Source organism: Deltaproteobacteria bacterium (assembly GCA_019309045.1).
Lineage (GTDB): Bacteria > Desulfobacterota > Syntrophobacteria > BM002 > BM002 > JAFDGZ01.
In genome coordinates this window covers 1-53,993 of record JAFDGZ010000010.1, presented here as the reverse complement: position 1 = coordinate 53,993, position 53,993 = coordinate 1, and the positions used below count along the sequence as shown (strand labels likewise).

Genomic DNA, 53,993 nt, shown 5'->3' with positions numbered 1-53,993 from the left:
GCTGTCAGCAAAATAGACGCTGCCTTCGGCATCCACGGCAATGCCGTCTGTGGGACTGACTCGGGCCTGCGTGCCCGGTCCTCCATCACCACTGGAACCCCAGACACCCGTTCCTGCAATGGTGGTTATGATGCTGCTGCTGTTCTGCACCATGCCGCCGTCACCCTTGAATAGTGTGCCTGGATAGCTGGGACTCAGCTGGTGATGTACCGAGATGGTCCAACCCTCGGCGATGTCTGCTTTCAGGGCTCCCCGGTTAATGATGATCTCCGAGCGGTTCCAGGCGATAACCTCTTGCCTGCCCCGGATGGCCGTCGCCCCGATGCCTGCCTGGCCGAAAGAGTCGACCACAGCCCTGGCCCTGGAATACACTGCATCGTAGACAAAGCCCACAGATACTCTGGCAACTGTGGGCCTGGTAACCAGCCGGCCCAGATGATCCCGGCTGTCCCAGGTCACTTCCGCCACCTGCTCGGGCAGAGGATCCAGGTGCTGCCGCAAGGTCCTGCCGGCAATCTTCACCTCCACTTCAATCCTTTTGAGCATGGCAGGAACCGCAGCGCCGCTTGCAGGCACCGTGATCCGGTAGCCGTATCCGGAAACCCTGCTGCTGGAATAATGCAGGGCCAGCTGCGTGCCGGGGATAGCAAGGTCTTCGTGCAGGATGCGGCTTCGCTCTTCCACATAAGAACCGATCTGGGGTGATTGACAGTCGCGGGTGCACTGCTGGGAGACTGTGGGGCCGGCTGCAGGATTGGGCGGCCCAGCTCCCAGAGGAAAATCAAATGGCCAGTTGGCATCCCAGGGGCTGAAATGGCTTACTTCCAGGCGCCAGAAAGTGGCGCCGGGGACATACCTTGTCCCATCTACAAGACCCTGAACCTCATCCTGGAAGCTGCCGTCGCCATCGAGATCATCGCCCTGACCATCACCGTCTGCATCCAGGGCGTCCACCGCACCATCTCCATCCCTGTCCAGAAGCTGCACCACCCGACCGTTGTCAGCAGGCAGCCACACGCCCCGCTGCCGATCATAGTACCCCACAGGGACAATCTCACCCACTCCAAAGCCCAGGAAGTTATCCACCCAGCTGATAACGGGCTTGTCGAAGCGCACCCTTTCTGCGCCGTCCACAGTGAGCTCCACGCAGTAGGTAAAGGCAGAGGTGGGAGGCAGCAGAGCGGGCATGGACTGCGGCGTGGGATACTCGGTTGCCCGGATGGTGATCTGCGAGAGCTCCCGGATGACATTCCCCTGCCCGTCCACTTCATAGGCATGGGTATCACCAGTGAAGACCAGAGTGCAGGAGCGTGTGCCGAACTCGTCTGTCACCTGCGTGCTCTCGTGGGTAATCACCGTCTCCGGATTGTCGTCGAAGGTAACAAGCGTGGCTTCCGGGTCGGGGGCTATCATGGTCACAGTGTCCGCCACGGCAATATCGTTCCAGCCCACCTGGACCTTCCTCTGGGCGGTGATGAGACCTTCCTTTTGATAGACCACAACAACTGCACTGCCGCCTTCCACAGGCACGCTGAATCTTCCCTCTGCATCTGTGAGCGCGGTACCATATTCAGCATGATCCAGCATGGTGATGGCAACGCCCTCTATGGCGACGCCCTCTCTATCCTCCACCAGGCCGGTGACCAGGGAAAAGCGTTTCGATTCGTAGGAGCCAATCGTGGCATCAGGCGGGATCTGGTCCTCGTAGTCTTTGCCGAAGGAGCCCTCGGGCAGGGGCTCCACATTCGCTTTCACTGCAATGGTCACACTTGCTGTGGCCGCACCCCCGGGGCCGCTCACGGTGATGGTGTAGGTGGTGCTGCGCTCGGGCGAAACCAGCAGCGAGCCTTCGGGAGCCACCTCGCCGATTCCCTGGTCGATGCTGGCGGCACCGGCATGCTCGGATGACCAGGAAAGGGTTGCCGACTCACCGTAGAGGATGCTTTCCGGCGCGGCAGAGATGCTCACTGTGGGCTCCGCCCAGGTCACAGTCACGGTGACGCTCGCTGTGGCTGTGCCCCCAGGACCTGTGGCCGTGATGGTATAGCTGGTGGTCTGCGTGGGAGATACCTCGAGGGTGCCCTCGGCAGTCACCTTGCCGATTCCCTGATCAATAGTTACAGTTTCAGCATCTGTTGCCTCCCAGGAAAGCGTTGTAGATTCACCCGCCACAATGGCCTCTGGTGTTGCAGACATCGTCACTGTGGGCGCCACAGCGCCAAAGCCGCTCTCCAGGCTCACTTCCACACCCAACCCCACCTGGATATCCTTTGCTATGAAGGCGCCACGGACAACACTTCCCTGCCTGATTAAAATGGTGCCATGCGGCGCGTAGATGTTTGCCTGCACCGTGTTGTGGTAGCCTATGGTGGCAGCCTTGGGAATGGCATGCAGCCTGCCGGTCTTGCCGTTTATACCGTTTACATAGATGAGGATGTCTCCGGCGCTGACGCCCGAGCCTGCCTCAGGACCGATATAGGCGCCGTAGCCAGGCTGCAGACGGTTGTTGATCACCAGCTCTGTGGCCTCTCTGAACAGGAGCTCTGTCCCCAGGTAGCCCAGATCAAGGTTTTCCACCTGATAGCTGCCCCCTGCAAAAATGAGTCTGCCCCTGGCCCTCACCAGAATCCTTCCATAAGAGCCGGGCTCGAGCAGCATGGTCTCGCCCCTGCCAACGGTGACATCCTCCTGTCCTGGTGCGCAGGCGGGAAACTCGGGCAAAGATACTTCCAGGGGAAGTGCAAGCGGGCTGAATATTTCGCCCCTTATGGTGCCGTTGTTTATGAGCTCGTTCGTGTAGATATCATCTACCGAGCCATTGAGCTTTATCTTGACCGTGTCAGCATAGATTGCCGCCCCATCTGCGGTTGCCGCCCTCAGTCCAATGGTGACCTCCGATTGGGAGTCCAACCAGGGGCCAGGACTCGCTGTCATGCAGCCGATATTGCCGCTGTGTATTGCGGCCCCCTGCCGCAGCCAGACACTGTTTTCGGCAAGTAGAGAAAAAGAGGAAAGATCCATGGCCGCAGCTGCTGCTGCACCAGCGACCCAGAGACTCAATACCCAGATGACCAGACAGAAAACCTTGTTTCTCATGGTGCCCCCCAGAAGAAAACAGAGATTCACAGAATTGCTCGCCGCAGAACCCTGATGCCGGTGTCTGCAGAGACCCCTTCCTGGTGTGCAGCCGCACTGCTCACAGAGCGTGTTCAAGAAAAAACAGGGAGCAATAATGCAGAGCGCGCCCAATTGGATAAGAATGACTTGAACTCACAGGCAAGGGACATCGTGCGCCGGTGCCCTCTGCTGGTGCGCCTGATACCAGGTTCTTTTTACCAAAATGGCTCCCGGCGCGCAACAAAAAATAGTGAAAATTCTTCGGGCAGGGGAACAGTACTATTTTTCTTTTTCCTAGTTATCGGGTAATATTACTGCTTGTTTAAAATTTAAACCATGACCATGCCCCTACAGGGGTGGAATTCTGGTTTTTTCCTACTGTCCTGGAGGGTTGTTTATGGAAGTTAACAAACTGGTCATTGTCGGCGGAGTCGCTGCCGGAGCCTCGGCAGCAGCGAAGGCGAGACGCTGCAGCGAACAAGTAGAGATCATCATGTACGAAAAGGGGCCTGACATTTCTTATGCCAACTGCGGCCTCCCATATTATCTGGGGGGTGTTATCAAACCTCGCAGGCGCTTGCTCGTCAGCAGCATTGAGTTTTTCCGCCGCCGTTTTCGGGTGGAGGCCCATACCCGCAAAGAGGTAACCGCCATCGATCGCCGCAACAAGAAAATAGCTGTCAAGAACCTCAACAATGGGGAAATGGAGGAGCAAAGCTACGATCGCCTTATTCTGGCCCCAGGGTCTCACGCTATCCTGCCGCAGCTCCCGGGCATAGATCTGCCTTTTGTCTCGGCTTTCAAGACCATTGAAGACACTGACCGCATCTCTGGCTTCCTCAAAGAGAAAAAACCTCGCAGGGCAGTAGTGGTGGGAGCAGGTCTCATTGGTGTGGAGGTCCTGGAGAGTCTTGTTCTCAGGGGTCTCGAGGTTGCAGTAGTCGAGATGGCCCCCCAGATGCTCACCTTTCTCGACTGGGAAATGGCTGAAATAGTACGCCGGCACGTGGCTGCCAGGGAGATAAACCTTTATCTATCTGAAGGCCTGCAAGCCATAGAGGAGCACAACGGCCGAGGCCTGGTTCGAACTACTGCAGGCCGGCAGATTCCTGCTGACCTGGTTCTGGTGGCCATCGGCATTCGTCCCAATGTGGATCTCGCCAGACAGGCCGGCCTGGAGCTCGGCGTTACAGGCGGCATCAAGGTCAACGAATATATGCAGACGAGCGACCCGGATATTTTTGCTGCGGGCGACTGCATCGAGACCATCAACCTGGTGAGCGGGAAACCGGCTCTCATCCCCATGGGGTCGGCAGCCAACAAACAGGGCCGGGCAGCAGGCGCCAATGCCCTCGGCCGCCGCATCGCGGTCAGGGGCTTCACCGGCACGGTCATCGTCAAAGTCTTCGATCTCACAGTGGCCAGGACAGGCCTGTCAGAAAGGGAAGCCCTGGCCGAGGGTTTCTCTCCCCTGGCCATCTATATTGAACCGGCGCATCATGCGGAGTATTACCCGGGCGCCAAATTTCTCTATATCAAAACGGTGGCTGATCGTGCCAGCGGGCGTCTGCTCGGAGCTCAGATCATCGGCGAGGAGGGAGTGGACAAACGCATCGATGTTATGGCCACCGCCCTTTACAACAATATGACCCAGGAGGAGTTGCTGCAACTGGACCTGGCCTATGCACCGCCCTACTCTTCCGCCAGGGATCCCATAATTGTGGCAGGCGCCGTGGGTCAGAATTACCAGCAAGGCGACTGGAATCCTGTCACACCCGAAGAGCTCGTGGCGAAAATAGACAGAGGCGAGCCCATGGTGCTGGTGGACGTCAGGACCAGAATGGAAGTGAGGAAAACAGGAACCCTGCCCGGGGCTCTGCACATTCCTATTGACGAACTGCGCCGACATCTGGAGGATTTCGACCCGGAACAGGAAATTATTCTCTACTGTTCTCAGGGATTGCGCTCGTATCTCGGCCACCGCATCCTGGCCATGCACGGCTGCAAGCGCGTCAGAAGTCTTACGGGAGGCCTGTCCAACTGGCCTTATGAGAGATGAGGGGGATATCGGTTATCAGTTATCAGTTATCAGTTATCAGTTGATGGCAAAATGAAAGTGCACCCCTTTCACCAGCCGATTGCTGACGGCTGACCAGAAGCATGAGCCATCAGCCAGTATTACAATGGCCCTGGCGTAATTGCTTGCCGAAATAGATAACAACACAGGACAACGCAGGCTAAAGCCTGCGGCTATCAGCTCGTTGCCGTGCCTCCTATTCCCTCTCCCCGCCTGGTTGACGATACTGGTTGTCAGGTGCACTTTCGTTCTGCCATCAACCCGTAGCCGTTGTTTGATCGGGAAAAATGGAGCTATCCACCTCCTGCCGGCAGATACTGATGAGGGGCTCATCCGCGGCCCCTGTTCCGAGGGCAGCTCCCTCTAATCCAGCAACAGCAGGTCCAGCGGCATATGGGGGGATCCAGACCTCAGCTTGGTGACAAAGGCGTCCCAACCCGCTAATAGTTCTCCCTGGTAGGCATGGTGGATGGGAAAGTCGCTGGATTCAGCCGTGCCGGTGACATAGGCGCTGCCGGAGCCGTCCACCGCAATGCCCCAACCACCATCACCTCCACTGCCTCCCAGATAGGTGGAATAGACCAGAGCGTTGCCCCCGGTGCTCAGCCTGGTGACAAAGACGTCCAGACCCCCCTGGTCACCCTGGTAGGCATTGTGAGTGGGAAAGTCGCTGGACCAGGTGTAGCCGGTAACATAGGCGCTGCCGGAGCCGTCTACCGCAATGGCGCGACCCAGATCATCATTGCCGCCCCCCAGGTAGGTGGAGTAGGCCAGAGTGCTGCCCCCGGCAGCCAGCTTGATGACAAAGGCATCCCGACCTCCCTGGTCACCCTGGTAGGCATTGTGAGAGGGAAAATTGCTGGAGTCAGTGAAGCCGGTGACATAGGCGCTGCCGGAGCTGTCCACCGCAATGCCCCAACCTTCATCAATATCACTGCCCCCCAGGTAGGTGGAGTAGACCAGAGGACTGCCCCCGGTGCTCAGCTTGGTGACAAAGGCATCCCGACCTCCCTGGTCCACCTGGTAGGCATTGTTGGTGGGAAAGTCAGTGGAGTCAGTGGAGCCGGTTACGTAGGCGTAGCCGGAGCCGTCCACCGCAATGGCGCGACCCCGATCATCATTGCCGCCTCCCAGGTAGGTGGAGTATTCTAAAGCGCTCCCCCAGACGGTCAGCCTGGTGACAAAGGCATCGAAAGATCCCTTTATTGTTCCCTGGTAAGAATTTTGGGTGGGAAAGTCAGTGGAGTCAGTGTACCCGGTAACATAGGCGCAGCCGGAGCTGTCCACCGCAATGCCGTAACCAAAATCGTTTGAACTGCCCCCAAGGTAAGTGGAATAAGTCAGAGCGCTGCCCCCAGCTTTCAGCTTGGTGACGAAGGCATCACCACTTCCCTGGTCTTTCTGGAAGGCAAACAAGGTGGTAGGAAAGTTGCTGGAGTGGGTCTTGCCAGTGACATAGGCGCAGCCGGAGCTGTCCACCGCAATGGCGCGACCATCATCCGTTGAACTGCCACCAAGGTAAGTGGAATAGACCAGTGCGTTGCCCCCGGCGCTCAGCTTGGTGACAAAGACGTCCACATCCCCCTGGTCCACCTGGTAGGCATTGTAGGTGGGAAAGTCACTGGAGTAAGTTTGGCCGATGACATAGGCGCAGCCGGAGCCGTCCACCGCAATGGCTTGACCAAAATCTTTATCGCCGCCCCCCAGGTAGGTGGAGTAATCCAGCACCGGATCAATGACCAGAGGACGGTGGAGGTCATAGGCTGCCAGGGTGAAACCGTACACATAGCCCTCGCCGGCAGGCTGCACCTCAAAGCGGCCGCCCCGCACCTGCCGCTGGCCTCCCAGTTCCTGGTAGACCATCGGCTTCTTCTGCACCAGCTTGCCCCCACCAGGCAGAGCCAGAACCAGGTCCCCCGCTGGAGTGACTTCCAGACCCTCAACCCCCTGGCAGCAAAACTGCACATGGGACGGATCCGCCCCCGGACGCACAATGACGTCGTATTCCAACTGTCGGCCGTTGCCGTAGAACTTCAGGTCAATGCCCGGATAGGCCTCCCGGTACACCACCGCCCGGTAAGTGGGAATGTTGCTGCGCCACTTTTTGGGGTCATTGCCGATGAAATAGTTGACCCGGCCCGGCAGGGGCTCCACCGCCTGCACCTGGACGCCGGGGGCCAGGCCCACCAGCGTGAGACGCACCGCCGCCCGTTGGGAGTCTGGCTTGCCGGCCGGCTCATTCCGCTCTGGGGCCACCTCTGCCAGGCTGAGCACCAGCCCCTCCCGGGTGAAAAAGAAGGTGCTGCTGCCACGCCGGGCATAAAACCAGACCCGGCCGTCCACCTGTCCCTGGTTGGCAATGAAATGCAAAGGCAGGCGGCCATAGGCGGCCAGCACTTCCACTCCCTGATCAGAGGACCCCCGGGCAGCGCCCGCCAGTGAAGAACCCTGGCCCAATCCCAAAACCATTGCCAGGGCCGCCACGCTCCAGAATCCCCTGAAAATCCACACCCTGAACCCCTTTAACCAAACTCCGCCGTCCATGATTCCCTCCTAACGACAGTTTTCTGGCTGTCCTGGCCCTGGAAGAGTTGTGCCACCACCAGGGCAGCCCGGCCCTTACGCAGGTTTCAGGAACCTTTCTCTTGTGTCTGGTCCATAGCGGTTGATGGCAAAATGAAAGTGCATCCCTTTCACCAGCCGATTGCTGGCGGCTAACCTGAAGGTTGAACCAGCGGCCAGTACTACAATGGCACCATGGTGCAATTGCTTGCTGAAATAGACAGCCACACAGGGCAACGCAGGCTAGAGCCTGCGGCTACCAGCGCGTTGCCGTGCCTCCAATCCCATGTCACGCCTGGTTGACGATACTGGTTGTCAGGTGCACTTTCATTCTGCCATCAAGCCGTAGCCGCTATTTGATCGGGAAAATGGACTATCCACCTCCCTCCAGCACATATTGATGAGGGGCTCATCCTCGGCCCCGGCGCCGAGGGCGGCCCGGCTTGATAAAGCGGCAGCAGGTGCAGCGGCACATGGAGATATTCGACCGCGCTAGACCCGGCGACGAAGGCGTCTATACCTCCGTGGTCTTCCTGGAAGGCATTATGGGTGGGAAAGTCGCTGGAAGCAATCGCATCTCTCAAAAGCAATGCCGTGACCATAACCATTGATAAGAACTCCCTTTCGATGGAAGGGAGTGTAGGACGAAAGAGATTTGTGTGTCAAGCTTTACCCAACGGCAGCATATGATGGTCTGATGTTTTTCGGTTGTCTCAAGGCCGGCATAGCAGACAGGCGGGACCGTTATCAGTTATCAGTTGCCGGCAAGGGCAACAAGCTGGTAGCCTTGGGCTGGAGTCTGTGCTGCCACGTGTTGACATCGATTTCTAAAAGCAATTGCGGCATGGCATATTGTAATAATAGCCCTAGCCGCAACCTGAAGGTTGCGGCTGCCAAAGATGGCCCCAATGTTGAGGCTCCGTTATCGCTATCCAGGGCGCAGGGCGTCAGGCAAAGATGGCGCCAGGCGCTGTTGACCGTGGACTTTCCTCCCTGTAAGCTATACCGTGCCCTGTGCCCCTACCCTTCCTGAGCCTGTCGAAGGATGCCCTGTGCCCTGATACCCGATAACTGGCCGAATAGCTGACTGGAATGATAACTATACGAAAGGCCACATTGAAAAACAGGAAGGCAATCTGGCGGCTGCAAATCCTTGCCATAGAAGAAACGTGCAAAAGCCATTACAGCCAGGAAGAAATACAGGCCTGGACCAGACTGCTCAAACCAGAGCGCTATGACAATGCCATCTGCAGGAAGGAGCTCTTTGTTGCAGAAGAGCACGGTTCAGTTGTTGGCTTCGGCCAGCTGGATTCAGAAAACAGCAGAATCGAAGAATTATACGTGCATCCTGGATATACCGGCCGCCACATCGGCAGCCATATTTTGCAGGCTATGGAAAGTGCAGCGGCAAAGGCAGGGGTAAAGACATTGCACCTGACGGCAACATTGAATGCCGTACCATTTTATGAGAAGGCAGGCTACAGTATGCAGCTCTACAGAAAGTACCTGCTGCCGTCCGGCCAGGTCGCCTGCGTGCTGCTGGCCAGAGAACTGCCTTGATGTCGATCAAAAAACCGCGGCTCCTGGGAGTCGTCGTTTTTGTGATCTCTTTCGTGTTATGTTAGCAGATGGAAAGTCGAAAGGGCGGTATGACGCCAGGGGAATCAGCCATGCAAGCCAGGTACAAGCACACCAATATCATTGCCCGCGACTGGCAAAGGCTCGCCGAATTCTACCAGCAGGTCTTCGGCTGCCAGCCGGTGCCGCCGGAGCGGCACCTTGCAGGGGAGACGATCGACAGAGGGACTGGAGTGCCAGGGGCCAAGATCTCCGGCATCCACCTGCGTCTCCCTGGCTGGGGTGATGACGGCCCGACCCTGGAAATCTTCCAGTATGCAGAAAACGCCCCCAAATTGCCGCCTGCCGCCAATCGGGAAGGATTCAGCCATATCGCCTTCGAGGTGGCTGATGTGGAAAGAGCAGCGGCAAAGGTTGTCAGCGGCGGCGGCTCCATGGTGGGCCACATTGCTTCCCTCGAAGTAAGGGGTGCAGGCAGGCTCACTTTCGTCTATGCGGCTGACCCGGAGGGCAATATAATTGAACTGCAGGCCTGGCAATGAGCCGCAGCCAGCCGATTGCCAGGGCAAGAACAGCTGGGCTGCTCTGGACTCGGCTCCGGCTCATATGGATTTCAATATCCTGGAGGCGCAGCTGCGGTCAAACCATTTTTCGGGAAGATCTGCTCGACATGAATGACAACAGCCTGAAAGACTGGCAGCAGCAGGTCAAAACCGTAGGCTTCCGGCAGGCGGCCATAGGCACCCTCCGCTCTCGCGTCGCCCGGGAGAGAGACAGGGAGCGGTTGGTTCGGCTGATTCTCCGCCTGGCCAAGTATGAGCCACATCTGGAGATTGTCCGCCTGCTCCGCAGCAATCCACACTGGCAGCAAACAGTGGAACAGCTGCTCACCCAGCTGCCGGAGGTCAAGGCCGACCCGAAAATCCATTTCGTTTGCCAGACTGCTGGCAACATCCCCCGGGTGCCCGCCATGAGCGAAGAGAGGCTTTATTTCGGCAGCGGTGAATATTTCTACGCAGTGGATGCTGAAAGTGGTGAATTCCTGTGGCAGCTCCACTCTGCCGGCAGCTGCTGGTCCTCGGCCTGGCTGGCAGAAGACGCTCTTTTTGTTTGCACTGGAGGCAGCCTCCTTGCCCTGAATCCGGCTGACGGCAGCAGGCGCTGGTGTTTCCAGACATCGAAGACGCTCTCCGCCCCGTATGTCTGGGACCATAAAGTCTTTGTGGGCTCGGAACAGGGGACAATCTATGGCATCGACTCTGGCTGCGGCAGGAAGATCTGGACTTTCAATGTGGTGGGTCCCATCTTCGTGGCCCGCGGCAGCTGGGGCAAGAAAATCTTTGTCGCCGCCAGAGAGGGGGTTGTTTACTGCATAGATCCTGCAGAAGGCGAGTGCCTCTGGCACGCCAGCACAGCAGGAAAGATTTACGGCCTGCCGCGCGTCTGCAATGGCGTAGTGTACGCAACCTCCACGGATCACCAGGTGTATGCCTTCCTGGCCAACAGTGGGCAGCTGCTCTGGTCTTTCACCACCGGCGGCGAGGTGCACGGTTCGGTGTTCGAAGAAAACGGCGTGGTCTACGTGGGCTCTCGGGACAGATACCTCTATGCCCTGCGAGCCGAGGACGGCCAGGAGCTGTGGAAGGAGAGACTCCTCGGCTACCCTTCCACGCCGGCAGCGGCGCGGGACATGATCTACCTCTCGGCCCAGGGACGCGTCTACGGCTTCGGCGCTGCTGATCACAAGATGCGCTGGTGTGTGCCCCTGGGGTTCCCGGCAGCTACTTCCCCGGCCATCAAACCACGGCGGTTATATGTGGGCACCCTGCAGGGCAAGCTCTTCTGCCTGGCCCTGCAGGTGAAGCTGGAGGAAGAGGGGGCTGCCCAGGTAGTGCGGCAATTTCTCTGCCGCCGCAATACTGGTTCAAATGAATAGCACCTGCAGCACCCTGGACCATTGCCGGCAACAGAACATCCGGGACAGAGCAGTGCAGCAATGGCAGCAGACCTTTCTGCGGAGAAGGAATGAACGAGGCGATTGACATAAGAGACAAGCCCTGTCTGAGCGAAGAGGACGTGCTGGCCCTCAATTTCATCCATGACAGCGGCAGATACCGCTTCCGCCGCCATTTTCGCGCCGGGCTGCGCTCACACATCATGGAAGTCCTCGACCCCGAGGATGTTGCCCTCGAAAAGAGAGGCGTTTTGCTGGACGGTCTTCACCGCTATCCCAGGGCCAGGCCACTGAAGATGCTCAGGATATTCAGAACCCGGTTCAAGGATCTCGGCGAAGCTCAGGAGGAGCTCGAAAGAGTCAAGATTATTGAAGCTTACCTGTCGCCCCTCTGCCATGCCAAGTCGGAAGAGTTCCTGGTGGACTACCAGTTCGGCGGCAGGTACCACATTGTCCTTTGCGGCCTGCAGGAATACGTGGCAGGCGTGGTCCTGGATCCCTGGAGTAGACTGGATGCTGACTACCTGCTTTCGCTTCACGGTTCGCTCTGCAGCAACAGTGACAACCCGCCTTCACTGTCTGCAGCTGCCTGGCTGCAGAGATTGAAGAGCAGAACTTCCCGGTTCGTGGACAATGTGAAACAAATGATTGTCGAGGCCCAGCACGTTCCCGACCTTGCCGGCCTGAGCAATCTGCTCGTTACTCCTGAAGCGGATGTCAAGCTCGTGGACATCAACAATATCTCGACAGTCTCTTTCACTGCAGAGATCAGCGTGGACGACAGGGGCTATCCCGTCTGTGACAAATCCATCCAGGCCCTCTACAGGCTCGAAAAGAGACTTCTGGAGAGGTCTGCCCTGGAAAAAGAGTCCATTTACCGGGTGTTCATGGGCGCTTCCAGAATTGAACGGGTGCGGGCTGTGGAAAGGAAATTTCACCTTGCCATGCGGGAAACTGTGGCCGCTGAAGGCTGTTTTTCATGAGGCAGCTCAAGCTGCATTGTTCTCCTTCTCAACTGGAGGCCGGGCCCTCACTCAGCCGAAGAGGCTGGCACGAATTTCAGGGCTGCTGAGTTTATGCAGTACCTCAGGCCTGTGGGAGGGGGACCGTCTGTGAATACGTGTCCGAGATGGGCATCGCAGCGGCTGCAGAGCACTTCGGTTCTTTTCATTAAGAAGCTGTTGTCCTGCACCTCCTTGATGTGCTCCCTGGAGATGGGCTTCCAGAAACTGGGCCAGCCCGTGCCGGAATCGTATTTGGCTTCAGAACTGAAAAGCTCGTTGCCGCAGCACACGCAGCGATACACCCCTCTTTTCTTGAAATTACAGTACTCGCCGCTAAAAGGCTTTTCTGTACCCTTTTCCCTGGTCACATAAAACTGCTGCGGTGTGAGCTGCTGTTGCCACTCCTGCTTGCTCCTGATCACTCTTGCCGGCATGGTAGAGCCCCCTTCTGGTCCTGAAGCTGCCTGCTGGCTGTCAGCCAGCACTTCAAGCGGCGCGGCTCTGCCCAGCAATTCGAGCAATGCGCTGGCGCTCGCCGCCATGACCATGGCCTTCTTTAAAAAAGATCTGCGGTTCATAGCATGTCACTTCCCTTCACAGTGGTCAATTCATGCCACTTGCCATCAATTAGCGTCTTGTGTTGCAGCTGCAATTAATGATAACCATTCACTGGCAAAAGTGAATAGAAGAAGCACTGCTGATTGCCGGGCCAGTAGCAGCCGGCTGCTTCTGGCTGCCAGCAAACTTCAGCAGCAGCCCTCTCGAAGCAAACCACAGACAGGGGGACAACATGCCGTCTGCGCACGAGACTATTGATTTTGATGCTCCAGTAGACCGGCGGGGAACGAATTCGCTCAAGTGGGACAGGTATGGGGGAAGGGACGTTATTCCACTGTGGATAGCTGATATGGACTTCCGCTCGCCCGAGGCGGTGATAGAAGCCCTGCACCGCCGCGTGCAGCACGGCGTATTCGGCTACAGCCTGCCACCTCCAGAGCTCAATGAACAGATTGCCGCCATGCTGCAGAAATCGTACGGCTGGTCAATCGAGGAAGAGTGGCTCGTCTGGCTGCCAGGCCTTGTGCCAGCCCTGAATGCCGCCTGTCTGGCCGTGGAGGATTCTGCCCAGGTGCTCACTGCAGTGCCCATCTATCCCCCTTTTCTCACTGCCCCTCGTCATTCCAAACGGCAGCTCATTACTGTGCCGCTCGTGCAGCAAAATGACCTGTGGAGCTGGGACTTCGACCAACTGCAGGATGCCATTACCCCGAAGACAAGGCTTTTCCTCCTGTGCAATCCCCACAACCCTGTGGGCCGGATCTACAGCAGAGACGAGCTGGCTGTCCTGGCAGACATCTGTCTGCGTCACAACCTCGTTATCTGCTCAGACGAGATCCATTGTGATCTCATTCTTGACGGGCACAGACAGCACGTACCGACAGCCGCCCTGGACCCTGAAATCGCTGCCCGCACCATAACCCTGATGGCCCCGAGCAAAACCTTCAACCTGGCCGGTCTGGGCTGCTCGTACGCCATTATTGCCGAAGCAGAACTGCGCCAGAAATTTCGGCGGGCAATAGCCGGCATTGTCCCCGAGGTGAACGTCCTCGGCTTCGTGGCCGCCCTGGCAGCCTACCGCCACGGCCAGCTATGGCTGCACTCCCTGCTGGAATATCTGCGCGGCAACAGGCAGCTTGTCAGTGAGGCCATTGCCCAGATGCCCGGCCTCTGCATGACGCATGTGCAGGCTACCTACCTGGCCTGGATCGACGCCAGACCCAGCGGTCTGCGCCAGCCAACACTGTTTTTCGAGAAAGCCGGAGTGGGCCTGTCAGCAGGGGAAGACTTCGGCGGACCCGGCTTCATGCGCCTCAACTTCGCCTGCCCAAGATCGACCCTGACAGCAGCCCTGGAGAGAATGGCCGTAGCCCTGGCAAGAGCATAGGGCATCCTTCGACAGGCTCAGGACGGGAGGGGCATGGGGTTATCAGTTATTGGTTATGGTTATTCGGAAAGGGCACATGGCTCAGAGCGCAAGACAGAAACCAAGAAGTGCAAAGTTAGATGTAAAAGGCCTGAACCGCGCAGCGCCGTTGCCGTCAAACGATACGGGCATCGTGACCGTAGCCCTGACCACGTGGGTATCGCGGCAGGACGCCGATGCCACAGGCTGCCACGCTCCAACCGCAAGGGTAAATTGGAGAGGGCTATCTTATTGGATCGCGGTTAGAGAACCGCTCCTACCGCCTCATTTGCCCTGATAACTGATAACCGGCAACTCGCAAACCACTCTTTGTGCTGCGAGTCTTCCCCTGGCCCAACGGTCTTAATCTTAACCACAACAGAAGCCTAACTGAAAACCCGCATCATGAGCGGGATGGCCACAAAGGTGCCCAGGGAACTGCCTATGTTGGTGAAAACAACCACCAGGAGGATCCTGGTTATCTTGTTTCGCCAGAAGCCTTTTACTGAAACGATGTCTTCCGGCAGGGTCTCGAAATCCTTGACTTTTGGCTTTCCCAGAAAGGCCTCCACCAGGCCTGACACCCAGCCGGCCGCCACCATGGGGTTGAGGGAGGTAAGGGGTGATGCCACCACTGCCGCCAGTACAGTGAGGGGATGCGCCAGGGCAACTGCTGCTCCCAGGCCGGCCAGCACAGCGTTGGCCAGCACCCACCACTTGATCATCTGGGTGCCTGCCTTGGCCCCAGAAACAAAGAAGCCGAGAATTATCATGGCGATGATGAGACCAGGTATCGCCCATTTCAGAACACTGGCCAGTTTTCCCTTTGGTGGAATCTCATTGAGAAGGTCAATGTCCACCTGGGAATCCCAGTTCTTGCGAATCCCCGGGAGGTGGCCGGCACCCACTACCGCCACAACCTTTTTCCCTGGTGCCGTGCGTATCTCGTGAGCAAGATACTGATCTCTTTCATCAATCAACACTCGTCGCACTTCCGGCAGGGCGGCGCCCACCTCTGCCAGCACTGTCTCGAGCACGTCGCGCTTCTTCAGCTCCTCGATGTCAGCCTCAGTGAGCGAACCCAGTTCACCACCCGAGGCTATGAGCTGCGCCATGATCTTGATTTTTGTCCACAGCTTCATCAACCGCCAGGCTCGGGAGAGGGTAATTCGTATCTCCCGGTCCACCAGCCTCACGGGAATTCCCTCTTTCTCTGCTGCTTCGATGGCGCGCACCATCTCTTCACCAGGCCTGATGCCGAGATTGCTGCCAATTTTCCGCTGCAAGTGCGCCAGCATGAGGTTCAGCAGCAGCAAGAACGCCTTTCTTTCCTTGATCACTTTGATCAGATCGGTCTGCTGCCAGCGGTTCTTGTCTTTGAGGGCCTGAAACCTGGTCTGGCACAATTCCACGCACACCACGTCGGGCTTCTCGTCCTCGATCACTCTGCCCACCAGGTCAGCACTTTCTCTGGACACATGTGCCGTGCCTATGAGAATGAACTCTCTGTCCTCGGCGGCAATTCTCTCTATGTTTTCATCTTCCTTGATGTCCATCAGGATGCCATGTGCTCCTTTCGACGAATTCCTCTCTCGGACAGCGCCTTGTGCATCTGTGACTGGCACCAGCAGGGGCTTGCAAAAACATGGCTTTTCTGGAAAGGCGCAGAGCCGCCATCACTTGCCGGACCTGTGTTCTTCCAACAGCTCTATGTGGCGCTCCTCTTCGGCAATGATCTTTTCGAGAGCCTCTGAGGTTGCAGCAGTTTCGATAAAGGACCCGAGCATGGAATAAAACAGGATGGTGTCCTGTTCGAACTCGATGGCCACGGCCAGAATATCGTCAATAGACTGCAAACGACTGAGGTCAGTATCACCGAGAGAAAATTTCTGATCTCCGAGAAACTGCTGCAGCCCTCCTGCTTCATCCTCTGCAAGATCCTGGACACCCTTGGCGGCTGTTTCTTCTTTCAGACGCAAGAACCAGGCCACATGCTCTCTCTCCTGTTCCGCCAGCTGAAGCAGAAGTTTGCTCAGGGTGGAATCTGCCATTTTTTCTGCTGCTTCCAGGTAATACTTTTCTGCGTTTTCCTCGATCCGCACAGCCAGATCAATCACCTCGCTTATTGAGAACATGGTCTCCTCTCCCCTCCTCTGCCACAGAAATCCATGGTCTCCAGAAACAACTTCCGCCCTGCTCGAACCTGCCGCCGTAATACGCCGGCATTCTTGCCCTCCTCCAGCATGCTGAACTGCTCCCAGTGGCAGCAAGTTGGCGGGCCCGCAGGCTCCAGTATCTATACCAGGGTGGGCCGTTATTGACAACCCGCCTCTTTCCCAGCCTTGACTCGAACAGGCCAACCTGCTAAGAGTCGCTAGTGTTTCCTGGATTGCCCGCAAAGGATCCTGGCGGCTCTTCAGGCAGAGTGGCAAGGCTGATCATTGTCTGCCGCTGGCAGCTGGCTGCCGCGGCCTTGTCAATACAGGGAAGAGGTGACACTTATGGAGAAAGGATATCATGTGGCAGTAGCTGGCGCCACTGGTGCCGTGGGCAATGAGATGGTAAAGATTCTCGAAGAGCGGCAGTTTCCAGTAGCCTCTTTGAAGCTGCTGGCATCCAGCCGCTCCGCTGGCAGTACCATGGAATTCCAGGGAGAAAGCATCACTGTGGAGGAACTGCGCGAGGATTCTTTCGCAGGTGTGCAGATTGCTCTTTTCTCTGCAGGCGCTTCTCCGAGCAGGCGTTTTGCACCGGCCGCGGCCAGCGCCGGCTGCGTCGTCATAGACAATTCCAGCGCCTGGCGCATGGACCCTGAGGTCCCCCTGGTGGTGCCGGAGGTCAATGCGCACGCCATAGCTGACCACCGCAACAAGGGCATCATCGCCAACCCCAATTGCTCCACCATACAGATGGTGGTAGTTCTCAAGCCAATCTATGACGCCGCCGGCATCGAACGGCTGGTCATCTCCACATATCAGGCAGTCTCCGGCACCGGCAAGCGAGCCATGACCGAACTGGAGGAACAGACCAGGAGCCTCCTGAGCTTTCAGGAGCACACCCCAGAGGTATATCCCTACCAGATCGCCTTCAATTGCTTCCCCCACATCGGCGCCTTCCTGGAAAACGGCTACACAGAGGAAGAAATGAAGATGGTCCACGAAACCCGCAAGATCCTGGAGGACCAGGAAATCAGGATAACCGCCACCACTGTGAGGGTGCCGGTATTCTACGGCCATGCAGAGGCGGTGAACATCCAGATGAAGCGCAGGCTCAGTGCCAGGGAAGCAAGAGTGCTCCTCTTTCAGGCTCCAGGAGTGCGCGTTGTGGACAACCCCGGTGAGAAGCTCTATCCCATGCCCATTCTGGCGGCTGGCACGGATGAGACCTTCGTGGGCCGCATCCGGGAGGACATCTCCACGCCAATGGGGCTCGACCTCTGGATAGTTGCAGACAACATTCGCAAAGGCGCCGCCCTCAATGCGGTGCAGATTGCCGAAAAGCTGGTGGAAGAATATCTGTAGTTTTCGGTCACCGGTTATCTATCAGTGGTAATCGGCAAGGATCGCGGCAAGATGCCTCTCCCACAGAATTGGCACTGCCCTTTCCTGCTGTGGCAGCAGCGTCTCGCTGCGATATTCTCGGTCTGGGTGCACGGCAACGGCAGCAAGCTCCAGGAGGCTGAACAACGGCGCTGTGAAAATTCCGTGATAATTTTTTCACACTCTATTATAATGTGGCTGGCATGAACCATATCGCAGTTGTCTTGGATGGCACGGCCTGGCTGCGGGAATAATCTGGCTCAGGAGGTGTTTTCAGCATCTGCTCGACCTGGACAGTGTCACGCCTGGTGCTGGTGTGCTCAGCCCTCTTGCTCTTCCACAGTCTACAGCAGGACGCATGCGTATCATAGCAGGGAAATACCGGGGACGCCGGTTGACAGCAGGCAGGGGGAGGAAGCTCCGACCGACTGCAGCGCGGGTAAGAGAGGCCATCTTCAGTATAATCGGTCCTGACCTGAGCTATCGCAGAGTACTAGATCTTTTTGCCGGCTCAGGGGCCATGGGCCTGGAAGCATTGAGCCGGGGAGCCGCCTCGGTGATCTTTGTGGACTACCCCACTGCTTCTCTGCGAGTGCTCCGCAAGAATCTGGCCGTCTGCGGCAATCCTGCCAACGGCTCAATTGTGAGGTACGATCTCAGCAAGGGGCTGAGAGGGCTCGTTCGTCGAGGCTGGCTCTTTGATCTGATATTTCTCGACCCTCCGTACGGCAGCGGCCTGACACAGAAGTGCCTGGCTGAGCTCGGCAAAGGCGAACTGCTCAGCCGCAGGGCTCTGGTGGTGAGCGAACATGCTCTGGGCGAACAGCTGGAGTCCACCTATGGCTGTTTGCAGCAGCACACCGTGAAAAGGTACGGTCAAGCGAGCGTCAGTATCTATCAACGCGTCAAGGAAGGAGAGCAGTAGCAGTGAAACTTGCTGTCTATCCAGGGTCATTCGACCCCATCACCTATGGTCACCTGGACATACTCGACCGGGGGCTCAAGATCTTCGACAAGATCATAATCGCCCTGGCAGAGAACCCCGCCAAGAAACCCTTGCTGACGCTCCAGGAACGGCTCGAACTCATCAAGCAGAGTCTGATTGATCACCGGGAGCCGCACCGCATCGAGGTGGAGAGCTTTCGGGGACTGCTGGTGGACTATGTGGAGGCCACTGGAGCCGTGGCCATTCTCCGTGGACTGCGGGCTGTGAGCGATTTCGAGTACGAGTTTCAGATGGCACTCATGAATCGCAAGCTGAGCAGGAGACCGGAGACGCTCTATCTCATGACCGGGGCCCGCTGGATATACATCTCCTCGAGAATAATAAAAGAGGTGGTGGAGTCCGGCGGCTGCGTCACCGGCCTGGTGCCTCCGGTAGTAGAGCAAAAATTGCAGGAAAAGTTTCCGGATCGGCCGAGAAGAAGGTGAGGGGTGTCGGTTATCGGTTATTGGTTATTGGTTGCTTCAGCGGCAATGGAGCTCGTTTCGATACACGGCTACGGCCACTGGTATTGATTCGCCAGTTGACATCTCGAGATCGCGGCAAGATGCCGCTCTCACAGGATTGCCAGTATTTTCTATTCTGTGGGAGCAGCGTCTCGCTGCGACATTCTGAGGCATGATGCACGGCAAAGGTGGCGAAGGAGAGAGACTATACAGGCATTATAGCCGCAGCCCTGGCCGCAAGCTCGATCGCAATGAGATAAAGCAACCACGGGCTGCCGGCTCCTCTCGTCAATGTCAAGTTGTAGAGGAGCTATCTATTTGATCGCGGCTAGAGAGCCGCTCCTATCGAGTCGTTCCTGACAACTGATAACGGTTGATGGCAAAATGAAAGTGCACCCCTTTCACCGCCAGATTGCTGGCGGCTAACCTGAAGGCTGAACCAGCGGCCAGTATTACAATGGCGCCATGGCGCAATTGCTTGCCGAAATAGATGACAACACAGGACAACGCAGGCTAAAGCCTGCGGCTACCAACTCGTTGCCGTGCCTCCAATTCCCTCTCCCGCCTGGCTGACAATATTGGTTATCAGGTGCACTTTCATTTTGCCATCAACCGACAACCGATAACTACCTGAACTCTTCCCTCCGCCGGTAGTAGTCTTCCAGGATGGTGCGGTGGTCAAAGGCCAGTTCGGCGGGAAGGGTTTCCCTGTTGAAAACGCCAACCTCCCGGGCGTCATCAGCTGCGCGCGGCGTGCCGGACGCTGCAGCCACAAACACCACTGAGATGGTGTGGAACCGCGGATCACGGTCAGGTGCGGAATAGGCAGCCAGCTGACCCAGGAGCTTCACCTGCAAAGATGTCTCTTCCAGGGCTTCCCGCCGGGCCGCCTCTTCGAGAGATTCACCGTAGTCGACAAAGCCCCCTGGGAGGGCCCAGCCATACGGAGGCTTGGCTCGCTGGATGAGAACGATGTCATCGCTTGCGAGTCGAATGATGATATCCACTGTTGGCAATGGATTGCGATATCTGTACACCAGACAACCGCACTGTGGACAGCTGATTCCCTGTTTCACTGTCATCCTCCAGAACTGTCCTGTCCACTGTTTTGCCTGGAAGCGGGGTCGCCTTGCCTGGGCCTCTGCCGCAGGAGGAGGTGCTCCAGAAGAAGCACCAGAATTATACCCAACACCAGGCCGTTGCTCACCAGCAGCTGCAGGGTCCGGGGCAGGCCAGCAAAAAACTCCGACGGTGCCGCTGCCACCACTGTGCCGAGCATGACTGGCAGGCCCACCACCAGGTAGTCCCTGCCTTCGAGGCTGCGCTCTCCGGCGGTAACGGCGGTAATGCCTGCGCCCACCTGGGAAGCGAGCGCCACGCAGAGCACTGCCCCCACGACTGTTGCGGGAATGGCCGCCAACAAGGCATTCAATCGCGGCACAAATGCGGCAATCAGCAGCACCACGCCGCACATTGTCTGGGCATACTTGCTGGCCACCCTGGTCACCAGAATAACCCCCGGACTTGCCGAGTAGCTCACAGTTCCCACTACACCGAAAGCAGCGGCAACGATCCCCCCCACACCGGTAAAGGCGATGCCGTTTTCCACTCTGCGGGCCATGCCCCGGGTGCCCACCACCTCGCCCACTCCGTGAATGCTGCCCACGGAATTGACTATCACCGCCATGTAGGCAAGAATACAGGTGATTACCGCAGATATGTCGAAGGCGGGCAGACCCATCCAGAGACTCTCTGGCAGAGAAAACCATGAGGCTTCCCTGAACAAATTGAAATCGAGGCGGCCCCAGAAAAAGAAGACCGTGGTGCCCAGGGCTATGCCAAGGATCATGGCCGTAGACTGCCAGAACCCCCTGAGCCAGTGGGAAAGGACGGCAACCGCCAGAACCAGGGCAATGGCCAGGGCAAAGACGCTCCCCTCGCCGGCAGGATGAGCTGCATCAATGCCGAGCATGAGGGGAATCAGGTGGGGCAGCAGGGTAAAGCCAATCAGCATGAGGATCACCCCCACCACGTTGGCGGTAAAATAGGGAGTCAGATAGCGCATCAAGCGCAGCCGCCCCAGGGCCAGCAGGAGCACGCCGCCGCAAAGAACCCCCCCCTGGATGGCAGGTAGGCCACAGGGCGCCAACGTCACAAAGGTGAGCAGCAGGGCAGTGGCGGGCCCCTCCTGCAACGGATAGCCGTGGCCCAGCAGGGTCTGGCACACTGTGAGCGCACCGGAGAGCAGGAGAATCTTCTGAAAGAAATCCACCTCCTCCTGTGGAGACAGGCCGAGTGCTCGGGCGGCCACAGCGGCAACCACTACCAGGGCCGGAAACATGATCAGGGCCCACTGGATGCCGTAGATGAGATTGCGCCAGAGCGGCGGCCTCTGCTCAAGTTCATAGAGGAAAGGCTGATGAGTCTGTGGTGGAGCTGCCGCGGTGTCTTCGATCAAATGGCACTCCTGCCGGCAAATGGGGTCTGCAGAGAAGTCCTGTCGCTGTCACCTGCCACGAAATCAGGGCGTGCGGACTGCGAGGAGCACACTCTTGTGGGGCAGGAGGCAAACACAATAGTCTATGCTGGCTATTTCGAGTCCGTGCCAGGGCGTGGCACAGCAAACATCCAGACCAGAGAGCATTCAGCCGCAGGCTAGTGCTGAATTTCGAAAAGCCGGCTGATGGAATCTTCGTTGTGAATACTCTTTATGGCCTCGGCAAAGAGACGTGCTGATGAAAGCACCACCAGCTTGCGGAGGCTCTCTTTTTCGGAGTTTCTGGGAAGGGTATCTGTAACTACAACGGAGCCGAGCATGCTCTCCTGCAAGCGTTCAATGGCAGGTCCCGAGAGAACAGGGTGGGTGCAGCAAGCGTGAACTTCCCTGGCACCGTTCTCCAGCAGGGTCCTGGCAGCCTCCACCAGAGTGCCGGCAGTGTCCACCATGTCGTCCAGAATTATGGCGGTCTTGCCGTCCACATCACCGATCAGATGCATGGCTTCGGCCTGGTTCGCCTCTGCCCGTCTCTTGTCGATGAGAGCAAGGCTCGCATTCAGTCTCCTGGCATAGGCTCTCGCCCGCGGCACTCCCCCGGCATCCGGAGAGACCATCACCAGATCGTCATTGAACTGCTGCCGTATATACGGCAGCAGGATTGGCGAAGCATAGAGGTTGTCCACCGGGATGTTGAAAAACCCCTGAATCTGTCCCGCGTGTAAATCCATGGTGAGGACCCGGTCCGCGCCCACCTGAGTGACCAGATCAGCAATGAGTCGGGCAGTGATGGGAACGCGGGGCTTGCTCTTGCGATCTTGCCTGGCATAGCCGTAGTATGGCATCACCGCGGTTACTCTCCTAGCGGAAGCCCGCTTGAGTGCATCTATAATAACCAGGAGCTCCATGAGATGATCGTTCACTGGTCTGGAGATGGATTGAATGACAAAGGCGTCGGTGCCGCGGACGCTTTCACCCACTTCAACGAGAATTTCCCCATCCGTGAATCTATCAATTCTTGCCTTGCACAGGCCAATGCCTACCTGGTCGCAGATGCTCTGAGCAAGTTGTGGGTTGCTGTTGCCGCTGATGATCCTCAGTCCCACGGTTGCCATTGTTGTTACTCCTCTCAGTGGGTTTCTCGGCGTCGTACCTTAATACAGAACGCAGGCGGGGTCAAGACAGCTTTGCCGCAGCCGACGCTTTTGGCTCGCCAGATCTCGGCAGTCACCGACAAAAAGTGAAGGGAGGTTCGCCTCCTGAGAGTAAAGACTTTAGCAATAATGTAAGAAGGCTGCAGATGAAACCTGAAAATTTGGCCCGTATGCCCCTGCTGTTGGCAAAAGAAGCGAGCTGCTCCCGCCTCTTCAATGGGAGCCGCAGTGATCGCAGCATTGTACATTTTCAGCCAGGGCTTTGACCACCTCTCGTGGCGTCGCCTCCACCACCTCCAGGACTCTGAGGTGCAGGAGCAAATCCGACCCTGCAGGCAGGCCATGCCTGGCATCCCAGAGAGATGCCACCTGGTCGACTATCTCTGGCTGCAGCAAGATAGTCAGCTCCTGGCCAGGTGTGAGTCCTTCGAGCTGTTGATCTACGCCGTCGATCCAGGTTTCCACACTGTGAAGAAAACGGTGTTGTCTGGCGGGACTGTTGAAGCACTCCTGCTCTTTGACGGTCCTCAGCCAGTATTCCACAGTAACATAGTGGAGCGGCTTCACCCGAGAATCCATAGATTCTTCCCCTGTCTCTTTTCAGCAGAGAGCCCGCCTCACTGGCAATAATTCCTGCGCGAGCTCATGTCTGCCATTAGTACTTGCCTTTTTAATCTCATTGCTGTATTAAGGTGATCTGCCCTATTCTTAGTAATCTAATTCATATTACTTTAGTGTATTACTGGCGATCGTCTTTGCTCTAGACTTCTGTGGTGAGCGTTCATCAGGACCAGTGGCTTCAGACTTGCAACACCCTGCTGTGGCACCATATTTATGAGAAACTCGTTTTCAGGATATTGCAAATGCAGTCAGCAAATAAAACAGAGAGCCGCCATAGAGCTTTACGTCTCACGCCGCTGTTGCTCCTGGCCTCTTTTTTCGTGCTCCTGGCAGCAAGTCAGTCTGCTGAATCCTCCCGTCAAAATCTCATATTGATGGATGAACACGGCAAGAGCGTAAATCTCACTGCCCAACTGGCCAACCGCCCCACCCTTCTCTACTTTTGGGCCACCTGGTGCAAGCCCTGCCGCAAGACTCAACCGAAAGTCGTGGCCCTGGCGCAAAAGTACGGCGACAAGCTTCAGATAATAGGCATCAATGTGGGTGGTCTGGATTCGTTGGCAGTCATCCGCAGCTACAGGTCCCGCTATGGCATCAGCTACCTGCTGCTCCGCGATCATGAAGACAGGGCAGTCAAGGCCTATGAGATATTCGCCATACCCACTTTTTTACTGCTGGACCGCAATGGTCGCACGCATTTCCGCGGCAATGACCTGCCCACAGACTTCAGCGGCCTTCTCTAAGAATTCCTTCAGCCATGCTCTTCCGGATCGTTTTCAGCCGGTTTTTCCTTGTCCTGCCGCTTGAGGTAGTTCGCTGCACAACTCACCAGGATGAGCATACCGAGGATCATGAGCATGAACTCTCCTCGCACGTGGGCCCGGTAGATGCCGATACATGTCACCACAATGCCCATGAGTGCTGAGGCAATCAGTAGAGGTATGCTCATAATGTCTCCATTAATTTGCCGCTGAATATTCCATGGGTAGAGTCCTGCCCAGGAACCGGCCAGCGCCATGCCGAAACCGCAGCGCCGTGGCCAGTTCCCTTCGGTCAACTCTTTCTGGATGTCTGGGCCACAAAGGGAGTAACCTGCTGCTTTACCTCCTCTTTGCCGCACTCCGGACACTTGACCTTCCCCTGTTCATACTGGCTTATCGACATAACAACCGAAAAATCCTTGTTGCAGTTCTGACAAAGATACTCATACGTTGGCATGCTGTCACCTCCCTCAGTCTTGCTGTTTTGCACACCCCCGTCGGCTGCTCTCTTCAGAGACAACCTTAAAAAAAGTATACCCATCTGCACGACCTGGTGTCAATGAACATCCCCTGCCACTTGCCATTGTTCTCCCAGGAACAGGGGCAGTTCAACAATGCATCTTGGCCCCACCGTCACTTCACAGCCGGTTGTGCCAGCCAGCTCTCCTGCCAGACTGCGGGCAAAGCCTGGAAGAATGAGCTGCCCCTGGAGATGCTCGGCCAGGGTTTCCGGCAGAGACTTCCGGATGCCGGCAACGGTCAGGGAGTGATAGATCATGGCCATGTCCACGGTGTCACCACGGCAGTCCACGAACAGCACCCAGAAGGGGCTCGTGGTGCAGGCCATAATGGCAGTGACTATCTCCTGGGTAAACTCGCTGTTGCCTGAAATGACAACTGAACTCAGCTCGTCTGGATTGTTTATTTCCAGCAGTCCCGCAGGAGCTGGTCGAGGCAGATCCAGAGCAGGTACCTGCGGCAGGATATGCTCGGCCTCGAGGGCCAGGGAAAAAGCTCGAACCTGATTCAGCTCGAGGGCAGGACATTTTTCTGGAGAGGTCAGCCCCTTTTTCAGCTTCTGGAGAAACTCCCCACAAGAATAATCCCCACACTCCTGGCAGTCGGTGCCAGGCAGGTATTTCAGAAAGTCTATGGTGTTCAGGTAAAGGTCAGCGGCAATCATTGCAATTCACCCGAGGCTTGTGTTTCGCTGCAGCCGAGGCATTCGAGGAAGGCGATGTCTCTCTTTCGAGCCAGTCTCCCTGTGCGACCTTATATCACAAGCAGAGGGGAAGTGAAACTCTGTCTTGCTCCCGGAGACAAAGACCTGGGCTCGTGAGATGGTGGCTGGCCATGGTAATCCGGACGCCTTCTCAGACCTGTGGACCGCAGAGGCCGTTTATCGAAACAGTGCTCTAGCCTGGCGCAGTTTTTTCTTCACCTCCTGCAGCCAATCTTCCAGCCGCGCGGTCTGCCTGGGGTAGCGGACTCTGGCGCTCTCCATCAGCTTCCAGACATAGGGGTTGCGAGGAAAAAGCAGCAGCAGACCCACCAGGATAAAGAACACCCCTTGCAGGATGGGCAGAAAAAGGCCGATTACCCCCAGGATGAGAAAGACAATGCCAGCCAGATATCTGAGAACTGTCATATTCTGCAACCAGTCGTGCTGCCTGAAACGAAAGGCCTGCAATTAAAACAGCAATTGTCATTGCTGCAAAAATCCCTGGCTGGCAAGATTGTTCCTGGAGGCCCCTGCCCCGCAGGTGTGGCGACGGTCGACTGCGGCACATCAGGCAGCTGATATGCCAGCAGAACCGGCAACACCTTCTCTGGCGAGATCTCTTTTGAGAAAACTGCATTCCTCACGGTCAAAGGCCCAGCATCCCACCGGTTTCACCAGATAGATAGAGCAAAAGAACCTGCCGCTGGCAAAATACTCGAACAGGAAGGGGCAGAACCGCTGGTAGGTGCAACCGTCGCCATTGTAGTAGAAGAGCCACTGCTGCGGTGGGGCAAAGCCGCCGCTGAATTCGGGCAAGCCGCCGGGGATTTCACAGCAGCAGCCGCAATAGTCGCACCAGCCCGCCTCTGGCAGCTGCTCTGCAGGTGAGCCTGTGAGGCTCATGGTGCCTATCTGCCGGGATCTACTGAGGGCTCTGATGTCGCGTCGGATCGTGAGAAAAATGACGGCCCACTGGTAAAGGTGCCTGATCATTGCCTCTGACAGCTGTTCCTGGCTTAGATGAGTGGAGCGGGGATCTGTGGTAAAGTTCTCGATGTTCAGAAGGCCGAGCTTATTTAAAGGAAAGTAAGGATCTGTCAGGGCCTCGGCCACCACAAGCTGTTGTTCGATCTCCTGATAGATGGCTGCCAGATTGTGCAGCGACTCCTGCCAGGCGGCACGCACATCTCTTGCCGCCCGCTCCTGTCCCGCCAGTTCAAGGGCTCGCAGATGACGCGTACGGATCAAGAAGCGTTCTAAGCAGCCGGGGAATACCTCAGCATGGGGCGCAGACACTAGCTTCATTCTCCTGCCTTGCTGGCCTCAGCGCCGCCTTCGCAGAGTTGGTGTCTGGCCACATAACGAGTCCAGCGCTGATCCAGCCACTCCTGGAGCAGATCAATGTGTTCGGCGTCGATGTGGCGAAAGCGGCCCTGCATCTTCAAATAGTCGGCAACGGGCTTTTTCTTGCTGCTCCTCGCCATGGCCCGGCTCCTGCCGGTGAGCCGGAACACGCCGTCTTCCACCTCGTGGAGCACGCACATGGCAGTGTCAATCGCCAGCTTCCCCAGCTTTACCACATCCCGGGTCGGAAAGCCCCAGCCTGGTGAGCAGGGCACGTTGACCAGGATGAAACGGGTGCCGCGGATAGTCTTTGCCTTTTTGACCTTGTCATAGAGATCGAGAGGGTATGCTGCCGAGGCTGAGGCAATATAAGGAATGCCGTGCGCTTCCATGATGGCCAGCATATCTTTCTTGTGCTCCAGCTTGGTGGTTGGCGTTGTGGTGGTAAAGGCGCCCATGGGGGTAGCGCTGGAGCGCTGGGTGCCGGTATTCATGTAGCCCTCGTTGTCGTAGCAGATATAGATGAAATCTGTGTTGCGCTCCGCAGCTGCGCTCAGGGCCTGAATGCCAATGTCATAGGTGCCGCCGTCGCCTGCCACCCCCACCACGGTGAAATCTGTCTTCCCCAGGGCTTTGAGGGCGGCAACAATACCGCTCGCCGAGGCTGCCGTGGTGGCAAAGGCGGTGTTTATATTGGAAAGCTTTACAGAAGTGCTCGGGTAGAGGCCGTGAAGAACCGTCAGACAGGAGGCAGGTATGGTCAATATGGTCTTCTGCCCCAGGGCCTTGAGAATGTGGCGATATGCCAGGGCCAGACCGCAGCCCGAGCATGACCTTGTTCCTGGCAGAATGTATTCCTCTTCGGGAAGCTGTAACACGTTGGTGGCCATAATGCTGCCTCTGTTCTCAGGTATAGGTATTCGTATTGATCAGTATCGCTTGACTCACCTCAACCATATGCGGCCCCAGGGTCTCGAGCAAGCCGCGGGGCGCTGCTGCGGGTGAAGCCTCCCCTGGGCACTGCTGTTGCCTACACAGCCACACCCAGCCATATGGGGCCATCAGATCGATTCTTGCCCTGCACCGCCTGCAAGGTTGCCTCGGTGAGGTCGGCGACGTCCACATTCTTGCCGCCCAGTCCTACGATATAGTTGGTCACCACAGGATGCAGGCCGCCGTCAAACAACGCTGCTTTGGTCTCGGTGCAGGTGGCGCCTTCCAGACCGTAGCTGACATTCTTGTCGAAGACGACAACATGCTTGGCGTTCTCCAGGGCCCGCCGCAGCTCCTCGGCGGGAAAGGGACGAAATAGCCGCAGGGCCACTACCGCCGCCCTGCATCCTCTATCACGAAGAATGTCAACGGCCAGGGCTGCTTCATTGGCCAGCGAGCCCATGGTGAGGAGGACTATTTCGGCATCGTCATTACGGTATTCCCAGACAAAATGACGGTAGTCCCGGCCAAAAACCTGGTAGAACTCCTCCGCCGCCGTGAGGATGGTCTCCCCGGCATCCTGCAGAGCTTCTTGCAGCCTCAAGCGAAACCCCATGTAGCTGGGACACAGTTCCCCCTGGGCATTGGCTCTGGGTTCGGCCAACATGACCGGATTCACATTGATGGGTTCACTGCCGTGAATTGGGATGTGAGGTTCATATGGCGGCAGGTATCTGTCAACCTCGGACTGCTCCGGGATCTCCACCGGCATGGAGGTATGGGACAGCACAAAGCCGTCAAAACAGACCATCATTGGCACATGGATCTGTTCGGCGATCCTGTAGGCCATGATAATGCTGTCCAGGATTTCCTGGTTGTCCCTGCAGTACACCTGCATCCAGCCAGTGTCTCTTTGAGAAATAGAGTCCTGCATATCATTGAAAATGGTCCATGGAGCACCCAGACCCCGGTTTGCCAGGGCCAGTACAATAGGAAGTCTTGCCCCTGCGGCCCAGTGCAGTTGTTCATGCATGTAGGCGAGTCCATTAGCAGCAGTGGCGGTAAAGGCCCGCGCCCCTACAGTGGAAGCAGAAATACACACGGTAAGGGCGCTATGCTCACTTTCCACTCTAATGAACTCGGCCTGCATCTGTCCGGTTTCTACATATTTTGCCAGAGTCTCGGGTATCTTGGACTGGGGTGTTATGGGATAGGCAGCCACTACCTGCACTCGGCAGAGCCTGGCACCGGTGGCAGCCGCTTCACTGCCGTTCAAAATCTTAACCATTCCCATACCATATATCCTTGTACGTGGCCTTACCAGCAAATACGGCTGATGTCCACTTGCTTTGCAGGACGCCTCAATCGCCCTGTGCAGAGGCAGCATGACCCGGGCCATGCTCGCCGTCACATAGTACATCGAGAAACTGTTCCTCAGTTTCCATGTGAATGGCATCAGCAGGACACTCCTCTGCACAGATGCCGCACCCTTTGCAATAGACAAGATCGATTTCTACTGGCGCCTTTCTGTCGATGCAGGCCTCTGGACAGTAGAGCCAGCAGAGAAAGCAGCTCTGCTTTCCTGTCTTGGCCGAGATGCATTTGCTGTGGTCAACTACAGGACGTTCGAAGCGCCATTCCCCGGTCTTGCCAGCTTCGCCCCGCATCAAAGTGGCGCAGGCAACGGTAAAATGATCTCTTTTCTTTGCCATGGAGAAATTCCTCTCAGGCGCAGGAGCAGTGCCGAGCCCGCCTCCTGGTCACGGCTGCCACGAGCCGTCAATCTGAGTTTGTGCAAATGTCAAGCGGGCGCCCTCGATATTGAGCCTGGCTGCTCTGTCATTGAAGTTCTGTTTGATCGCCTCTGTCAGACTTTCCATGCTAACCAGGCCAGTCGCCCGGCAGAAGGCGCCGAGCATGGCAGTATTCACCAGCACTGTCCCCGCAACTGTCAGACCTATTTTTCTGGCCACGCCGCTGGCATCTGAGGTAGCCACCACTATGCCGCCCTGCTGACATACAGCCTCCGGCGGATGAGCGCTGTTGACAATGAGGAGCCCTTCCTTTTTCAGGCCAGCCAGTACGTTGGCCGTGCGAATCAAACGTTCGTCCAGGACCAGCACCACATCCGCCTCTTTCTCCTGAATAACTGTCCGCAAGCGCTCCCGGGCTATCCTGGTTGAAGCTGTGATTGGGGCGCCGCGGCGCTCGACTCCAAAAAAAGGCGCCGCTGCCACGCCCTGGTACCCGTCCAGGTAAGCAGCCTCAGCCAGAATCATGGCCGCTGTCACGCCTCCCTGTCCGCCGCGGCCATGCCAGGTAACCGTATATACTTTCTGTTTTCCCTGTGCTGTCGTCATAATCTACTCGTGCTTCTATTTGACAGGCCCCTGATGCAAATCCTCATGGCGCCTGGCAGTGGCCTGTCCCGGCTAACTCCCTGCAGAGGTTGGCATAATTTTCACTTGTGTATACATGGATTCTACGCTAGTCTTGCTGAATATCCCAGTTGATATAAAAACCCCATGTCATGCAAGCAGAGATTTGGGGCTGCACCAGAACCCCTGGTCCGTCCGGCAAGAGGTTCTCTTGCACGAGGCGCCCCTGGCAACCCTACAGCGAGACTAGGCGAGCGCCAAACATGGCTGATAGGCTTATTGAAACTATTGAGTTACCCAATGGTTTGACTCTGGAGTTGCACGACCAATCACGCCCCCTGGCTGGCGATCGCTGGCTGGTCTCACTCCAGGCGAGGATCGAGGTCCCTCTCCGGCAGGAATTCTTTGCCAGCCACCAAAATGGCGAACACGCCTATGAAGAAATGGCCTCCCTTTACGGCAGCCACCTGGTGTTCGTCCAGGAGAAGGTTCGTCATTTCGTGGACGCGCGAGATGTAGAGAAGGTTCTTGCCGGCCTCGTACAGCGGGTCAAGGGGAACATGCTCGCCTATCTTGGCAATGCCAAATTCCCCTCTCGCTATCTATTGAAAGAATATGCCGATCTCCAGAAGCGAAAATCCTGGAGCACCGACAAATCCGAAAACCAGTAGTCCCCGCTCGTCGGAGAATGTGTACACCCAGTGCTCAGGCGCAATTGCGCCCCCGCAATGTACACCAGCCCGCTCTTAGTCAATAGCAAAACTAAGCTGCTGACTGATAGCGCCTCTGTCTCCTTTGAATTCTCTTGATTGCCTTCTTGCGCTTTATGCGCCGGCGTTCGCTCTTGCTCAGGTAATAGGTATGCCGGCGGAGCGCAGGTTGCACATTCTTTTGAAAGTCCTTACGCAGCTTCTTTATCTTCTTCTCTAAAGACTCAGTCTCTGAACCTGCCATTCAACTGTTCACCTCTCTTTCAAAACAAAAAAACCCCTTTTTCTAGCGGGGCCTTGCTGCCTTTTTTGCTGAATATGCAGTTTCTCCTTCCGAACCCTTCCCCTACATGCAAGGTTAAGTCCAAAAAGTCGCCACTGGCGCCAAGGCCCTTTTAGATGCCCATATGTAACACATCGCCAACCAAGTTGCAACCCTTGGAATTCGAGACGCTTCATTCCTTGTGGGAAACCGTTATCAGTTGTCGGTTATCGGTTATCGGTTAATGGCAAAATGAAAGTGCACCCCTTTCACCAGCCGATTGCTGGCGGCTAACCTGAAGCTGAGCCAGCTGCCAGTATTACAATGGCGCCATGGCGCGATTGCTTGCCGGAATAGATTTCAACACAGGACAACGCAGGCTGAAGCCTGCGGCTACCGACCTGTTGCCTTGAACTGGTTCCCGAACCTGATAACTGATAACTGATAACGGCTGATGGCAAAATGAAAGTGCACCCCCTTCACCCTTCGTTCGTTAGTCTCAATCTTCAGGTTTCGCCTCTGCGGCCACTATAACAAATGGTGCCATGGCTCAACTGCTTTTCGGAATCGATATCAACACAGGGCAACGCAGGCTGAAGCCTGCGGCTACCATCTCGTTGCCTTGGACTGGTTCCTGAACCTGATAACCAATAACTGATAACTGATAACCAACATCCCCTCCATGACAGGCAACGCAGGCTGAAGCCTGCGGCTACCGACCTGTTGCCATAACCTGCCTGCTGAACCTGATAACTGATAACCGACAACCCTACAACCTGCAAGCCAGATAGGCAGCGCCAAGGATGCCGGCGTCATCTCCCAGTTGTCCCCTGATAACTCTTACCTCGTCAACAGGCACCAGGGTGAGCCGCTCCTGCAGCTCGGCTCGAAGAGGACCGATGAATGACTCCCAGGCGCTGGCCATGCCGCCGACGATTAGCGTGTTTCTAATTCCCAGAAGATGCACCACATTGGCAATGGCAATGGCCAGACTCTTGCCCGCCAGACCGAGTAAATCCCGGGCCAGTGCATCGTTTTTCATTGCCGCCTGGTAGATGGCTTCAGCGCTCAACCCGGCCGGCTTGTGGAGCTCCTGTGCCAGAGTGCTGCTCTCTCCCCGCCGCAGACGGTCTTCAGCCCTGCGGACCAACCATGAAGCTGAGGCCAGGGTTTCCAGGCACCCTCTATTGCCGCAGAGGCACCTGTCGCCCTCAGGAAGAATAGTCAGATGGCCGATCTCCCCTGCACTGCACTCTTCTCCCTGCCAGATGTTGCCGTCAATCATGAGGCAGCCGCCCACACCCGTGCCCAGGGCAATGCAAACAAACCTCGACAGCTGCCTGCCTGCCCCGAGCCAGTACTCACCACAGCCAATGCAGTTGACGTCATTTTCCACTACAACCGGCAAACCGAGCAGCTCCCGCAGCCGAGGCCCCAGAGGATATTCGTGCCAACCGGGGAGATTGGGAGAGGTCAGGACCACTCCCCTGCGAGAATCGATGACGCCGGCAGAGCCCATGCCCACTGCGGTAACCTGCCAGCCCCGCTCATGAGCTGTTTGCCGCAGGAGGTGCAGCTTGTCGGCGAGTTCGTCAACTATGGCCTCCGGACCTCTCTCTGCCAGAGTCTTCAGCCGGGCTCGCTCCAGGAGCAGTTCCTCCTGCGGATCCACCAGGCCGATCTTGATATTGGTGCCACCCAGATCAACACCAATGACCAGCTGTCGTACTCTGCTCATATGAAGCTTTCCTCCCTGATCGCCTGCCATCTGCAAAGTAGGAACGCTGCGGCACATGACGGCAGCAGTCTGGAATGGTTCCCACCGCAGGCGGCTTTCCCTGTGTGCAGTACCGCAGCTCCGCGCCAGCTATTTTTTCAGAGTGCCGCTGAACTTCGGCTTCCTCTTCTCCAGAAAGGCCTGCAGCCCTTCCCCGGCGTCTTCGCTGGCAAAGCAAAGAGCGAATGCTTCCATCTCCAGGGCGCAGGCAGTTTGCAGATCAGCATCCATGCCCCTGTCGATCACCTGCTTCACCGCCCTGGTGGCCACCCTGCCCTTGGCAGCCATGAGGCTGGCAGCCTTTCTGGTTTCCTCTCCGAGCTTCTCCAGGGGAAACACCCTGTTCACCAGGCCTATCTCTTTAGCTTCAGATGCGGTGATCATGGCGCCAGTCAGGCAGAGCTCCTTTGCCATGGCCCTGCCCACCAGTCTCAGCAGACGCTGCGTCCCACCAAAACCCGGAATGATGCCGAGATTGATCTCCGGCTGCCCGAATTTGGCGGTTTCCGCGGCGTAGATGAAATCACAGGCCATGGCAATCTCACAGCCTCCACCCAGGGCAAAGCCGTTTACCGAGGCGATCACCGGAATGGCCAGGTTCTCCAGCTCGAAAAGGATCTTCTGGCCCTGCGCGGCAAAATGCCTGGCAGCCACGGCATTCATGGATCGCAGCTCGTTGATGTCCGCCCCGGCAACAAAGGCGCGCTCGCCTGCTCCGGTGAGGACGAGCACCCTAATCTCTTCGCTGGCGGCAACCTGCTGCACAGCATGACCCAGCTCCTCGATAGTGCCGACGGTCAGGGCATTGAGCACAGCAGGCCGATTGAAGGTCAGAACAGCAATGCCATCTTCCACCTCGAACAGAATGTTCTCATAGGTCATCTTTCACCTCCATTGGCATTCAATTGTTGGGCATGCCTTTCCGGGGGCAAGTATTTTCCCTCAATTAGAGCAGCAGCAGCCCCCCGGAGCAGATCAAACCATAAGAGTGCAAATGGGCGGTTATGTCAAGAGCGAGCTTGTTCAATTGACTCACTGCAGCACCTGTGGTAACCCTAATGGGTGCAAATCAGCAGCAAAACCACTGTGCTCACATGATGCCAGCTGAGCCAATCGCAGAGAGAGACAATGATAGATCTTCGCAGTGATACCGTTACCAGACCGCAGCAGGCCATGCGGCAGGCCATGGCTGCCGCAGAGGTGGGAGATGACGTCTTTGGTGAGGACCCAACCGTGAATCTCCTGCAGGAAAGAATGGCGGCGCTTCTCGGCAAGGAAGCCGGCCTTTTCCTGCCCTCGGGCACCATGGCCAACCAGGTCGCCATAAAGAGCCACATTCAACCAGGCGACGAGGTGATCATCGACGACAATGCTCATATCTTCTTTTACGAGTGCGGCGCAACAGCGGTGATTTCCGGCGGTCAGTTTCGCTGTCTCCCCGGAAATAGAGGCATCCTCTCCGCTGAGTCGGTTGCCGCTGCCATCCGGCCGCCGGACATTCACCACCCGGTCTCTCGGCTGGTTTGTCTGGAAAATTCGCACAATCGAGGAGGCGGCAGCATCTATCCCAAGGAGGAGCTGCGGGCAATCTACCAGACAGCCAGGGAGCACGGCCTGGCAGTGCACCTGGACGGTGCTCGCCTCTTCAATGCTGCCCAGGCAAGCGGCATTGAGCCTGCTGCCCTGGCCAACTATGCTGACAGCGTCTGTGTGTCCCTTTCCAAGGGTCTCGGGGCGCCGGCAGGTTCGGTGCTCTGCGGCTCTGTCTCCTTCATTGACAGGGCCCGCAAGATTCGCAAAATGCTGGGCGGCGGCATGCGTCAGGTTGGCATTCTGGCGGCAGCCGGCCTCTATGCCCTGGACCATAATCTACAGCGCTTGAGCGAAGATCACCAGAAGGCTAAGCAGCTTGCCGCAGGTCTTTCCCGGCTGCCGGGCATTCAACTGGAGGAGGAGGCGGTAGTCACCAACATCGTCATGTTCGACGTAACAGAGACCGGTCTGAGCGCTGCCGACTTCGTGGAAAAAATCGCTGCACAGGGCGTGTTGATGATTCCCTTCGGACCAAGGACGGTGCGGGCTGTAACTCATCTCGACGTGAGCTCTGCAGACATAGAAGCCGCCCTGACTATTATGCAGCACCTCTTTTCGGCGTAACCGGCAACAGGGCGGCTGCTGGAGCACCGGCTTCTCCTGCAGCGAGTCGTCACCATGGCAAGAATCGTAACTCTGCTCACAGATTTTGGCACCCGAGACCACTACGTGGCCGCTGTAAAAGGGACCCTGCTGCGCATCAATCCGCAGATTCGTCTCGTAGACATCACCCACGAGATCGCCGCCCACAATATCGTCCAGGGCGGCTTTGTGCTGGCCTCGAGTTTTCACTGCTTTCCACCGCAGACCATACACCTGGCCGTAGTGGACCCCGGGGTGGGAGGAAAGCGGCGGGGCCTGGCAGCCGTCAGTGGGCAATTCTTCTTTGTCGGCCCCGACAACGGCATCTTCGATCTGGTCTTTGCCCTGGAGCCTCCCCGCCGGGTGGTGGCCCTGGAAAATTCCAGTTACTGGCTGCCTCGGGTTAGCGCCACCTTCCACGCCCGTGACATCTTCGCACCTGTTGCCGGCCACCTCTCTCTCGGCTTGCCGTTGGCCAGGCTGGGAAGCGAGTTCCCTTATCGAGGCACGAGTCCGCTTGCCATGCTCTCTAGAGAACAGCAGGAGGTCAAGGGCCAGGTTCTCCACATCGATCGCTTTGGCAATCTCATCTCCAACATTCTCTGTCCGGCAGATTTTCCTGCCGAAGAACTCGTCCACTGGGAGGTGCGGGTGGCTGACCGCCCTGTGCTCACAGGCCCCCTCACCTATGAGCAGGCCCCCCTGGCGGAACCCTTTGCCTTGAAAGGAAGCTGCGGCTATCTCGAGGTGGCGGTGCGCAACGGCGAGGCGGCTCGACTTCTGGGCCAGGGAATTGGCGCCGCCATAGTGGTGCGCCGCAAGAAAACGGTTCGCTATTAGCTGGAAATAATTATGAAACGAGAGCAACTTGTCCAGGAATTGCGCAGCGCCGAGCTGTTTCGGGATCTCTCCCCTGAACACCTGCAGGCCCTGGCAGGCATAGCCAGGCTAAGACAACTGGCCCCTGGTGAAATGCTGTTTGCCGCAGGAGAACCAGCTCGAGGATTCTTTGTCCTGTTGCAGGGGAAAATCAAGCTTTCAAAAATATCGGCCGACGGCAAGGAATACGTGCTGCGAATGGTGAGGCCTGGACAGACCTTTGCGGAGGCAGCTGCCTTTTCTGGAGGCACCTACCCGGTGTACGCCGAGTCTATTGCTGCCGGCCGCCTGGTATTTTTTGGCAAGGAGGAGTTCGGCAGCCTGGTGGAGCGCACGCCCCAGCTGGCCCTCAACATGATTGCCACCATGGCTGAACTGTTGCAGAGACTGAACATCAGCATAGAGGACCTGTCGCTCCGGGAAGTGGCAGCGAGGCTGTGCCGGCATCTTCTCGCCCGGGCGCGCCAGCAGCACGGCCAGGTGACAGACGGCATCTCAGTAGCCCTGGAAACCAGCAAATCTACTCTCGCTTCCCGTCTGGGCACAGTAAGTGAGACGCTCTCCCGGACCTTTCGCCGGCTGCAGCAGCAGCAACTGTTGAAGGTGGGGCGCAATCAGGTGCAGCTGCTCGATTGCGAGCGATTGCAGAGAGTTGCCGACGGAGAGCTCAAGCTCTGAGGTCAGCCGCCGCCGTGGACCAGAAAAGCAGCGCAAGTCTTTCTCCGGGAACAGCAGAGGCGACCGCCCACCTTTGTTGCCCACGCGGCGCGGCCGGGGCAGTACTCAGTCAATCACCTTGTAGACAATATCGTTCTCTCGCACCCTCTCTTTTACCTGGACGCCAACCAGCTGCCCTGGCGCTGCTTTGTCGATAGCCTTATTCTCTTCCTGCATGCTTGCCACTTGCTGGCTGAAGTCTGTGGTATGACCTTTGAAGTGCAGCATGTCGCCAACCTTGATCCCCTCACCCTTGACCTCTATGGCCGCCACACTCGGCTTGGCGAAAAACTTCTTGACAATCCCGACTTCCACCTCAGCCATGATTCTCCCCCTTTTTTTCGCCGGCCCGGATTTCTCTTGCCAGGCCCCGGTTTTGAGAGTTGTTTGCCGCCATAGCGGCCGTTGCCGCGCCATGATTCGCCTGCGTGCGCACATCTGGCTCCCCCAGCAGCGGCAGGCTCTGGCCAGCATCCCCTACTGGTGGACTCAATTAGCCTGAGCCTCCTCATCATGAAAAAAGATACACCTGTTTCGTCAATATGCAAGCATTTTCCTTTTGTCAGGCCGCTGCCTGGCAAGCAGCGCAGGACCGCGCCCCCAAAAAAAAAGAGCAATCCCCGCTGAGAGATTGCCCCACCCTGACATGGCTTGCCTGTCAGGGTCTGTTATTTCTTGTCTTCTTCCTGTTCGACCTCTGCAGAGGCTTCTTCCTCTTTCTTTGACTCGTCAGGGGATTTACCTTCCGGTTCAGCTGCTGCTTCTTCAGCCGCCTTTTCTTCCTCTGCCGGCTGCGATTCACTTTCTGCCGCGGCCTGCACCTCCTCGGCCTCTGCAGGCGCCTCCTGTTCAGCTGGCGCCTCAGCCGGGGCCGCCTGCACAGCAGCTTTTTCTTTTTTCACCTTGCGCTTCTTTTTCTTCCTCTTCTTGGGAGTTTCACCACTGACCAGTTCAACCAGACTGAGTGGCGCACCGTCTCCCGGGCGAAACCCTACTTTTACAATGCGGGTATAGCCGCCTGCTCTCGCCTGATATCGCCGCGCCAGATCGTCAAAAAGCTTGTGAACAATCTTCTTGTCTCTCACCACCTGTAGGGCCTGCCGCCTGGCATGCAGATCGCCGCGTTTGCCCAGGGTGATCATCCAGTCAGCCCATCTGCGAATCTCTTTCGCCTTGGCCGTAGTGGTATAAATTCGCTCATGTTCCAGCAGCGAAGTGACCATGTTGCGAAACATAGCCAGCCGATGACTGGAGGTGCGATTGAGCTTTCTGCCGCTCTTCCGGTGTCTCATCTACTCCTGTTCCTTTCTCTCTTCGATCTCCTCCCGCGATGGGAAGTTCTCTATTTTCATCCCCAGAGAGAGACCCATTTCTGTGAGAATCTCCTTGATCTCATTCAGGGACTTGCGACCGAAGTTCTTGGTCTTCAGCATCTCCGCTTCCGTTTTCTGGACAAGCTCTCCAATGTAGCGGATGTTGGCATTCTTGAGACAGTTGGCGGAACGCACTGAAAGTTCGAGCTCCTCTACAGTCCGGAACAGGTTGTCGTTCAGAGGTTGTTCCTCTTCTACCTCTTCTTCCACCTGAGGCTCGAGCTCTTCATCGAAGTTGATAAAGATGGTCAATTGTTCTTTGAGAATCTTGGCTGCGTAGGCAATGGCATCCTCTGGCAGCACGCTGCCGTCTGTCCACACCTCCATGGTGAGCTTGTCGTAGTCGGTTATCTGGCCGACTCGTGCCTGGGTAACCACATAGTTCACTTTGCGGATAGGAGAGAAAATTGCGTCCATGGGGATCACCCCGATGGGAGCGTCTTCTTCCGTGTTGCGTTCAGCTGGCACATAGCCTTTGCCCATCTTCACCTGCATTTCCATGCGCAACTTGCCGTCCTTGGACAAAGTGGCAATGTGCTGCTCGGGATTGAGAATCTCCACCTCCGGGGGGCAGCTAAAATCACCCGCAGTGAGAACGCCGTCTCCTGTTTTTTCCACCGTGATTGTCCGCGGTTCTTCGCCATGGAGTTTGAGCCTTACTTCTTTCAGATTGAGGATGATGTCAGTGACGTCCTCGCGGACCCCGGTGATAGAGGAAAACTCGTGCAGTACAGAATCGATTTTCACCGAGGTGATGGCAGCCCCCTGCAAGGAGGACAGCAGCACTCTGCGCAAGGCATTGCCCAGGGTAATTCCGAAACCGCGCTCCAGGGGTTCGCAAGAAAATTTTCCATAAGACCGTGACGCGGTTTTCTCGTCCAGCTCCAGCCGCTTGGGCCTGATCAATTCACGCCAATTTCTTTCCATGGCGCCTCCTCTCATATAAACCTCTGTCCTGATGACTCACATGCTGGCTGCGGGCAGTTATTCCTCCTGAGAAGTGCATCAGGCTCAGAGATTTATTTGGAATAGAGCTCCACGATGAGCTGTTCTTGGATGGGCATTGTCAACTCTTCCCTGGACGGGAAGGATTTCACCGTGCCTTTAAAGGTATCTTTGTCAAGCTCAAGCCACTGGGGCACCCCGCGACGAGCAACCGCCTCCATTGCTTCCACAATGGGCACCATGGCCCGACTCTTCTCCTTTACCTCGACAATGTCGCCTACCTTCACCAGATATGAGGGGATATTGACCCGTCTGCCATTCACCAGCATATGGTTGTGACGAACCAGCTGTCTTGCCTGGGATCTGGAATTGGCGAAACCAAGGCGGTACACCACGTTGTCGAGACGGCGCTCGAGAAGTATGAGAAGATTAGTTCCGGTTACCCCCTTCTGACGTTCTGCCTTGTGAAAGTAATTTCGAAACTGTCGCTCGAGCATGCCGTACATTCGTTTTACTTTCTGTTTCTCGCGCAACTGTAAACCATAGTCCGAAAACTTGCTCCGGCCCTGGCCATGTTGACCGGGCGGGTAGCTGCGGCGCTCAAAGGCACACTTATCCGAGTAGCAGCGATCTCCTTTGAGAAATAGCTTCAAGTTCTCCCGACGGCAGAGTCGGCATACGGATTCTGTATAACGAGCCAAGTCAACCTCCTTAATTACACTCGTCTTCTTTTAGGCGGCCGGCAACCGTTGTGTGGTATTGGAGTAACGTCACGAATAAGGCTCACATGGAAGCCTGCCGCCTGCAAAGCCCTCAGGGCGGCTTCTCGACCGGCACCAGGGCCTTTGACATATACCTCGATATTCTGCACTCCGTGTTCCTGCGCCTTTTTTGCTGCGTCTTCTGCAGCCAATTGAGCAGCAAAGGGCGTGCTCTTGCGAGAGCCCTTGAACCCCTGACTGCCGGCGCTGGACCAGGCAATGACGTTGCCGCTCGTATCGGTTATGGTGATAATGGTGTTATTGAACGTAGATTGGATATGGGCGATCCCGTTTAAAATGTTCTTGCGTTCTTTCTTCTTCCGGGAAACCTTGCCCCTCGCTCTAGCCATTTCTCCTCCTACAATCGTTTACTTCTTGCGTTTGCCGATCACAGACCTGCGCGGCCCTTTTCTCGTCCTGGCATTGGTGTGGGTGCGCTGACCGCGTACTGGCAACCCCCTTCTGTGTCTGAGACCGCGATAGCAACCGAGGTCCATGAGTCTTTTGATGTTCATGGAGACTTCAGTGCGCAAGTCGCCTTCCACCTTGCAGTCACTGTCTATGATCCGCCGAATACGGGAAATCTCGTCCTCGGTAAGATGATCTGACTTGGTATTGGGGTCAATCTCTGCCTTCTGCAGAATCTTCTGCGACGTGGACCGGCCTATCCCATAGATATATGTGAGAGCTATCTCAATTCTTTTGTTTTTGGGTAAGTCAATACCAGAAATACGTGCCAATGCTTCACCCTCCGTAGGTTATCCTTGACGTTGTTTGTGCCGGGGATTCTCACAGATTACCCGTACAGTACCATGTCGCCTGATAATCTTGCACTTCCGGCAAATTCGCTTAACCGATGCTCTTACTTTCATCGCACAATTTTCCTCTCCTGGCAGTTTTGCCACCAAGCATCATCTCGGCAGAGACAACACTCACTTCGACCGGTAAGTAATCCGACCTCTTGTCAGATCATATGGCGACAGTTCCACAGTCACCTTATCACCCGGAAGAATCTTGATAAAGTGCATGCGCATCTTCCCGGAGATGTGGGCGAGAATTCGATGGCCGTTCTCCAGTTCAACTCTGAACATGGCGTTCGGCAACGGCTCCACCACCGTACCCTCGACTTCTATGGCTTCCTCTTTCGGCATTGATTCCTCCCAATTTTATCCTGCTCGGCGCAGCACAGCAGGCTGCTGTCATCTTCTGGAAAGTATCTCCGGACCATTGTCTGTTATTGCTATGGAATGCTCATAATGAGCCGACAGACGCCGGTCCTTGGTCACCGCAGTCCAGCCGTCTTCCAGGATCTCTACGCCGCTGTCACCCTGGTTGATCATGGGCTCAATGGCCAGCACCATGCCAGCCTTGAGCCTGACCCCCAGGCCGGGCGAACCGTAATTCGGGATTTGCGGACTCTCGTGAAGGCTGCGGCCGATGCCGTGTCCCACGAATTCCCGAACCACGGAGAAGCCTCTTTCTTCAACATAACTCTGAATTGCGTGCGATATATCCGAAAGCCTGTTTCCTACAACGGCCTGGGCAATTCCCTTGTAAAGAGACTGCTCCGTTGTCCTCAAGAGACGTTCAGCCTCCTTGTCTACCTGGCCCACAGCAACTGTTATTGCTGCATCACCGTAGTAGCCTCGGTAGATCACCCCGAAATCCAGACTGATTATGTCGCCCTCTCGCAGCAGCCGCTCTCGAGAAGGCATGCCGTGCACCACCTCTTCATTTATCGATGTGCACAGAGCATATGGGAACCCTCTGTATCCCTTGAAGGCTGGCCGCACACGGTATTTACGGGCCAGAGTTTCACTGTACTCGTTGAGCTCCCATGTACTGACGCCCGGCTTCACTCTATTTGCAAGCTCAGCAAGGATCTCCGCCACAATACGGTTGGCATCCCGCATGATAGCGATCTCTTGCGGAGACTTTAGAAGAATCAATGCTTCCCTTTACCGCTCAAGAAAGAACCGAAACTATGCGTTGAAAAATCTCCCTGATCTCACCAACCCCATCAATTGGCCGAAGCTTTCCCTGCTTCTTGTAGTACTCTATGAGGGGAGAAGTCTGAGAATCGTACACCTTGAGCCTGGAAGACACTGTCTCCTCGTTGTCGTCATCTCTCTGGTAGAGTTCTCCCCCACACTTATCGCAGACCCCTTCCTTCTGAGGCGGATCAAAGACCAGATGGTAGCCGGCGCCACATTCCCGACAGGTGCGCCTGCCGGTAAGCCGTTTGATCAACTCTTCGGTGCCCACCTCGATGGAGACCACATGATCAATCTGCGAAGCAAGTTTTTTCAACATCTCGTCAAGAGCTTCTGCCTGGGGAACAGTGCGCGGAAAGCCATCCAGCATGTAGCCGTTCTGACAATCTGGCTCCTGGATTCGTTCTTCTACGATGCCTATGACCACCGAGTCGGGTACCAGCTCGCCCCTGTCCATATAACTCTTGGCCTCTTTTCCCAGAGGAGTACCCTCTTTCACAGCTGCCCGCAAGATATCTCCTGTGGATATCTGTGGAATATGATACTTCTCTACCAGCATTTTGGCCTGCGTACCCTTACCCGCTCCTGGTGGTCCCAACAAGATGATGTTCATATTTCCCTCCCTCTCTCCAAACACATGCTCAGTCTGCACTACGCAGCACATCTGGACAACCGCCAACAATCATTGTCACCGACACCTAGCGTCTTCCTTTCACCCGAGCCTTCTTGATGAACCCTTCGTAATGGCGCGTCAGCATGTGAGACTCGATCTGTCCCACTGTGTCAATGGCCACGCCTACCACTATCAACAGGGCCGTGCCGCCAAAGTAGAAGGGCACATTGAACTTGCGAATCAAAATAGTGGGAAGTACACACACGGCTGAAACGTATATTGCCCCTCCCAGAGTTATCCTGGAGAGCACGCGGTCAATGTAGTCCGCTGTACGCTTGCCAGGGCGGATTCCTGGAATGTAGCCGCCGTATTTCTTCATATTGTCCGCTACATCAACGGGATTGAACACGATGGCCGTGTAAAAGTAACAAAAGAAAATAATGAAGCCCACGTAGACCAGATTATAGACAATATCCCCGGGAGAAAGTGCATCAGCAATAGATTTCATCCAGGGAATCTGTACAAAATTGGCAATGGTAGCAGGAAACATGATGATGGAGGAAGCAAAAATGGGCGGTATCACGCCGGCCGTGTTCACCTTGAGAGGCAGATGAGTAGCCTGGCCTCCATACATCTTGCGGCCCACAACCCGCTTGGCATACTGCACTGGGATGCGTCGCTGCCCCTGCTCCACAAAGATGATGGCCGCCACCACCGCTATCATCATAACGGCCAGAATGAGCAGCATGAAGGTGGACAGCTCACCAGTGGTCAACAGACGCATGGTATTGATAATAGCAGAGGGCATGCGGGCCACGATACCTGCGAAAATGATCAGAGAGATGCCGTTGCCGATACCCCGCTCCGTGATCTGCTCACCCAACCACATGATAAAGGCGGTGCCTGCGGTGAGAGTAATAACCGTCATGAGGCGGAATCCCCAGCCCGGGGCAAGCACCACCATTTCACCGCCCGGACCGCTCATGCCCTCGAGGCCGAAGGCAATGCCAAAACCCTGAATGAAGCTGAGAAGCACGGTGCCATACCGGGTGTACTGGGTTATCTTCTTTCTGCCAGCCTCCCCCTCCTTGTTGAGTCGGTCGAGATAGGGAATGACCACCGTAAGCAGCTGCAGGATGATGGAGGCACTAATATAGGGCATGATACCCAGGGCAAAGACCGACAGATTGCGCAGAGCGCCCCCGGCAAACATGTCAAAGAGCCCGAGCAGGGTTCCCTGGGCCTGATTGAAGAAGGCGGCCAGCGCATCTGCATTGATACCTGGTGTGGGAACATGCACGCCAACCCGATACACTGCAAGCAAGGCGAAGGTCATCAGGATTCGCCGCTTGAGTTCAGGAATCTTTCCGATTGTTTGAAACCCGTTCAGCAATTTAGATCACCTCGATTTTGCCGCCTGCGGCCTCGATTTTCCTCCGCGCTGACTCGCTGCACTTGTTTACCCTGAGCACAAGAGGTGTACTGATCTCGCCATTGCCGAGCAGCTTCACCCCATGCCAGCGGCCTTTTACCAAGCCAACCTGCCGGAGCACACTTTCATCCACTATTGTGTCGCTTGCAAACTTTTGCAAGTCTCTGATATTGACCTCCGCATATCGTTTCTTGAAAATATTGGTGAAGCCTCTCTTCGGCAGACGCCGCTGCAAGGGCATCTGGCCGCCCTCGAATCCAGGGGGCGTACCACCCCCCGAGCGCGACCGCTGGCCCTTGGTGCCCCGCCCCGCAGTCTTGCCAAGCCCCGAGCCTGGTCCCCGACCAACACGCCTGGCTGGCCTCCTTGCACCTTGCGGTGGTCTCAACTCATGCAGTTTCATTCTTCAGTCTCTCCAGTCACTCTTCTTATCTATCCTTATCACCGGCATTTTGCCAGATACAGAGTCTCCCCGGGCTATGACACAGGCTTCACCTTGACTAGGTGCTGCACCTTGCGCACTGCCCCCATTATCTGGGGCGTGTCATAGAGGGTCACGGTCTTGTGCATCCGGGTCAAGCCGAGACTCTTGAGAACTCTTCTATGCTTCCGTGGTCTCCCCACCATGCTGCGGATCAGGGTAACTTCAATGGCTCGTGTCATGTCCACGCCTCTCGAGAAAAAAAAAGTTCCTTGTCTTTCCAGGTCCTGGGAGGCTCACTGTTCCATTTGCGGACAAAGGGCCTCTCTTTCCGCCCTCATGCCCAGATTTCTTCCACTGTCTTGTTCCGCCGCCGGGCGATGGTGGCAGGGCTCTTGAGTGAAGCCAGACCAGCCATGGTGGCCTTCACCACATTGTGCGGATTGTTGGAGCCAATGCACTTGGTCAGAATATTCTGCACCCCTGCCGCTTCCATAATGGCCCGCACCGCACCGCCGGCAATAACACCGGTACCCTCTGAGGCTGGTTTTAGCAGCACACTGGCAGCGCCGAAACGGCCGATTACCTCATACGGTATGGTATTGTTAACCAGGGGGATCTCGATCATGCTCTTCTTGGCCAGTTCCACACCCTTGCGGATGGCCTCCGGCACCTCGTTCGCCTTCCCCAGGCCGGCGCCCACTGATCCCTGGCCATCGCCAACAACCACAATGGCGCTGAAGCTGAATCTCCGTCCACCCTTCACCACTTTGGCCACGCGGCTGATGTGAACCACCTTATCGATTAACTGCAACTCCTTTGCGTCCAATTCATACAAGGGACCATCTCCTCTGCTAGAATTTCAGCCCAGCTTCTCTGGCAGCCATGGCAAGGGCCCGTACCCGGCCGTGGTAGAGAAAGCCATTGCGATCGAACACCACTTTCTCTATTCCCCTGGCCTGAGCCCTGGCTGCTATCAATTGTCCCACGCGTTTGGCATATTCGATCTTGCCCTTTGCCTTTTCCTGTTCCCGGATTTCCGGAGTTCGAGTGGAGGCTGCTATCAGCGTCACCCCGTTGACATCGTCGACGAGCTGCGCATAGATGTGTCTGCTGCTGCGAAAAACGCTCAACCTGGGACGCTCCGGGGTCCCGTAAATTTTCTGACGAATTCGTCTCTTGCGTTTGAGTCTGGCCGCCAGCCTCGGATTCTGTCTCGATTTCATCTCAATTCCCTCTTCACGCTCAACCTTGCGGCTGTTGCCATCTGAAGCAATCCAGCAGCAGCGGGCTCAATGATCCTTTCCTCGAGCCTATTTTGCTCCTGCCTTGCCCACCTTGCGCCGAATTGTTTCCTCAGCGTACTTTATGCCTTTTCCCTTATAAGGTTCAGCGCGACGGAAGGCGCGAATCTGGGCCGCTGTCTGTCCCAGAAGCTCCTTGTCGATACCTGTCAGGGTGATGCGGTTCTGCTTGTCCACCGCAGCATTTATGCCTTTCGGCAGTTTGAACTCAATAGGATGAGAGTATCCCAGGCTCAGATTCAGGGTATTGCCTCTCACATCGGCTCGATAGCCCACACCATTGATTTCGAGAACCCTGGAGTAACCCTGGCTCACCCCCACAACCATGTTGTTGATCAGGGTGCGAGTCAGCCCCCGGATAGCCTGCGACTGTCTGCTGTCGTCAGCTGCGTTCACCTGGATGGTGCCATCCACCACACCCACCTCCACGCTGGGGTGGAGCGTTCTCTTCAGGGTGCCCTTGGCCCCCTTTACCTCTATCTGGGAGCCCTGAATCTTGACTTCCACACCCTTGGGAAGCTCGATGGGTTTTTTGCCAACACGCGACATGGAATGGTTTCCTCCCTTTTGCCAGTCAACATTTTACCAGATCTTGCACAGCAGTTCGCCGCCCAGCTTCTGTTTGCGAGCCTCTCGATCCGTGATGATCCCCCTGGACGTCGACAGGATCGCTGTACCCAACCCATTGAGAACATAAGGAATCTTATCATGACGCACATAGACCCTGCAACTGGGCTTGCTCACCCGTTGCAACCCTTCGATCACAGGCTCATTATGCTCGTCGTATTTGAGATACAATCGCAAGATCCCCTGTCTCTTGTCTTTGATCAGCTTGAAATTTTTGATATAGCCTTCTTCTTTAAGTACTCTGGCTATGTTCAACTTCATCTTCGATGATGGCATATCTACTTTGTCGAACCTCGCCATACAAGCATTCCGGATGCGGGTGAGAAAATCCGCAATGGAATCCGTCATCACCATAGACGTGCTCCTTTCTACCAGCTCGACTTTATTACGCCCGGCAGTTCCCCGTTGAGCGCCATAGTCCTGAAACAGATCCGGCAGATGCCGAATTTTCGCAGAAAGGCCCTGGGACGCCCGCATAGCGGACAACGGTTGTATGCCCGGACCTTGAATTTCGGTGTTCTTGCTGCCTTGGCAATAAGAGCTTTTCTAGCCAAAGTTACCTCCTTGACACTCAGGCGGGCAGCCATTGAGCTATTCTGCTGCCCTGTTTACTCGCCGCCGACCGCCAGCGCTGCCATCAGAGGCAGCTCGCTCGGGCTAGCAAGAGCCTGCCCTTGCTCTGCAGTTCTAGTTCCGGAAAGGCATGCCCATCATTTTCAACAGGGCCTTGCCTTCTTCATCAGTTCTAGCGCTCGTCACCACGGTGATGTTCAGGCCCTTTATCTTGTCAATCTTGTCGTAGTCGATTTCTGGGAAGATGATGTGCTCCTTGATTCCCAGCGTATAGTTGCCGCGACCGTCAAAGGACCTGTCAGAGACGCCGCGAAAATCGCGCACCCGGGGCAGGGCCACATTGACCAGCTTGTCGAAAAAGTCGTACATCTTCTCCCGCCTCAGGGTGACCCGGCAGCCGATTGGCATTCCTGCCCGCAGTTTGAAGGAAGCAATGGACTTGCGGGCTCTGGTGACCACCGGCCGCTGGCCAGCAATGAGAGCCATTTCCTCCACCGCTGCATCCAACACTTTTATATTGTGAATAGCCTCACCCAGACCCATGTTGAGGACAATCTTTTCCAGGCGCGGCACCTGCATGGGGCTCTTGTACTGGAATTCCTTCATCAGGGCCGGCTTCAGATCTTGTTCGTACATTTCTCTCAATCTCGACATCTATCTATCCCCGACAGCAATCTATACATATTTTCAGGCGAGGCAGCCGCCGTTCACATCCACAGGAGGTGTGTCGTCTTCTCTTGCAGGCCGACTCGCGCCCCTGCCGAGGCCCTCCTGGTGTGGGACTTCTGCCTGCTTCAATCCAGAATCTCGCCGCACTTCTTGCAGTAGCGAACCCTCTTGCCGTCTTCCAGGACCTTGCGCCCTACTCTGGTGGGATCCGTGCATTTGCTGCACACCACCATGAGATTGCTGATATGCAGGGGGTTTTCCTTCTCGACAATTCCCCCCTGGCGGCTGTAGGCCCCAGGGCGCAGGTGGCGCTTGATGAAATTCACCTTTTCCACCACTGCCCTGTCTTTCTTGGGAAATACTTTCAAGACCTTGCCGGTTTTTCCCTTCTCCTTGCCGGCAATGACCATGACCGTATCGTCTCTCTTTATATGGTATTTCTTGCGCACTGCCATAGGATCTCTACCCTCTCAGGCCGCTGCTAGAGCACCTCGGGTGCCAGCGAGATGATTTTCATAAAACGTTTGGCTCGCAACTCCCGGGCCACCGGTCCAAAGATGCGGGTACCGATGGGTTCGCGCTGCTGGTTCACCAGGACCGCCGAGTTGTCATCGAAACGAATGTAGGAACCGTCCGGCCTGGGGATCTCCTTCTTGGTCCTTACCACCACTGCCTTCAGCACGTCGCCCTTTTTCACCTTGGCATTGGGAATAGCTTCCTTGACGGAGACCACAATGATATCTCCTACCGTGGCATACCGTTTGCGCGAGCCACCCAGCACCTTGATACAGTAAAGTTTCTTGGCCCCTGAATTGTCGGCAGCCAGGAGTTTGGTTTCTGCCTGAATCATCTCTCACTCCGTCAGTTCGCTCTCTACATTACAACCCTGCACCGGCCAATGGCACCTTCTTCCCAGAAACAGCCTCGAGACGAGCTCCCTGTCAAGTAACAGCCTTCTCTATAATCTTGCTGACCCGCCAGCGCTTGGTTTTGCTGAGGGGCCTGGTTTCGCGGATCAACACCCGATCACCTATCTGGCACGCATTCTGTTCATCGTGTGCCATGAACTGCGATCGTCTACGCACATATTTCTTGTACATGGGGTGTTTCACTAATCTGTCGACCCGGACAACCACGGTCTTGTCCATCTTGTCACTGACCACGATACCGGTCTGGCTCTTTCCTAGACCTCGCCTTTTCATTCTCCGGCCCTCTTCCGTTTCTCTGCCAACACGGTTTTTACACGAGCGATTTCTCTGCGAGTCTTGCCAAGCTGGGCCGTATTGTCCAGTTGGCCGGTAGCATGTTGAAATCTCAGGTTGAAAAGTGCTTCCACCAGTTCGCTCTCTTTGACTTCCAACTCCTCACGGCTCAATTCTCTGAGTTCGCTGGCTTTCATGCACTCCCTCCACGACTCACAAATCTTGTTTTGAAGCCCAGTTTGTGCCCGGCCAGCCTGAAAGCCTCCCGGGCCACCGGCTCTGGGACACCCTCCATTTCGTACAACATCTTGCCGGGACGAACCACTGCAACCCAGCCCTCGGGCGCACCCTTGCCTTTGCCCATTCTGGTCTCAGTGGGCTTCTTGGTGACAGGCTTGTCCGGGAACACCCGAATCCAGATCTTGCCGCCCCGCTTGATGTGGCGGGTCATGGCGATTCGAGCAGCCTCTATTTGCCGCGCAGTCATCCAGGCGCATTCAGTGGCCTGCAGTCCATAGTCTCCGAATTCCAGCGTGGAGCCGCGGTAGGCCTTGCCTTTCATTCTGCCCTTCTGTTGCTTGCGGTATTTTACCTTTTTGGGCGCTAACATATCTCAGCACTCCCTGTGATATTGTTCAGGTAAGAACCTCTCCCTTGAAGATCCACACCTTTACGCCAATAACTCCGTAGGTGGTCTTGGCTACTGCCGTACCGTAGTCAATGTCGGCTCGAAGCGTGTGCAGGGGCACCCGCCCCTCCCGGTACCACTCACGTCTGGCCATTTCTGCGCCTCCAAGGCGCCCGGCGCAGGCCACCCGTACTCCCTTGGCCCCGAACTTCAGGGCCGAACTCACCGCCTTTTTCATGGCCCGGCGAAAGGCCACCCGACGAGTCAGCTGCAAAGCTATGTTTTCTGCCACCAGCACCGCATCCATCTCGGGCTTGCGGACCTCCTGAATATCTATGAGAATTTCTCTCTTGAACTTCTGCTCCAGCACCTTTTTCAGGGCCTCGATCTCCGCCCCCTTCTTGCCTATGACAATGCCGGGGCGAGCCGTAAAGATCTTTATCTTTGCCCTGTCAGCTGCCCGCTCTATTTCAATACGCGAGACTCCGGCATGGTAGAGTTTTTCTTTTATGAACTCCCGGATCTTTTTGTCTTCGTAGACAAGCTGTGAATAGCCCTTCTTGGCAAACCATCTGGAATCCCAAGAGCGAATAATGCCCAGCCGCAGTCCCACGGGATGTACCTTTTGACCCAATCTCAACCTCCAGTCTAGCTTTGCACCCAGTCTTTCCATGGCCCCTGGCTCACGGCAGCGCCGCCGGCCTCCTGGGGCCCCTCTGCCTACTCATATAAAGCTGCCTGGCGAGCAGCGCCCATGGTTCACCAGCTCTCGTCCAGGATGACTGTTATGTGGCTCGAGCGTTTGAGGATTCTCGTCGCCCGTCCCATAGCCCTTGCCCGCCACCTTTTCATTCGAGGTCCTTCGTCCACAAAAATGCGCTTTATGTAAAGCGTATCCACATCAATGCCGGGATACTGCTCTGCATTGGCCAGGGCAGAATAGAGCACCTTGCTCACCAGTCTGGCCCCCTTTTTGGGGGTGAACTTCAGCTGGGTGAGCGCCTCTTCCACAGGCTTTCCCTTGACCAGTTCAGTGACCAACCTGGCCTTGCGTGGTGAAATCCTCACATAACGAGCAACTGCCTTTATCTCCATAATCCCAATCCCAGTGGTAGACCTTCTGGCCGCTGCTTATCTCTGACCCCGCAAGCGGCTCTTCTTGGCGCCCGCATGACCGTAGAAGGTTCTCGTCGGCGCGAATTCCCCCAGTTTGTGTCCCACCATGTTTTCCGTAATAAACACTGGAATAAACTTCCTGCCATTGTGCACCGCCAGAGTGAGCCCCACAAACTCTGGAAGAATTGTGGAGCGGCGAGACCAGGTCTTGATCATGCGGCGGTCCTGAGTCTCTTGAGCTCGCAGTGCCTTTCTCAATAGTGACTCATCGACAAATGGACCCTTTTTTAGTGATCGCGGCATGTATTCCTCCTCACGCCTGTCAAACTAGCGGTTGCGTCTTTTTACGATCAGCTTGTCGCTCGGTTTGGGCCTGCGGGTGCGGTAGCCCTTGGTGGGCATGCCCCACGGGGTCACCGGATGTCGCCCTCCGGAACTCTTCCCTTCGCCGCCGCCGTGGGGGTGATCCACCGGGTTCATGGCTACTCCCCGCACCCTTGGTCGGCGGCCAAACCAGCGAGTTCTTCCTGCCTTGCCATAACTGATGTTTTCGTGTTCTATGTTGCCTATCTGGCCAATGGTGGCCTTGCATTTGAGCAGGATCTTGCGCACCTCCCCAGAGGGAAGACGGACCTGCGCATAGCGTCCCTCTTTGGCCATCAGCTGAGCGCCGCCCCCCGCACTTCTGACAAGTTGGCCGCCTTTGCCCACCTTCATCTCCAGGTTGTGGATGATGGTGCCCAGCGGGATTTTTTCCAGAGGCAGGGTGTTGCCGGGCTTGATATCCGCGCTGTCACTGGCTATCACTGTGTCACCCACCTGGATGCCCAGGGGAGCAAGGATGTAACGCTTCTCCCCATCCGCATAGTGCAGCAGCGCTATCCTGGCGCTGCGATTCGGATCGTATTCAATGGAGGCCACTTTGGCGGGGATGTCGTTCTTGTCGCGCTTGAAGTCAATGACGCGGTAGCGCCTCTTGTGGCCCCCGCCCCGGTGTCTGACAGTGACTCGTCCATAGCTGTTGCGCCCTCCAGATTTCTTCAGCGGTCTCAGCAGGCTCTTCTCCGGAGTACGCCGGGTAATTTCCTCGAAGGTGGAATAGCTCTGAAACCTTCTGCCAGCAGAAGTTGGTTTCACCGCTCTTATCGCCATGTTGTTTCTCTCCTGGTCTTTGCTGCGTGAAGTTCACGGCAGCCACCAACAATGTGCTTGTAAGGCAGCTCCCTGAAAATCAGTTTCGGGAGCAGCTGCGCTCTAGACTCCCTCGAAAAATTCTATCTTCTGTCCGGGCTTCAGGGTAACCACTGCCTTCTTCCAGTGTCGCCGCCGCCCCTCGAAGCGACCCAGCCGCTTCTTCTTGCCCTCATAATTGCTGGTGCATACCCTGTGGACCTTCACTTTGAAGATCTCTTCTACCGCCCTCTTGATCTCTACCTTGTTCGCCCTTCGATCAACTTCGAAGGTGAGCTGGTTGTGCAGCTCCTTCTGAATAGTACTCTTTTCTGTAATGAGCGGTCGTCGTAGAACCTGATGTGGATTCTCCATGGTGTTCTCCACCTTCGCCAACGTTGTGCTACCCTGTTGTTAGCCGCCCGGGCATCGGAGCTGCGCTCGAGCTAACTCAACAGGGCAGATTCAATTTTCGCCACCGCGTCCTGCATGAGGATCAACTGCTCGTGTCTGAGAATGTCGTAGACATTGAGCCCCTCAGTGCGCAGCACGTTGACATACGGCACGTTGCGCGCTGAGAGTTCGAGCTTCTCGTCAGAGTCGGCAACTACGATCAGGGCATTGTCAGTCTCAAAAGCCTGCAAGACTTCGAGAAAGTCCCTGGTCTTGATGCGCTCCAGGGCAAAAGAGTCGAGTATGACCATCTGCTCGTTCTGGCATTTGTCGCTCAGGGCCATCTTCAACCCTTCTCTGCGTATCTTCTTGTTGACCTTTGGCGTGTAATCCCTGGGCTTCGGCCCGAATGCCACGCCGCCGCCGCGCCACAGAGGCGACTGCCTGGTGCCAGCGCGGGCCCGACCCGTTCCCTTTTGCCGCCAGGGCTTTCTGCGGCTGCCCCGAACTTCAGAGCGGCTCTTGGTGGAGGCGCTGCCGGCCCGCCTCTTTGCCAGCTGCATAGTCACAATCTGGTGCAGGATGTGAGGCTTGACCTGCACGGCAAAAATCTCGTCCTTCAGTTGTATCTCGCCGATCTGCTCTTTTTTGTTATTGAAAACAGCCAGTGTTGGCATTGCCAGTGTCACCTCTTCACATGTTCAGTCTCGACAGGCCCGGTGCGAGCCGCTGTTCATTTTCACTTCGTTGTCCGAGCTGGCATTCTGTTGCCTCGTCTGATCATCACAATCCCATTGCGCCCGCCAGGAACCGCACCCTTCAAGAGAATCAGATTCTGTTCAGGACGAATATCCACGATCTGCAGGTTCTTCACCGTTACCCGGCGATTGCCCATCTGGCCCGGCATCTTCCGTCCCCTGACCACCCTGGAAGGCGTGGCGCTGCAGCCGATGGAGCCTGGCGGCCTCTTGTTCTTGCTGCCGTGGCTCATTGGTCCCCGACTGAAATTCCAGCGTTTGATAGTGCCGGCGAAGCCCTTGCCCTTGCTGGTGGCTGTTACCGCCACCATCTCGCCAGGGCGAAATATGTCAGCCCGTATCTCCTGGCCCACCTCGTAGTCGTCAACAGCAGCCACTCTCACTTCCCGCAGCACTGCAAAGGGTCCCTTGCCGCACTTGTTGAAATGACCCAACAGCGGCTTGGTGGTCCTCTGCGGCTTCTTTTCTCCAAAGCCGAGCTGCAGGGCATTGTAGCCCTCCTTGTCAGTGGACTTTATCTGGGTAATGACGCACGGTCCCGCCTGGATTACTGTTACCGGCGTCACTTCACCACTGGAGGAAAACTGCCGGGACATGCCCAGTTTCTTGCCGATCAACGCATTGATCATGGTCTCGCACCCATCCTGCCCGTGTTGCCCGGAACAGCCGCACAGGCGGCTGGCCGCACCGAATCGCCAGGCAGACCTCTACTAGAGCTTAATCTCTACATCCACACCCGCTGAAAGATCGAGTTTCATCAGCGCGTCCACAGTTTGCTGTGTCGGCTCCACAATGTCCAGAAGCCGTTTGTGTGTCCTGATCTCGAACTGTTCTCTGGACTTCTTGTCCACATGGGGAGAGCGCAGCACACAATATTTGTTGATCTTGGTGGGCAGAGGTATGGGACCCGCCACCTTGGCACCCGTCCTCCTGGCAGTCTCGACAATCTCGTTGGCCGACTGATCCAGCAATTTGTGGTCGTAAGCCTTGAGTCGTATACGTATCTTCTGATTCGTCATGCTCTCTCCACCTCACGCCTGACAAAAACTGAGAGAAACAGAGGCAACATCAGGGAGTTGGCCCGGTTATTCGATGACCTCGCTGATGACTCCCGCACCCACCGTGCGACCTCCCTCCCGAATGGCAAAGCGCAGCTCCTTCTCCATAGCTATAGGAGTGATCAACTCCACCCGCATGGCCACATTGTCACCAGGCATGACCATCTCCACTCCCTCGGGCAGCGTCACCACCCCGGTCACATCCGTAGTGCGAAAATAAAACTGCGGCCGATATCCATTGAAAAACGGCGTGTGCCGACCTCCCTCCTCCTTCTTCAATACATAC

At 56.4% G+C, this 53,993-nt stretch carries 70 protein-coding genes (1 of these 70 running past the window's edge); 14 read left to right on the top strand and 56 right to left on the bottom strand.

Annotation, left to right across the window (positions count from 1 at the left end; translation table 11 throughout):
• On the bottom strand, window positions 1-3,096 hold part of the coding region annotated (locus JRI89_03930; GenBank protein MBW2070385.1) for a hypothetical protein (this coding region is incomplete at its 3' end). The annotated region extends 3,464 nt beyond the left edge of the window; 3,096 of 6,560 annotated nt are visible.
• Window positions 3,097-3,514: 418 nt separating this feature from the next.
• Here JRI89_03930 and JRI89_03925 point away from each other — a divergent pair.
• Window positions 3,515-5,176 (top strand): FAD-dependent oxidoreductase, encoded by a 1,662-nt coding sequence (locus JRI89_03925; protein MBW2070384.1) that lies wholly within the window; start codon window positions 3,515-3,517, stop codon window positions 5,174-5,176.
• A gap of 381 nt (window positions 5,177-5,557) precedes the next feature.
• On the opposite strand, the gene JRI89_03920 is transcribed toward JRI89_03925, so the two are convergent.
• Both JRI89_03920 and JRI89_03915 read right to left on the bottom strand, forming a co-directional pair.
• Complete coding sequence (locus tag JRI89_03920) at window positions 5,558-7,738, bottom strand: SBBP repeat-containing protein (protein ID MBW2070383.1); 2,181 nt, start codon at window positions 7,736-7,738, stop codon at window positions 5,558-5,560.
• Between the two features lie 356 nt (window positions 7,739-8,094).
• Window positions 8,095-8,364, bottom strand: coding sequence for a hypothetical protein (locus JRI89_03915; GenBank protein ID MBW2070382.1), 270 nt, complete (start codon window positions 8,362-8,364; stop codon window positions 8,095-8,097).
• A 484-nt stretch (window positions 8,365-8,848) separates the two neighbouring features.
• On the opposite strand from JRI89_03915, the gene JRI89_03910 reads away from it, so the two are divergent.
• From JRI89_03910 to JRI89_03895, 4 genes are all read left to right on the top strand, one after another.
• Complete coding sequence (locus tag JRI89_03910; protein ID MBW2070381.1) at window positions 8,849-9,316, top strand: GNAT family N-acetyltransferase; 468 nt, start codon at window positions 8,849-8,851, stop codon at window positions 9,314-9,316.
• Between the two features lie 110 nt (window positions 9,317-9,426).
• Entirely contained in the window at window positions 9,427-9,876 is a 450-nt protein-coding gene (locus tag JRI89_03905) for a VOC family protein (GenBank protein ID MBW2070380.1), read from the top strand.
• A 128-nt stretch (window positions 9,877-10,004) separates the two neighbouring features.
• Complete coding sequence (locus JRI89_03900) at window positions 10,005-11,270, top strand: PQQ-binding-like beta-propeller repeat protein (GenBank protein ID MBW2070379.1); 1,266 nt, start codon at window positions 10,005-10,007, stop codon at window positions 11,268-11,270.
• Window positions 11,271-11,359: 89 nt separating this feature from the next.
• Entirely contained in the window at window positions 11,360-12,271 is a 912-nt protein-coding gene (locus tag JRI89_03895; GenBank protein MBW2070378.1) for a hypothetical protein, read from the top strand.
• A 47-nt stretch (window positions 12,272-12,318) separates the two neighbouring features.
• On the opposite strand, the gene msrB is transcribed toward JRI89_03895, so the two are convergent.
• Window positions 12,319-12,726, bottom strand: a complete 408-nt coding sequence (msrB, locus tag JRI89_03890) for a peptide-methionine (R)-S-oxide reductase MsrB (GenBank protein ID MBW2070377.1) — start codon at window positions 12,724-12,726, stop codon at window positions 12,319-12,321.
• 356 nt (window positions 12,727-13,082) lie between these two features.
• Between msrB and JRI89_03885 the strand changes: the two genes are divergently transcribed.
• On the top strand, window positions 13,083-14,237 hold the full coding sequence (locus JRI89_03885; GenBank protein ID MBW2070376.1) for a PatB family C-S lyase: 1,155 nt from the start codon (window positions 13,083-13,085) through the stop codon (window positions 14,235-14,237).
• 404 nt (window positions 14,238-14,641) lie between these two features.
• Here the strand turns inward: JRI89_03885 and JRI89_03880 are convergent, their stop codons facing one another.
• Together JRI89_03880 and JRI89_03875 are read right to left on the bottom strand one after the other, a co-directional pair.
• On the bottom strand, window positions 14,642-15,811 hold the full coding sequence (locus tag JRI89_03880; GenBank protein MBW2070375.1) for a TraB/GumN family protein: 1,170 nt from the start codon (window positions 15,809-15,811) through the stop codon (window positions 14,642-14,644).
• 120 nt (window positions 15,812-15,931) lie between these two features.
• Window positions 15,932-16,390, bottom strand: coding sequence for a ferritin family protein (locus JRI89_03875; protein ID MBW2070374.1), 459 nt, complete (start codon window positions 16,388-16,390; stop codon window positions 15,932-15,934).
• Between the two features lie 366 nt (window positions 16,391-16,756).
• On the opposite strand from JRI89_03875, the gene JRI89_03870 reads away from it, so the two are divergent.
• The 3 genes from JRI89_03870 (at window position 16,757) to coaD (ending at window position 19,225) form a co-directional block, all read left to right on the top strand.
• A complete protein-coding gene (locus tag JRI89_03870) occupies window positions 16,757-17,776 on the top strand; it encodes an aspartate-semialdehyde dehydrogenase (protein MBW2070373.1) in 1,020 nt (339 codons plus the stop codon).
• 376 nt (window positions 17,777-18,152) lie between these two features.
• On the top strand, window positions 18,153-18,719 hold the full coding sequence (rsmD, locus tag JRI89_03865) for a 16S rRNA (guanine(966)-N(2))-methyltransferase RsmD (GenBank protein MBW2070372.1): 567 nt from the start codon (window positions 18,153-18,155) through the stop codon (window positions 18,717-18,719).
• A 2-nt stretch (window positions 18,720-18,721) separates the two neighbouring features.
• Window positions 18,722-19,225 carry a pantetheine-phosphate adenylyltransferase gene (gene coaD / locus JRI89_03860; GenBank protein MBW2070371.1) on the top strand — a complete coding sequence of 168 codons (504 nt, stop codon included), beginning with the start codon at window positions 18,722-18,724 and terminating at the stop codon, window positions 19,223-19,225.
• Window positions 19,226-19,869: 644 nt separating this feature from the next.
• On the opposite strand, the gene JRI89_03855 is transcribed toward coaD, so the two are convergent.
• The 4 genes from JRI89_03855 to JRI89_03840 form a co-directional block, all read right to left on the bottom strand.
• Entirely contained in the window at window positions 19,870-20,325 is a 456-nt protein-coding gene (locus JRI89_03855; protein MBW2070370.1) for an NUDIX hydrolase, read from the bottom strand.
• Window positions 20,322-21,701: a purine/pyrimidine permease gene (locus tag JRI89_03850; protein ID MBW2070369.1), complete on the bottom strand. Its 1,380-nt coding sequence runs from the start codon at window positions 21,699-21,701 to the stop codon at window positions 20,322-20,324. The genes JRI89_03855 and JRI89_03850 overlap by 4 nt, the downstream gene beginning before the upstream one ends.
• Window positions 21,702-21,898: 197 nt before the next feature.
• Window positions 21,899-22,852 (bottom strand): ribose-phosphate pyrophosphokinase, encoded by a 954-nt coding sequence (locus JRI89_03845; protein MBW2070368.1) that lies wholly within the window; start codon window positions 22,850-22,852, stop codon window positions 21,899-21,901.
• A 252-nt stretch (window positions 22,853-23,104) separates the two neighbouring features.
• A complete protein-coding gene (locus tag JRI89_03840) occupies window positions 23,105-23,470 on the bottom strand; it encodes a hypothetical protein (GenBank protein MBW2070367.1) in 366 nt (121 codons plus the stop codon).
• Window positions 23,471-23,754: 284 nt separating this feature from the next.
• On the opposite strand from JRI89_03840, the gene JRI89_03835 reads away from it, so the two are divergent.
• Complete coding sequence (locus tag JRI89_03835; GenBank protein MBW2070366.1) at window positions 23,755-24,255, top strand: TlpA family protein disulfide reductase; 501 nt, start codon at window positions 23,755-23,757, stop codon at window positions 24,253-24,255.
• Between the two features lie 8 nt (window positions 24,256-24,263).
• On the opposite strand, the gene JRI89_03830 is transcribed toward JRI89_03835, so the two are convergent.
• From JRI89_03830 to JRI89_03790, 9 genes are all read right to left on the bottom strand, one after another.
• The gene (locus JRI89_03830; protein ID MBW2070365.1) at window positions 24,264-24,461 is read right to left on the bottom strand and encodes a hypothetical protein; all 198 of its coding nucleotides are present in this window, start codon (window positions 24,459-24,461) and stop codon (window positions 24,264-24,266) included.
• A 104-nt stretch (window positions 24,462-24,565) separates the two neighbouring features.
• Window positions 24,566-24,730 (bottom strand): zinc ribbon domain-containing protein, encoded by a 165-nt coding sequence (locus tag JRI89_03825; protein ID MBW2070364.1) that lies wholly within the window; start codon window positions 24,728-24,730, stop codon window positions 24,566-24,568.
• Between the two features lie 99 nt (window positions 24,731-24,829).
• Entirely contained in the window at window positions 24,830-25,456 is a 627-nt protein-coding gene (locus tag JRI89_03820) for a hypothetical protein (GenBank protein MBW2070363.1), read from the bottom strand.
• Window positions 25,457-25,672: 216 nt separating this feature from the next.
• Window positions 25,673-25,921 (bottom strand): hypothetical protein, encoded by a 249-nt coding sequence (locus tag JRI89_03815; protein MBW2070362.1) that lies wholly within the window; start codon window positions 25,919-25,921, stop codon window positions 25,673-25,675.
• Between the two features lie 141 nt (window positions 25,922-26,062).
• Window positions 26,063-26,800, bottom strand: coding sequence for a hypothetical protein (locus JRI89_03810; GenBank protein ID MBW2070361.1), 738 nt, complete (start codon window positions 26,798-26,800; stop codon window positions 26,063-26,065).
• Window positions 26,797-27,729: a pyruvate synthase subunit beta gene (locus JRI89_03805; GenBank protein MBW2070360.1), complete on the bottom strand. Its 933-nt coding sequence runs from the start codon at window positions 27,727-27,729 to the stop codon at window positions 26,797-26,799. Before JRI89_03805 ends, JRI89_03810 begins: the two co-directional genes overlap by 4 nt.
• Window positions 27,730-27,869: 140 nt before the next feature.
• Window positions 27,870-29,066, bottom strand: a complete 1,197-nt coding sequence (locus JRI89_03800) for a pyruvate ferredoxin oxidoreductase (protein ID MBW2070359.1) — start codon at window positions 29,064-29,066, stop codon at window positions 27,870-27,872.
• Window positions 29,067-29,133: 67 nt separating this feature from the next.
• Window positions 29,134-29,484, bottom strand: a complete 351-nt coding sequence (locus JRI89_03795; GenBank protein ID MBW2070358.1) for a 4Fe-4S binding protein — start codon at window positions 29,482-29,484, stop codon at window positions 29,134-29,136.
• Window positions 29,485-29,532: 48 nt separating this feature from the next.
• On the bottom strand, window positions 29,533-30,132 hold the full coding sequence (locus JRI89_03790; protein ID MBW2070357.1) for a 2-oxoacid:acceptor oxidoreductase family protein: 600 nt from the start codon (window positions 30,130-30,132) through the stop codon (window positions 29,533-29,535).
• 281 nt (window positions 30,133-30,413) lie between these two features.
• Between JRI89_03790 and JRI89_03785 the strand changes: the two genes are divergently transcribed.
• Window positions 30,414-30,821: a hypothetical protein gene (locus JRI89_03785; GenBank protein ID MBW2070356.1), complete on the top strand. Its 408-nt coding sequence runs from the start codon at window positions 30,414-30,416 to the stop codon at window positions 30,819-30,821.
• Between the two features lie 91 nt (window positions 30,822-30,912).
• Here JRI89_03785 and rpsU read toward each other — a convergent pair whose 3' ends face one another.
• The 3 genes from rpsU to JRI89_03770 form a co-directional block, all read right to left on the bottom strand.
• Window positions 30,913-31,104 (bottom strand): 30S ribosomal protein S21, encoded by a 192-nt coding sequence (gene rpsU, locus JRI89_03780; GenBank protein MBW2070355.1) that lies wholly within the window; start codon window positions 31,102-31,104, stop codon window positions 30,913-30,915.
• Between the two features lie 787 nt (window positions 31,105-31,891).
• Complete coding sequence (locus JRI89_03775; protein ID MBW2070354.1) at window positions 31,892-32,860, bottom strand: ROK family protein; 969 nt, start codon at window positions 32,858-32,860, stop codon at window positions 31,892-31,894.
• A gap of 129 nt (window positions 32,861-32,989) precedes the next feature.
• The gene (locus JRI89_03770) at window positions 32,990-33,781 is read right to left on the bottom strand and encodes an enoyl-CoA hydratase/isomerase family protein (GenBank protein MBW2070353.1); all 792 of its coding nucleotides are present in this window, start codon (window positions 33,779-33,781) and stop codon (window positions 32,990-32,992) included.
• 246 nt (window positions 33,782-34,027) lie between these two features.
• Between JRI89_03770 and ltaE the strand changes: the two genes are divergently transcribed.
• From ltaE to JRI89_03755, 3 genes are read left to right on the top strand one after another with little or no spacing between them, the layout of a single operon-like run.
• On the top strand, window positions 34,028-35,056 hold the full coding sequence (ltaE, locus tag JRI89_03765) for a low-specificity L-threonine aldolase (GenBank protein MBW2070352.1): 1,029 nt from the start codon (window positions 34,028-34,030) through the stop codon (window positions 35,054-35,056).
• Window positions 35,057-35,110: 54 nt separating this feature from the next.
• Window positions 35,111-35,914 (top strand): SAM-dependent chlorinase/fluorinase, encoded by an 804-nt coding sequence (locus tag JRI89_03760; GenBank protein MBW2070351.1) that lies wholly within the window; start codon window positions 35,111-35,113, stop codon window positions 35,912-35,914.
• Window positions 35,915-35,926: 12 nt separating this feature from the next.
• A complete protein-coding gene (locus JRI89_03755) occupies window positions 35,927-36,631 on the top strand; it encodes a Crp/Fnr family transcriptional regulator (GenBank protein ID MBW2070350.1) in 705 nt (234 codons plus the stop codon).
• Between the two features lie 105 nt (window positions 36,632-36,736).
• On the opposite strand, the gene JRI89_03750 is transcribed toward JRI89_03755, so the two are convergent.
• The 34 genes from JRI89_03750 to tuf all read right to left on the bottom strand — a co-directional run.
• Window positions 36,737-36,994 (bottom strand): translation elongation factor-like protein, encoded by a 258-nt coding sequence (locus tag JRI89_03750; protein ID MBW2070349.1) that lies wholly within the window; start codon window positions 36,992-36,994, stop codon window positions 36,737-36,739.
• On the bottom strand, window positions 36,987-37,163 hold the full coding sequence (locus JRI89_03745) for a hypothetical protein (protein ID MBW2070348.1): 177 nt from the start codon (window positions 37,161-37,163) through the stop codon (window positions 36,987-36,989). The genes JRI89_03750 and JRI89_03745 overlap by 8 nt, the downstream gene beginning before the upstream one ends.
• A 175-nt stretch (window positions 37,164-37,338) precedes the next feature.
• Window positions 37,339-37,962 carry a 50S ribosomal protein L17 gene (gene rplQ / locus JRI89_03740; GenBank protein ID MBW2070347.1) on the bottom strand — a complete coding sequence of 208 codons (624 nt, stop codon included), beginning with the start codon at window positions 37,960-37,962 and terminating at the stop codon, window positions 37,339-37,341.
• Window positions 37,963-38,970, bottom strand: coding sequence for a DNA-directed RNA polymerase subunit alpha (locus JRI89_03735; protein ID MBW2070346.1), 1,008 nt, complete (start codon window positions 38,968-38,970; stop codon window positions 37,963-37,965).
• Between the two features lie 92 nt (window positions 38,971-39,062).
• On the bottom strand, window positions 39,063-39,689 hold the full coding sequence (gene rpsD / locus JRI89_03730) for a 30S ribosomal protein S4 (protein MBW2070345.1): 627 nt from the start codon (window positions 39,687-39,689) through the stop codon (window positions 39,063-39,065).
• Window positions 39,690-39,703: 14 nt separating this feature from the next.
• Window positions 39,704-40,099 (bottom strand): 30S ribosomal protein S11, encoded by a 396-nt coding sequence (gene rpsK / locus JRI89_03725; GenBank protein MBW2070344.1) that lies wholly within the window; start codon window positions 40,097-40,099, stop codon window positions 39,704-39,706.
• Between the two features lie 18 nt (window positions 40,100-40,117).
• On the bottom strand, window positions 40,118-40,489 hold the full coding sequence (gene rpsM / locus JRI89_03720; protein MBW2070343.1) for a 30S ribosomal protein S13: 372 nt from the start codon (window positions 40,487-40,489) through the stop codon (window positions 40,118-40,120).
• 18 nt (window positions 40,490-40,507) lie between these two features.
• A complete protein-coding gene (gene rpmJ / locus JRI89_03715) occupies window positions 40,508-40,621 on the bottom strand; it encodes a 50S ribosomal protein L36 (protein ID MBW2070342.1) in 114 nt (37 codons plus the stop codon).
• Between the two features lie 60 nt (window positions 40,622-40,681).
• Entirely contained in the window at window positions 40,682-40,900 is a 219-nt protein-coding gene (infA, locus tag JRI89_03710) for a translation initiation factor IF-1 (GenBank protein MBW2070341.1), read from the bottom strand.
• Window positions 40,901-40,948: 48 nt separating this feature from the next.
• A complete protein-coding gene (map, locus tag JRI89_03705) occupies window positions 40,949-41,698 on the bottom strand; it encodes a type I methionyl aminopeptidase (GenBank protein ID MBW2070340.1) in 750 nt (249 codons plus the stop codon).
• Between the two features lie 16 nt (window positions 41,699-41,714).
• Complete coding sequence (locus JRI89_03700) at window positions 41,715-42,356, bottom strand: adenylate kinase (protein MBW2070339.1); 642 nt, start codon at window positions 42,354-42,356, stop codon at window positions 41,715-41,717.
• A gap of 85 nt (window positions 42,357-42,441) precedes the next feature.
• Window positions 42,442-43,749, bottom strand: a complete 1,308-nt coding sequence (secY, locus tag JRI89_03695; protein ID MBW2070338.1) for a preprotein translocase subunit SecY — start codon at window positions 43,747-43,749, stop codon at window positions 42,442-42,444.
• A 1-nt stretch (window position 43,750) separates the two neighbouring features.
• On the bottom strand, window positions 43,751-44,191 hold the full coding sequence (gene rplO, locus JRI89_03690) for a 50S ribosomal protein L15 (protein ID MBW2070337.1): 441 nt from the start codon (window positions 44,189-44,191) through the stop codon (window positions 43,751-43,753).
• A gap of 74 nt (window positions 44,192-44,265) precedes the next feature.
• Complete coding sequence (gene rpmD / locus JRI89_03685; GenBank protein ID MBW2070336.1) at window positions 44,266-44,451, bottom strand: 50S ribosomal protein L30; 186 nt, start codon at window positions 44,449-44,451, stop codon at window positions 44,266-44,268.
• Window positions 44,452-44,546: 95 nt separating this feature from the next.
• Window positions 44,547-45,047 (bottom strand): 30S ribosomal protein S5, encoded by a 501-nt coding sequence (gene rpsE, locus JRI89_03680; protein ID MBW2070335.1) that lies wholly within the window; start codon window positions 45,045-45,047, stop codon window positions 44,547-44,549.
• A 16-nt stretch (window positions 45,048-45,063) separates the two neighbouring features.
• A complete protein-coding gene (locus JRI89_03675) occupies window positions 45,064-45,441 on the bottom strand; it encodes a 50S ribosomal protein L18 (protein MBW2070334.1) in 378 nt (125 codons plus the stop codon).
• 81 nt (window positions 45,442-45,522) lie between these two features.
• A complete protein-coding gene (gene rplF / locus JRI89_03670; GenBank protein ID MBW2070333.1) occupies window positions 45,523-46,062 on the bottom strand; it encodes a 50S ribosomal protein L6 in 540 nt (179 codons plus the stop codon).
• A gap of 33 nt (window positions 46,063-46,095) precedes the next feature.
• Complete coding sequence (gene rpsH, locus JRI89_03665; GenBank protein ID MBW2070332.1) at window positions 46,096-46,494, bottom strand: 30S ribosomal protein S8; 399 nt, start codon at window positions 46,492-46,494, stop codon at window positions 46,096-46,098.
• Between the two features lie 14 nt (window positions 46,495-46,508).
• Entirely contained in the window at window positions 46,509-46,694 is a 186-nt protein-coding gene (locus JRI89_03660) for a type Z 30S ribosomal protein S14 (protein MBW2070331.1), read from the bottom strand.
• Between the two features lie 133 nt (window positions 46,695-46,827).
• Window positions 46,828-47,367, bottom strand: a complete 540-nt coding sequence (gene rplE / locus JRI89_03655; GenBank protein ID MBW2070330.1) for a 50S ribosomal protein L5 — start codon at window positions 47,365-47,367, stop codon at window positions 46,828-46,830.
• Window positions 47,368-47,507: 140 nt separating this feature from the next.
• Window positions 47,508-47,837, bottom strand: coding sequence for a 50S ribosomal protein L24 (locus tag JRI89_03650; protein MBW2070329.1), 330 nt, complete (start codon window positions 47,835-47,837; stop codon window positions 47,508-47,510).
• 26 nt (window positions 47,838-47,863) lie between these two features.
• A complete protein-coding gene (rplN, locus tag JRI89_03645) occupies window positions 47,864-48,232 on the bottom strand; it encodes a 50S ribosomal protein L14 (GenBank protein MBW2070328.1) in 369 nt (122 codons plus the stop codon).
• A 91-nt stretch (window positions 48,233-48,323) separates the two neighbouring features.
• Window positions 48,324-48,584 (bottom strand): 30S ribosomal protein S17, encoded by a 261-nt coding sequence (gene rpsQ / locus JRI89_03640; protein ID MBW2070327.1) that lies wholly within the window; start codon window positions 48,582-48,584, stop codon window positions 48,324-48,326.
• Window positions 48,581-48,781: a 50S ribosomal protein L29 gene (rpmC, locus tag JRI89_03635; GenBank protein MBW2070326.1), complete on the bottom strand. Its 201-nt coding sequence runs from the start codon at window positions 48,779-48,781 to the stop codon at window positions 48,581-48,583. Before rpmC ends, rpsQ begins: the two co-directional genes overlap by 4 nt.
• On the bottom strand, window positions 48,778-49,194 hold the full coding sequence (gene rplP / locus JRI89_03630) for a 50S ribosomal protein L16 (protein MBW2070325.1): 417 nt from the start codon (window positions 49,192-49,194) through the stop codon (window positions 48,778-48,780). The genes rpmC and rplP overlap by 4 nt, the downstream gene beginning before the upstream one ends.
• 25 nt (window positions 49,195-49,219) lie before the next feature.
• Complete coding sequence (gene rpsC, locus JRI89_03625; protein MBW2070324.1) at window positions 49,220-49,846, bottom strand: 30S ribosomal protein S3; 627 nt, start codon at window positions 49,844-49,846, stop codon at window positions 49,220-49,222.
• Between the two features lie 125 nt (window positions 49,847-49,971).
• Window positions 49,972-50,307 carry a 50S ribosomal protein L22 gene (gene rplV / locus JRI89_03620; protein ID MBW2070323.1) on the bottom strand — a complete coding sequence of 112 codons (336 nt, stop codon included), beginning with the start codon at window positions 50,305-50,307 and terminating at the stop codon, window positions 49,972-49,974.
• A gap of 36 nt (window positions 50,308-50,343) precedes the next feature.
• Window positions 50,344-50,631 carry a 30S ribosomal protein S19 gene (gene rpsS, locus JRI89_03615; protein MBW2070322.1) on the bottom strand — a complete coding sequence of 96 codons (288 nt, stop codon included), beginning with the start codon at window positions 50,629-50,631 and terminating at the stop codon, window positions 50,344-50,346.
• A 24-nt stretch (window positions 50,632-50,655) separates the two neighbouring features.
• The gene (gene rplB / locus JRI89_03610) at window positions 50,656-51,480 is read right to left on the bottom strand and encodes a 50S ribosomal protein L2 (GenBank protein MBW2070321.1); all 825 of its coding nucleotides are present in this window, start codon (window positions 51,478-51,480) and stop codon (window positions 50,656-50,658) included.
• 102 nt (window positions 51,481-51,582) lie between these two features.
• A complete protein-coding gene (rplW, locus tag JRI89_03605) occupies window positions 51,583-51,873 on the bottom strand; it encodes a 50S ribosomal protein L23 (GenBank protein MBW2070320.1) in 291 nt (96 codons plus the stop codon).
• 71 nt (window positions 51,874-51,944) lie between these two features.
• Entirely contained in the window at window positions 51,945-52,568 is a 624-nt protein-coding gene (gene rplD / locus JRI89_03600; protein MBW2070319.1) for a 50S ribosomal protein L4, read from the bottom strand.
• 62 nt (window positions 52,569-52,630) lie between these two features.
• The gene (rplC, locus tag JRI89_03595) at window positions 52,631-53,278 is read right to left on the bottom strand and encodes a 50S ribosomal protein L3 (protein MBW2070318.1); all 648 of its coding nucleotides are present in this window, start codon (window positions 53,276-53,278) and stop codon (window positions 52,631-52,633) included.
• A gap of 81 nt (window positions 53,279-53,359) precedes the next feature.
• Window positions 53,360-53,668 carry a 30S ribosomal protein S10 gene (gene rpsJ, locus JRI89_03590; protein MBW2070317.1) on the bottom strand — a complete coding sequence of 103 codons (309 nt, stop codon included), beginning with the start codon at window positions 53,666-53,668 and terminating at the stop codon, window positions 53,360-53,362.
• Window positions 53,669-53,734: 66 nt separating this feature from the next.
• Window positions 53,735-53,993: elongation factor Tu (gene tuf, locus JRI89_03585; protein ID MBW2070316.1), on the bottom strand; the 259-nt coding region annotated here is incomplete at its 5' end.

Coding starts and splice junctions, on each gene's coding strand:
- JRI89_03755 (MBW2070350.1), top strand. CDS start 35,927: ATGAAACGAGAGCAACTTGTCCAGGAATTGCGCAGCGCCGAGCTGTTT.
- JRI89_03910 (MBW2070381.1), top strand. CDS start 8,849: ATGATAACTATACGAAAGGCCACATTGAAAAACAGGAAGGCAATCTGG.
- JRI89_03770 (MBW2070353.1), bottom strand. CDS start 33,781: ATGACCTATGAGAACATTCTGTTCGAGGTGGAAGATGGCATTGCTGTT.
- JRI89_03830 (MBW2070365.1), bottom strand. CDS start 24,461: ATGAGCATACCTCTACTGATTGCCTCAGCACTCATGGGCATTGTGGTG.
- JRI89_03885 (MBW2070376.1), top strand. CDS start 13,083: ATGCCGTCTGCGCACGAGACTATTGATTTTGATGCTCCAGTAGACCGG.
- rplF (MBW2070333.1), bottom strand. CDS start 46,062: ATGTCGCGTGTTGGCAAAAAACCCATCGAGCTTCCCAAGGGTGTGGAA.
- JRI89_03810 (MBW2070361.1), bottom strand. CDS start 26,800: ATGAAGCTAGTGTCTGCGCCCCATGCTGAGGTATTCCCCGGCTGCTTA.
- JRI89_03750 (MBW2070349.1), bottom strand. CDS start 36,994: ATGGCTGAGGTGGAAGTCGGGATTGTCAAGAAGTTTTTCGCCAAGCCG.
- JRI89_03875 (MBW2070374.1), bottom strand. CDS start 16,390: ATGTTCTCAATAAGCGAGGTGATTGATCTGGCTGTGCGGATCGAGGAA.
- ltaE (MBW2070352.1), top strand. CDS start 34,028: ATGATAGATCTTCGCAGTGATACCGTTACCAGACCGCAGCAGGCCATG.
- JRI89_03800 (MBW2070359.1), bottom strand. CDS start 29,066: ATGGGAATGGTTAAGATTTTGAACGGCAGTGAAGCGGCTGCCACCGGT.
- rplD (MBW2070319.1), bottom strand. CDS start 52,568: ATGCCAACACTGGCTGTTTTCAATAACAAAAAAGAGCAGATCGGCGAG.
- JRI89_03925 (MBW2070384.1), top strand. CDS start 3,515: ATGGAAGTTAACAAACTGGTCATTGTCGGCGGAGTCGCTGCCGGAGCC.
- rplQ (MBW2070347.1), bottom strand. CDS start 37,962: ATGAGACACCGGAAGAGCGGCAGAAAGCTCAATCGCACCTCCAGTCAT.
- rplN (MBW2070328.1), bottom strand. CDS start 48,232: ATGATTCAGGCAGAAACCAAACTCCTGGCTGCCGACAATTCAGGGGCC.
- JRI89_03870 (MBW2070373.1), top strand. CDS start 16,757: ATGGAGAAAGGATATCATGTGGCAGTAGCTGGCGCCACTGGTGCCGTG.
- rpmJ (MBW2070342.1), bottom strand. CDS start 40,621: ATGAAAGTAAGAGCATCGGTTAAGCGAATTTGCCGGAAGTGCAAGATT.
- JRI89_03650 (MBW2070329.1), bottom strand. CDS start 47,837: ATGGCAGTGCGCAAGAAATACCATATAAAGAGAGACGATACGGTCATG.
- rpsK (MBW2070344.1), bottom strand. CDS start 40,099: ATGGCTAGAGCGAGGGGCAAGGTTTCCCGGAAGAAGAAAGAACGCAAG.
- JRI89_03895 (MBW2070378.1), top strand. CDS start 11,360: ATGAACGAGGCGATTGACATAAGAGACAAGCCCTGTCTGAGCGAAGAG.
- infA (MBW2070341.1), bottom strand. CDS start 40,900: ATGCCGAAAGAGGAAGCCATAGAAGTCGAGGGTACGGTGGTGGAGCCG.
- msrB (MBW2070377.1), bottom strand. CDS start 12,726: ATGCCGGCAAGAGTGATCAGGAGCAAGCAGGAGTGGCAACAGCAGCTC.
- rplV (MBW2070323.1), bottom strand. CDS start 50,307: ATGGAGATAAAGGCAGTTGCTCGTTATGTGAGGATTTCACCACGCAAG.
- rplW (MBW2070320.1), bottom strand. CDS start 51,873: ATGGAGAATCCACATCAGGTTCTACGACGACCGCTCATTACAGAAAAG.
- JRI89_03785 (MBW2070356.1), top strand. CDS start 30,414: ATGGCTGATAGGCTTATTGAAACTATTGAGTTACCCAATGGTTTGACT.
- JRI89_03915 (MBW2070382.1), bottom strand. CDS start 8,364: ATGGTTATGGTCACGGCATTGCTTTTGAGAGATGCGATTGCTTCCAGC.
- rsmD (MBW2070372.1), top strand. CDS start 18,153: ATGCGTATCATAGCAGGGAAATACCGGGGACGCCGGTTGACAGCAGGC.
- rpmD (MBW2070336.1), bottom strand. CDS start 44,451: ATGACACGAGCCATTGAAGTTACCCTGATCCGCAGCATGGTGGGGAGA.
- JRI89_03775 (MBW2070354.1), bottom strand. CDS start 32,860: ATGAGCAGAGTACGACAGCTGGTCATTGGTGTTGATCTGGGTGGCACC.
- rpsU (MBW2070355.1), bottom strand. CDS start 31,104: ATGGCAGGTTCAGAGACTGAGTCTTTAGAGAAGAAGATAAAGAAGCTG.
- JRI89_03855 (MBW2070370.1), bottom strand. CDS start 20,325: ATGACAGTGAAACAGGGAATCAGCTGTCCACAGTGCGGTTGTCTGGTG.
- JRI89_03905 (MBW2070380.1), top strand. CDS start 9,427: ATGCAAGCCAGGTACAAGCACACCAATATCATTGCCCGCGACTGGCAA.
- JRI89_03825 (MBW2070364.1), bottom strand. CDS start 24,730: ATGCCAACGTATGAGTATCTTTGTCAGAACTGCAACAAGGATTTTTCG.
- JRI89_03795 (MBW2070358.1), bottom strand. CDS start 29,484: ATGGCAAAGAAAAGAGATCATTTTACCGTTGCCTGCGCCACTTTGATG.
- rplE (MBW2070330.1), bottom strand. CDS start 47,367: ATGTCGAGATTGAGAGAAATGTACGAACAAGATCTGAAGCCGGCCCTG.
- JRI89_03790 (MBW2070357.1), bottom strand. CDS start 30,132: ATGACGACAGCACAGGGAAAACAGAAAGTATATACGGTTACCTGGCAT.
- JRI89_03815 (MBW2070362.1), bottom strand. CDS start 25,921: ATGACAGTTCTCAGATATCTGGCTGGCATTGTCTTTCTCATCCTGGGG.
- rpmC (MBW2070326.1), bottom strand. CDS start 48,781: ATGAAAGCCAGCGAACTCAGAGAATTGAGCCGTGAGGAGTTGGAAGTC.
- JRI89_03735 (MBW2070346.1), bottom strand. CDS start 38,970: ATGGAAAGAAATTGGCGTGAATTGATCAGGCCCAAGCGGCTGGAGCTG.
- rplC (MBW2070318.1), bottom strand. CDS start 53,278: ATGATCAATGCGTTGATCGGCAAGAAACTGGGCATGTCCCGGCAGTTT.
- JRI89_03920 (MBW2070383.1), bottom strand. CDS start 7,738: ATGGACGGCGGAGTTTGGTTAAAGGGGTTCAGGGTGTGGATTTTCAGG.
- rpsQ (MBW2070327.1), bottom strand. CDS start 48,584: ATGAAAAGGCGAGGTCTAGGAAAGAGCCAGACCGGTATCGTGGTCAGT.
- rpsS (MBW2070322.1), bottom strand. CDS start 50,631: ATGCCGCGATCACTAAAAAAGGGTCCATTTGTCGATGAGTCACTATTG.
- JRI89_03700 (MBW2070339.1), bottom strand. CDS start 42,356: ATGAACATCATCTTGTTGGGACCACCAGGAGCGGGTAAGGGTACGCAG.
- JRI89_03835 (MBW2070366.1), top strand. CDS start 23,755: ATGCAGTCAGCAAATAAAACAGAGAGCCGCCATAGAGCTTTACGTCTC.
- rpsJ (MBW2070317.1), bottom strand. CDS start 53,668: ATGACGAATCAGAAGATACGTATACGACTCAAGGCTTACGACCACAAA.
- JRI89_03760 (MBW2070351.1), top strand. CDS start 35,111: ATGGCAAGAATCGTAACTCTGCTCACAGATTTTGGCACCCGAGACCAC.
- rplB (MBW2070321.1), bottom strand. CDS start 51,480: ATGGCGATAAGAGCGGTGAAACCAACTTCTGCTGGCAGAAGGTTTCAG.
- JRI89_03840 (MBW2070367.1), bottom strand. CDS start 23,470: ATGGATTCTCGGGTGAAGCCGCTCCACTATGTTACTGTGGAATACTGG.
- rplO (MBW2070337.1), bottom strand. CDS start 44,191: ATGAAACTGCATGAGTTGAGACCACCGCAAGGTGCAAGGAGGCCAGCC.
- rpsH (MBW2070332.1), bottom strand. CDS start 46,494: ATGGTGATGACGGATTCCATTGCGGATTTTCTCACCCGCATCCGGAAT.
- JRI89_03880 (MBW2070375.1), bottom strand. CDS start 15,811: ATGGACATCAAGGAAGATGAAAACATAGAGAGAATTGCCGCCGAGGAC.
- JRI89_03805 (MBW2070360.1), bottom strand. CDS start 27,729: ATGGCCACCAACGTGTTACAGCTTCCCGAAGAGGAATACATTCTGCCA.
- rplP (MBW2070325.1), bottom strand. CDS start 49,194: ATGTTAGCGCCCAAAAAGGTAAAATACCGCAAGCAACAGAAGGGCAGA.
- JRI89_03845 (MBW2070368.1), bottom strand. CDS start 22,852: ATGGCAACCGTGGGACTGAGGATCATCAGCGGCAACAGCAACCCACAA.
- JRI89_03820 (MBW2070363.1), bottom strand. CDS start 25,456: ATGATTGCCGCTGACCTTTACCTGAACACCATAGACTTTCTGAAATAC.
- JRI89_03900 (MBW2070379.1), top strand. CDS start 10,005: ATGAATGACAACAGCCTGAAAGACTGGCAGCAGCAGGTCAAAACCGTA.